Source organism: Streptomyces sp. DT2A-34 (assembly GCF_030499515.1).
Taxonomy (GTDB): domain Bacteria; phylum Actinomycetota; class Actinomycetes; order Streptomycetales; family Streptomycetaceae; genus Streptomyces.
This window is the reverse complement of the sequence record NZ_JASTWJ010000001.1, coordinates 2,921,371-2,978,236: the sequence shown is the minus strand read 5'-3', so window position 1 is coordinate 2,978,236 and position 56,866 is coordinate 2,921,371. Positions and strand designations below refer to the sequence as shown.

The 56,866-nt window shown below is 70.5% G+C and carries 50 protein-coding genes and 1 pseudogene (2 of these 51 running past the window's edge); 27 read left to right on the top strand and 24 right to left on the bottom strand.

Annotated elements, in window-relative coordinates; translation table 11 throughout:
- Positions 1-2,769, bottom strand: partial view of a polarized growth protein Scy gene (scy, locus tag QQM39_RS12815; protein WP_301996833.1) — the 5' portion only. It extends 1,080 nt beyond the left edge of the window; 2,769 of the gene's 3,849 nt are visible here — the first part of the coding sequence; its start codon is at positions 2,767-2,769; the stop codon falls past the left edge of the window.
- A gap of 232 nt (positions 2,770-3,001) precedes the next feature.
- A complete protein-coding gene (gene mce, locus QQM39_RS12810) occupies positions 3,002-3,442 on the bottom strand; it encodes a methylmalonyl-CoA epimerase (protein ID WP_048582912.1) in 441 nt (146 codons plus the stop codon).
- 148 nt (positions 3,443-3,590) lie between these two features.
- On the opposite strand from mce, the gene QQM39_RS12805 reads away from it, so the two are divergent.
- The 3 genes from QQM39_RS12805 (at position 3,591) to QQM39_RS12795 (ending at position 7,656) form a co-directional block, all read left to right on the top strand.
- A complete protein-coding gene (locus QQM39_RS12805) occupies positions 3,591-4,793 on the top strand; it encodes an acetyl-CoA C-acetyltransferase (protein ID WP_301996832.1) in 1,203 nt (400 codons plus the stop codon).
- 38 nt (positions 4,794-4,831) lie between these two features.
- Entirely contained in the window at positions 4,832-5,788 is a 957-nt protein-coding gene (gene meaB, locus QQM39_RS12800; RefSeq protein ID WP_302003567.1) for a methylmalonyl Co-A mutase-associated GTPase MeaB, read from the top strand.
- A gap of 596 nt (positions 5,789-6,384) precedes the next feature.
- A complete protein-coding gene (locus tag QQM39_RS12795; RefSeq protein ID WP_301996831.1) occupies positions 6,385-7,656 on the top strand; it encodes an MFS transporter in 1,272 nt (423 codons plus the stop codon).
- A gap of 191 nt (positions 7,657-7,847) precedes the next feature.
- On the opposite strand, the gene QQM39_RS12790 is transcribed toward QQM39_RS12795, so the two are convergent.
- Positions 7,848-8,519 carry a PepSY domain-containing protein gene (locus tag QQM39_RS12790; protein ID WP_301996830.1) on the bottom strand — a complete coding sequence of 224 codons (672 nt, stop codon included), beginning with the start codon at positions 8,517-8,519 and terminating at the stop codon, positions 7,848-7,850.
- A gap of 125 nt (positions 8,520-8,644) precedes the next feature.
- Between QQM39_RS12790 and QQM39_RS12785 the strand changes: the two genes are divergently transcribed.
- Complete coding sequence (locus tag QQM39_RS12785) at positions 8,645-9,322, top strand: response regulator transcription factor (RefSeq protein ID WP_301996829.1); 678 nt, start codon at positions 8,645-8,647, stop codon at positions 9,320-9,322.
- Positions 9,319-10,749 (top strand): cell wall metabolism sensor histidine kinase WalK, encoded by a 1,431-nt coding sequence (locus tag QQM39_RS12780; protein WP_301996828.1) that lies wholly within the window; start codon positions 9,319-9,321, stop codon positions 10,747-10,749. Before QQM39_RS12785 ends, QQM39_RS12780 begins: the two co-directional genes overlap by 4 nt.
- 22 nt (positions 10,750-10,771) lie before the next feature.
- On the opposite strand, the gene QQM39_RS12775 is transcribed toward QQM39_RS12780, so the two are convergent.
- From QQM39_RS12775 to QQM39_RS12760, 4 genes are all read right to left on the bottom strand, one after another.
- Positions 10,772-11,248, bottom strand: coding sequence for a MarR family winged helix-turn-helix transcriptional regulator (locus QQM39_RS12775; RefSeq protein WP_301996827.1), 477 nt, complete (start codon positions 11,246-11,248; stop codon positions 10,772-10,774).
- Between the two features lie 101 nt (positions 11,249-11,349).
- A complete protein-coding gene (locus QQM39_RS12770) occupies positions 11,350-12,147 on the bottom strand; it encodes an AIM24 family protein (RefSeq protein ID WP_301996826.1) in 798 nt (265 codons plus the stop codon).
- The gene (locus tag QQM39_RS12765; RefSeq protein WP_301996825.1) at positions 12,144-12,794 is read right to left on the bottom strand and encodes an AIM24 family protein; all 651 of its coding nucleotides are present in this window, start codon (positions 12,792-12,794) and stop codon (positions 12,144-12,146) included. Before QQM39_RS12765 ends, QQM39_RS12770 begins: the two co-directional genes overlap by 4 nt.
- Position 12,795: 1 nt before the next feature.
- Positions 12,796-13,428 carry an AIM24 family protein gene (locus QQM39_RS12760; RefSeq protein ID WP_302003566.1) on the bottom strand — a complete coding sequence of 211 codons (633 nt, stop codon included), beginning with the start codon at positions 13,426-13,428 and terminating at the stop codon, positions 12,796-12,798.
- 190 nt (positions 13,429-13,618) lie between these two features.
- Between QQM39_RS12760 and QQM39_RS12755 the strand changes: the two genes are divergently transcribed.
- From QQM39_RS12755 to QQM39_RS12715, 9 genes and pseudogenes are all read left to right on the top strand, one after another.
- The gene (locus tag QQM39_RS12755; protein WP_301996824.1) at positions 13,619-13,963 is read left to right on the top strand and encodes a DUF3817 domain-containing protein; all 345 of its coding nucleotides are present in this window, start codon (positions 13,619-13,621) and stop codon (positions 13,961-13,963) included.
- Positions 13,960-14,253 (top strand): MTH1187 family thiamine-binding protein, encoded by a 294-nt coding sequence (locus tag QQM39_RS12750; RefSeq protein ID WP_301996822.1) that lies wholly within the window; start codon positions 13,960-13,962, stop codon positions 14,251-14,253. Before QQM39_RS12755 ends, QQM39_RS12750 begins: the two co-directional genes overlap by 4 nt.
- Positions 14,254-14,981: 728 nt before the next feature.
- A complete protein-coding gene (locus tag QQM39_RS12745) occupies positions 14,982-16,091 on the top strand; it encodes a SchA/CurD-like domain-containing protein (RefSeq protein ID WP_301996821.1) in 1,110 nt (369 codons plus the stop codon).
- Positions 16,092-16,140: 49 nt separating this feature from the next.
- Positions 16,141-16,606: pseudogene (locus QQM39_RS12740) on the top strand (cupin domain-containing protein).
- Positions 16,603-17,871, top strand: a complete 1,269-nt coding sequence (locus QQM39_RS12735; protein ID WP_301996820.1) for a beta-ketoacyl synthase — start codon at positions 16,603-16,605, stop codon at positions 17,869-17,871. The pseudogene QQM39_RS12740 and the gene QQM39_RS12735 overlap by 4 nt, the downstream one beginning before the upstream one ends.
- Complete coding sequence (locus tag QQM39_RS12730) at positions 17,868-19,121, top strand: ketosynthase chain-length factor (protein ID WP_301996819.1); 1,254 nt, start codon at positions 17,868-17,870, stop codon at positions 19,119-19,121. The genes QQM39_RS12735 and QQM39_RS12730 overlap by 4 nt, the downstream gene beginning before the upstream one ends.
- Before the next feature lie 147 nt (positions 19,122-19,268).
- Positions 19,269-19,535: an acyl carrier protein gene (locus tag QQM39_RS12725; RefSeq protein WP_301996818.1), complete on the top strand. Its 267-nt coding sequence runs from the start codon at positions 19,269-19,271 to the stop codon at positions 19,533-19,535.
- Between the two features lies 1 nt (position 19,536).
- Entirely contained in the window at positions 19,537-19,995 is a 459-nt protein-coding gene (locus tag QQM39_RS12720) for an SRPBCC family protein (protein WP_301996817.1), read from the top strand.
- The gene (locus QQM39_RS12715) at positions 19,980-20,303 is read left to right on the top strand and encodes a TcmI family type II polyketide cyclase (protein ID WP_301996816.1); all 324 of its coding nucleotides are present in this window, start codon (positions 19,980-19,982) and stop codon (positions 20,301-20,303) included. The genes QQM39_RS12720 and QQM39_RS12715 overlap by 16 nt, the downstream gene beginning before the upstream one ends.
- Before the next feature lie 86 nt (positions 20,304-20,389).
- Here the strand turns inward: QQM39_RS12715 and QQM39_RS12710 are convergent, their stop codons facing one another.
- Both QQM39_RS12710 and QQM39_RS12705 read right to left on the bottom strand, forming a co-directional pair.
- Positions 20,390-21,355, bottom strand: a complete 966-nt coding sequence (locus tag QQM39_RS12710; protein WP_301996814.1) for an amidohydrolase family protein — start codon at positions 21,353-21,355, stop codon at positions 20,390-20,392.
- Positions 21,356-21,455: 100 nt separating this feature from the next.
- Positions 21,456-23,087 (bottom strand): FAD-dependent monooxygenase, encoded by a 1,632-nt coding sequence (locus tag QQM39_RS12705; protein WP_301996813.1) that lies wholly within the window; start codon positions 23,085-23,087, stop codon positions 21,456-21,458.
- A gap of 173 nt (positions 23,088-23,260) precedes the next feature.
- Between QQM39_RS12705 and QQM39_RS12700 the strand changes: the two genes are divergently transcribed.
- The 5 genes from QQM39_RS12700 to QQM39_RS12680 all read left to right on the top strand — a co-directional run bounded on the left by QQM39_RS12700 (position 23,261) and on the right by QQM39_RS12680 (position 27,635).
- Positions 23,261-24,529 carry a cytochrome P450 gene (locus QQM39_RS12700; RefSeq protein WP_301996812.1) on the top strand — a complete coding sequence of 423 codons (1,269 nt, stop codon included), beginning with the start codon at positions 23,261-23,263 and terminating at the stop codon, positions 24,527-24,529.
- Positions 24,526-24,852 carry an antibiotic biosynthesis monooxygenase gene (locus tag QQM39_RS12695; protein ID WP_301996810.1) on the top strand — a complete coding sequence of 109 codons (327 nt, stop codon included), beginning with the start codon at positions 24,526-24,528 and terminating at the stop codon, positions 24,850-24,852. The genes QQM39_RS12700 and QQM39_RS12695 overlap by 4 nt, the downstream gene beginning before the upstream one ends.
- A gap of 63 nt (positions 24,853-24,915) precedes the next feature.
- Complete coding sequence (locus QQM39_RS12690; RefSeq protein WP_301996809.1) at positions 24,916-25,425, top strand: MarR family winged helix-turn-helix transcriptional regulator; 510 nt, start codon at positions 24,916-24,918, stop codon at positions 25,423-25,425.
- Positions 25,426-25,490: 65 nt separating this feature from the next.
- Positions 25,491-25,823: a DUF3817 domain-containing protein gene (locus tag QQM39_RS12685; protein WP_128434727.1), complete on the top strand. Its 333-nt coding sequence runs from the start codon at positions 25,491-25,493 to the stop codon at positions 25,821-25,823.
- Between the two features lie 84 nt (positions 25,824-25,907).
- Complete coding sequence (locus tag QQM39_RS12680) at positions 25,908-27,635, top strand: methylmalonyl-CoA mutase (protein WP_301996806.1); 1,728 nt, start codon at positions 25,908-25,910, stop codon at positions 27,633-27,635.
- A gap of 19 nt (positions 27,636-27,654) precedes the next feature.
- Here QQM39_RS12680 and QQM39_RS12675 read toward each other — a convergent pair whose 3' ends face one another.
- A complete protein-coding gene (locus QQM39_RS12675) occupies positions 27,655-28,272 on the bottom strand; it encodes a TetR/AcrR family transcriptional regulator (protein ID WP_301996805.1) in 618 nt (205 codons plus the stop codon).
- Between the two features lie 257 nt (positions 28,273-28,529).
- On the opposite strand from QQM39_RS12675, the gene QQM39_RS12670 reads away from it, so the two are divergent.
- The 4 genes from QQM39_RS12670 to QQM39_RS12655 all read left to right on the top strand — a co-directional run bounded on the left by QQM39_RS12670 (position 28,530) and on the right by QQM39_RS12655 (position 32,910).
- Positions 28,530-29,507 carry a tetratricopeptide repeat protein gene (locus QQM39_RS12670; protein WP_301996803.1) on the top strand — a complete coding sequence of 326 codons (978 nt, stop codon included), beginning with the start codon at positions 28,530-28,532 and terminating at the stop codon, positions 29,505-29,507.
- 662 nt (positions 29,508-30,169) lie between these two features.
- Entirely contained in the window at positions 30,170-30,808 is a 639-nt protein-coding gene (locus QQM39_RS12665; RefSeq protein ID WP_301996802.1) for a DUF6230 family protein, read from the top strand.
- 142 nt (positions 30,809-30,950) lie between these two features.
- The gene (locus QQM39_RS12660) at positions 30,951-31,535 is read left to right on the top strand and encodes a DUF6114 domain-containing protein (RefSeq protein ID WP_301996801.1); all 585 of its coding nucleotides are present in this window, start codon (positions 30,951-30,953) and stop codon (positions 31,533-31,535) included.
- A complete protein-coding gene (locus QQM39_RS12655; RefSeq protein ID WP_301996799.1) occupies positions 31,525-32,910 on the top strand; it encodes a hypothetical protein in 1,386 nt (461 codons plus the stop codon). Before QQM39_RS12660 ends, QQM39_RS12655 begins: the two co-directional genes overlap by 11 nt.
- Positions 32,911-33,051: 141 nt before the next feature.
- Here QQM39_RS12655 and pyk read toward each other — a convergent pair whose 3' ends face one another.
- From pyk to pta, 3 genes are all read right to left on the bottom strand, one after another.
- Complete coding sequence (pyk, locus tag QQM39_RS12650; protein WP_301996798.1) at positions 33,052-34,482, bottom strand: pyruvate kinase; 1,431 nt, start codon at positions 34,480-34,482, stop codon at positions 33,052-33,054.
- Positions 34,483-34,568: 86 nt separating this feature from the next.
- A complete protein-coding gene (locus QQM39_RS12645; protein WP_301996796.1) occupies positions 34,569-35,780 on the bottom strand; it encodes an acetate kinase in 1,212 nt (403 codons plus the stop codon).
- On the bottom strand, positions 35,777-37,933 hold the full coding sequence (pta, locus tag QQM39_RS12640) for a phosphate acetyltransferase (RefSeq protein WP_301996795.1): 2,157 nt from the start codon (positions 37,931-37,933) through the stop codon (positions 35,777-35,779). The genes QQM39_RS12645 and pta overlap by 4 nt, the downstream gene beginning before the upstream one ends.
- A gap of 262 nt (positions 37,934-38,195) precedes the next feature.
- On the opposite strand from pta, the gene QQM39_RS12635 reads away from it, so the two are divergent.
- The gene (locus QQM39_RS12635; RefSeq protein WP_301996793.1) at positions 38,196-39,221 is read left to right on the top strand and encodes an ATP-dependent 6-phosphofructokinase; all 1,026 of its coding nucleotides are present in this window, start codon (positions 38,196-38,198) and stop codon (positions 39,219-39,221) included.
- Between the two features lie 67 nt (positions 39,222-39,288).
- Here the strand turns inward: QQM39_RS12635 and QQM39_RS12630 are convergent, their stop codons facing one another.
- The gene (locus tag QQM39_RS12630) at positions 39,289-40,026 is read right to left on the bottom strand and encodes a helix-turn-helix transcriptional regulator (protein WP_301996792.1); all 738 of its coding nucleotides are present in this window, start codon (positions 40,024-40,026) and stop codon (positions 39,289-39,291) included.
- 186 nt (positions 40,027-40,212) lie between these two features.
- Between QQM39_RS12630 and QQM39_RS12625 the strand changes: the two genes are divergently transcribed.
- Positions 40,213-40,650 (top strand): PPOX class F420-dependent oxidoreductase, encoded by a 438-nt coding sequence (locus tag QQM39_RS12625; RefSeq protein ID WP_301996791.1) that lies wholly within the window; start codon positions 40,213-40,215, stop codon positions 40,648-40,650.
- 20 nt (positions 40,651-40,670) lie between these two features.
- Here QQM39_RS12625 and QQM39_RS12620 read toward each other — a convergent pair whose 3' ends face one another.
- On the bottom strand, positions 40,671-43,508 hold the full coding sequence (locus QQM39_RS12620; protein ID WP_367668919.1) for a tetratricopeptide repeat protein: 2,838 nt from the start codon (positions 43,506-43,508) through the stop codon (positions 40,671-40,673).
- 64 nt (positions 43,509-43,572) lie between these two features.
- Between QQM39_RS12620 and QQM39_RS12610 the strand changes: the two genes are divergently transcribed.
- The gene (locus tag QQM39_RS12610; RefSeq protein ID WP_367668918.1) at positions 43,573-45,741 is read left to right on the top strand and encodes a tetratricopeptide repeat protein; all 2,169 of its coding nucleotides are present in this window, start codon (positions 43,573-43,575) and stop codon (positions 45,739-45,741) included.
- Here the strand turns inward: QQM39_RS12610 and QQM39_RS12605 are convergent.
- The 5 genes from QQM39_RS12605 to QQM39_RS12585 all read right to left on the bottom strand — a co-directional run bounded on the left by QQM39_RS12605 (position 45,731) and on the right by QQM39_RS12585 (position 51,859).
- On the bottom strand, positions 45,731-46,570 hold the full coding sequence (locus QQM39_RS12605; RefSeq protein WP_301996788.1) for a carbohydrate ABC transporter permease: 840 nt from the start codon (positions 46,568-46,570) through the stop codon (positions 45,731-45,733). The genes QQM39_RS12610 and QQM39_RS12605 overlap by 11 nt on opposite strands.
- 6 nt (positions 46,571-46,576) lie before the next feature.
- A complete protein-coding gene (locus QQM39_RS12600) occupies positions 46,577-47,452 on the bottom strand; it encodes a carbohydrate ABC transporter permease (protein ID WP_301996787.1) in 876 nt (291 codons plus the stop codon).
- Between the two features lie 25 nt (positions 47,453-47,477).
- Positions 47,478-48,854 (bottom strand): extracellular solute-binding protein, encoded by a 1,377-nt coding sequence (locus tag QQM39_RS12595; RefSeq protein ID WP_301996786.1) that lies wholly within the window; start codon positions 48,852-48,854, stop codon positions 47,478-47,480.
- Positions 48,855-48,924: 70 nt separating this feature from the next.
- Complete coding sequence (locus QQM39_RS12590) at positions 48,925-50,880, bottom strand: tetratricopeptide repeat protein (RefSeq protein WP_367669688.1); 1,956 nt, start codon at positions 50,878-50,880, stop codon at positions 48,925-48,927.
- A gap of 103 nt (positions 50,881-50,983) precedes the next feature.
- Positions 50,984-51,859, bottom strand: coding sequence for a 5'-methylthioadenosine/S-adenosylhomocysteine nucleosidase (locus tag QQM39_RS12585; protein WP_301996784.1), 876 nt, complete (start codon positions 51,857-51,859; stop codon positions 50,984-50,986).
- Positions 51,860-51,925: 66 nt separating this feature from the next.
- Here QQM39_RS12585 and QQM39_RS12580 point away from each other — a divergent pair, with 66 nt between their 5' ends.
- On the top strand, positions 51,926-52,486 hold the full coding sequence (locus tag QQM39_RS12580; protein ID WP_301996783.1) for a hypothetical protein: 561 nt from the start codon (positions 51,926-51,928) through the stop codon (positions 52,484-52,486).
- Position 52,487: 1 nt separating this feature from the next.
- On the opposite strand, the gene QQM39_RS12575 is transcribed toward QQM39_RS12580, so the two are convergent.
- From QQM39_RS12575 to QQM39_RS12560, 4 genes are all read right to left on the bottom strand, one after another.
- Positions 52,488-53,186 carry a response regulator gene (locus QQM39_RS12575; protein WP_301996781.1) on the bottom strand — a complete coding sequence of 233 codons (699 nt, stop codon included), beginning with the start codon at positions 53,184-53,186 and terminating at the stop codon, positions 52,488-52,490.
- On the bottom strand, positions 53,183-54,949 hold the full coding sequence (locus tag QQM39_RS12570; protein ID WP_301996780.1) for a sensor histidine kinase: 1,767 nt from the start codon (positions 54,947-54,949) through the stop codon (positions 53,183-53,185). The genes QQM39_RS12575 and QQM39_RS12570 overlap by 4 nt, the downstream gene beginning before the upstream one ends.
- A gap of 180 nt (positions 54,950-55,129) precedes the next feature.
- Entirely contained in the window at positions 55,130-56,026 is an 897-nt protein-coding gene (locus tag QQM39_RS12565) for an RNA polymerase sigma-70 factor (RefSeq protein ID WP_301996779.1), read from the bottom strand.
- 30 nt (positions 56,027-56,056) lie between these two features.
- Positions 56,057-56,866, bottom strand: partial view of an NAD(P)/FAD-dependent oxidoreductase gene (locus QQM39_RS12560; RefSeq protein ID WP_302003563.1) — the 3' portion only. It continues 468 nt past the right edge of the window; the window shows 810 of its 1,278 coding nt (coding positions 469-1,278); the start codon falls outside the window, past its right edge; the stop codon is at positions 56,057-56,059.

Sequence of the window (56,866 nt, the reverse complement as noted above, 5' to 3'; positions counted from 1 at the left end):
AGCCTCGGTGATGAGGGTGTCGGCCTGCGTCGCCGCGTCCGACCGGATCCGGTTGGCGTCCTCGCGGGCGTCGGCCCGGGTGCGCGACGCGGCCTGGTCGGCCTCGGCGATGGTGTTCGACGCGTCCGTGCGGACCCGCTGGGCGTGCTCGGCAGCCTCCGACCGCAGCCGCTCCGCCTCGGCGATCGCCTCCCCGACGGTGCGCTCGGCGAGGGACTTGGCGGCCTCGGACTCCTCGTGCGCCTCGCGCCGGACGCGGCCCGCGTCCTCGCTGGCCCGCTCCCGCTCGGCGTAGGCGTCGGAGCGGACCCGGTCCGCCTCCTCCTGCGCCTCCCGGCGGGTACGGTCCGCCGCGTGCTCGGCGGCACTGCGCAGCCCGGTGATCTCCTCCTGGGCCTGCTCGTGCAGCCCGGACACGGAGTCGCGGACCTGCTGGGCGTGCTGCTCGGCCGCCGACACCATCTCGGTGGCGCGCCGGTCGGCCTCCTCGACCAGCCGCACCGCCTCGGCCTGCGCCTCCTCCACCCGCTTGCGGGCGGAGGCCAGCAGCTCCTCGCTCTGCTCGCGGGCCCGCTCACGCTCCTGGTCGGCTTCCTGGCGGGCGGAACCGAGGGTCTCCTCGGCCTCGCGGCGGCGCCGGGCGGCCTCCTCCTGGGCGGCGGCCAGCGTCTCGGACGCCTCGGTGGCGAGCCGCTCGGCGGCGGCCTGCGCCTCCGCACGGACCCGGTCGGCGGTGTCCTGCGCCTCCGACTTCAGCCGCTCGGCCTCGGCCGCCGCCTCCGACCTGAGGCGTACGGCGATGGCCTCGCCCTCGGCACGCGACGCGGACGCGTCCGACGCGGCCTCGTTGCGCAGCCGGTCGGCCTCGTCCTCGGCCTGCTGCTGCAGCGTGCGGATCCGCTCGGCGGACTCGGCGCGCAGCCGGTCGGTCTCCTCGGCGGCCTCGCGCCGGATGCGTGCGGCCTCCTCGCGGGCGTCGGTGAGTGCCTGCTCGGCTGCGGCGAGCCGCTGCTCGGCGTCGGCGTGAAGCCGCGTCAGCTCCTCGGCGGCCTCCGCCCGGCGGGCCTCGACGCCGCGCTCGGTCTCCTCGCGCAGCTCACGGGCGGCGCGCTCGGCGTCGGCCTTGATGCCCTCGGCCTGCTCGACGACCTCGTCGCGGTGCCGCTCGGCCTCCTGACGGGTGCGCTGGAGGGTCTCCTCGGCCTGGCGGCGCAGCGTCGTCGCCCGCTCGATGGCCTCGGTGCGGACCTTCTCGCTGTCGGTCGTGGCCTTCTGGCGCAGCTCGTCCGCGTCCTGCTTGGCCTTGGACAGCAGTTCCTCGGCGGTCTTGGCCGCCTCCTCGATCTGCTGGACGGCCTCCTTGCGGGCCTCCGCGCGGATCTTCTCGCCCTCGGCGACCGCCTCGGAGCGCAGCTGCTCGGCCTCGCCGCGCAGCCGGCGGGCCTCCTCCTGCAGCTCGACCGTCTTGGCGCGGTACTCCTTGGTGTCGTCCTTCGCCGCGCCCTTGAGCTGCTCGGCGATGTCGTGCGCCTCGGCGCGCAGCCGGTCCGCCTCGGCCTCGGCCTCCGTGCGGATCCGCTCGGCCTCCTCGGCCGCCGCCTTGGTGGTGTTCCGGGCGTCCTCCTGCGCCTTGTTGAGGACGTCCTCGGCCGTCTTGGCCGCCTTGGACAGCTGGGTCGCGCTCTCCTCGGCGGTGATCGTGCGGGCCTTCTCGGCGGCCTCGGCGAGGAGCTTCTCGGCCTCGGCGCGGGCGTCGGCGACGATCTGCTCGGCGTCCGCCTTGGTGGACTCGGCCTCCTTGGTGGCCTCGCTGACCAGACGGGCGACCTGCTCCTTCGCCGTACGCGTGCGCTGCTCGTTGGCCGACTCGGCGCTCGACAGGGCCTTCTCGGCGGCCGTCTTGGCCTCGGCGACCAGCTTCTCGGCCTCGGACTGCGCCTTGCGCAGCGCCTCCTCGGCCTCCGCCATGCGCTGCTCGGCGGCCCGGCTGAGCTCGGTGGCCTGCCGGCGGGCGGCGTCCGACTCGGTCGCGGTGGAGCTGCGCAGCTGCTCGGCGTGGTCGGTGGCCTCCTGGGCCTGCGTGGAGGCGGCGTTCAGCAGCCGCTCGGCGTCCGTGCGGGCGCGGCGCAGGATCTGCTCGGCCTCCGCGCGGGCCTCCTCGGCCGCGCTGGTGAGCCGCTGGCGGGCCTCGCCCGTGAGCCGCTCGGCCTCGGCGCGCGCGGCCGCCATGGCCTGGTCGGCCTCGGCACGCGACTCGTCGAGGAGGCGGCGGGCCTGCTGCTCGGTGCGGGCGCGCAGCTGCTCCGCCCACGCCACGTTCTCGTTGACGTGCGACTCGACGGTCTGCCGCCGCTCGGCCAGCTCCTGGTCCAGCTGCTGGCGGCGCGTGACCGCCTCCTGGTGCAGCTCGGCCTGGAGCCGGGCGGCCTGCTCGGCGTGCTCCTGGAGGATCCGCTGGGTCTGCGCGCGGGCCTGGCTCAGCTCCCGCTCCGCCTCCTGGCGCAGCTGGTCGGCCTGGACCTGGGCGTTGCGCAGCAACTGCTCGGCCTGATAGCCGATGTCGCCGCCGGCGAAGTCGGGCCGGGACATGATGGTGCGCCGCGCCTCGTGCAACTTGGCGCGCAGCACCTCGACCTGGTAGCCGAGGTCCTCGGCGTGCTGGATCGCCTTTTCCCGCTCGGTCTTCAGCCGATCCATCTCGGCCTCGAACCGAGAGAGGTGGTCGACGTCAGCCGCCGGCTCTCGCTCCTGGCGTTCGTAGCCCCGCACTGCGCGGTCCCATCCGTCCCCTGGTCGCAAGTCTCTCCATACGAGCACCGTCCATCCGCCGAACGGGGCCCCCGGGGAATGGTGTCAGATCAACGGCGAAGCACGGGCTGTTGCCCCACCCTCGTCCCCCGAAACCCGGACCCCGGACGGTCCCCCCGTCGGACGGAGGGGCCGGGTCGCCCTGGACTGAGCGGCGACCGCCCCCAACCCTACCGGCCCATATGTACGAGGGTCAGTGCTCAGGTGACTCAACAGGCGCCGAAGTGACCAGTTCTGTCAGTACGCCATGGCAATCCTTCGGGTGCAGGAAAGTGATTCGTGACCCCATGGAGCCGCGCCGGGGCTCTTCGTACAGAACGCGTACGCCCTTGTCCTTGATGTCGGCGGCGTCACCGTCCACATCCGCGGTGCCGAAAGCGATGTGGTGGACGCCCTCGCCGTTCTTGTCGAGCCACTTCGCGACGGTGGAGTCCGGGCGGGTGGGCTCGAGAAGCTGCAGGTAGGAGGCACCGCCGTCGGAGGTGTCGTTGATCTTGAGCATGGCCTCGCGGACGCCCTGCTCCTCGTTGACCTCGGAGTGGAACACCTCGAAGCCGTACGTGGCCCGGTAGAACTCGACGGTCTTGTCGAGATCGAAACAGGCGATTCCGATGTGGTCGATTCGCGTCAGCATGGAACTCAGTGCAGCGCCCCCGAGGTGGTTACGCAACGTGCGCGCGATCACACCGACGGCCCGGTGACGGCACGGAGTGCCACTCAGTACATTCGAAGTAAACCCTCGTTCACTCCTCGGCAGTGCAGCCGGAAGGGGATCGCACCTCATGTCTGGAACGAACAGCAGTACCTCGGTGATCGTCGCGGGGGCCCGTACGCCCATGGGACGCTTGCTGGGCTCGCTGAAGTCCTTCTCGGGAGCCGACCTCGGCGGCTTCGCGATCAAGGCCGCCCTCGACCGTGCGGGGATCGGCGGCGACCAGGTGCAGTACGTCATCATGGGTCAGGTCCTCCAGGCCGGCGCGGGCCAGATCCCGGCCCGCCAGGCGGCCGTGAAGGCCGGCATCCCGATGAACGTCCCGGCGCTCACCATCAACAAGGTGTGTCTGTCCGGCCTGGACGCGATCGCCCTCGCGGACCAGCTGATCCGCGCCGGCGAGTTCGACGTGATCGTCGCGGGCGGCCAGGAGTCCATGACCAACGCCCCGCACCTGCTGCCGAAGTCCCGAGAGGGCTTCAAGTACGGCGCGATCGAGATGATCGACGCGATGGCGTACGACGGTCTGACCGACTCCTTCGAGGGCATCGCCATGGGCGAGTCGACGGAGAAGCACAACACCCGCCTCGGCATCCAGCGCCCCGAGCAGGACGAGATCGCCGCCCTGTCCCACCAGCGCGCCGCGGCCGCCCAGAAGAACGGCATCTTCGAGGCCGAGATCACCCCGGTCGAGATCCCGCAGCGCAAGGGCGATCCGGTCCTCTTCAGCAAGGACGAGGGCATCCGCGCGGAGACCACCGCCGAGTCGCTGGGCAAGCTGCGCCCGGCGTTCTCCAGGGACGGCACGATCACGGCGGGTTCGGCGTCCCAGATCTCGGACGGCGCCGCCGCGGTCGTCGTCATGAGCAAGGCCAAGGCGCAGGAGCTCGGCCTGGACTGGATCGCCGAGATCGGCGCCCACGGCAACGTGGCGGGCCCGGACAACAGCCTCCAGTCCCAGCCCTCCAACGCCATCGTGCACGCCCTGAAGAAGGAGGGCCTGGAGGTCTCCGACCTCGACCTGATCGAGATCAACGAGGCCTTCGCCGCCGTCGCGGTGCAGTCAATGAAGGACCTCGGAGTGTCATCGGAAAAGGTGAACGTCAACGGCGGAGCCATCGCCCTGGGTCACCCGATCGGTATGTCGGGTGCGCGGCTCGTCCTGCACCTGGCCCTGGAGCTGAAGCGGCGGGGCGGCGGCGTGGGCGCGGCCGCGCTGTGCGGTGGCGGTGGCCAGGGTGACGCGCTGATCGTGCGGGTACCCAAGGCCTGAGTTCTCCTTGTAGGACCTCTTTCGTGAACGGAGCTGTGATGCAGGACGTCTCCACCCTGGTGGCCCAGGCCAGGGAAGGCCGGCCGCGGGCCGTGGCCCGGCTGATCTCCCTGGTGGAGGGGGCGTCCCCGCAGCTGCGGGAGGTCATGGCGGCGCTGGCCCCGCTGACGGGCAACGCGTACGTGGTGGGTTTGACGGGCTCACCGGGTGTCGGCAAGTCCACCTCGACCTCGGCGCTGGTGACGGCGTATCGCAAGCAGGGCAAACGGGTCGGCGTCCTGGCCGTCGACCCGTCCTCGCCCTTCTCGGGCGGCGCCCTGCTCGGCGACCGGGTGCGGATGTCCGACCACGCCTCCGACCCCGGTGTCTACATCCGCTCGATGGCGACGCGCGGTCACCTGGGCGGTCTGGCCTGGGCGGCCCCCCAGGCGATCCGCGTCCTGGACGCGGCGGGCTGCGACGTGATCCTGGTCGAGACGGTCGGCGTCGGCCAGTCGGAGGTCGAGATCGCCTCGCAGGCGGACACGTCGGTGGTGTTGCTGGCCCCCGGCATGGGCGACGGCATCCAGGCGGCCAAGGCGGGCATCCTGGAGATCGGCGACGTCTACGTCGTCAACAAGGCCGACCGCGACGGCGCCGACGCCACCGCCCGCGAGCTCAACCACATGCTCGGCCTCGGCGAGTCCCGCGGCCCCGGCGACTGGCGCCCACCGATCGTCAAGACGGTGGCCGCGCGCGCCGAGGGCGTCGACGAGGTTCTGGAGGCCCTGGAGAAGCACCGCGCCTGGATGGAGGAGCACGGCGTCCTCACGGAACGCCGCCGCGCCCGCGCCGCCCGCGAGGTGGAGACCATCGCCGTCACCGCCCTGCGCGAACGCATCGCCGACCTGCACGGCGACCGCCGGCTCGGGGCGCTGGCGGAGAAGATCACCGCCGGGGAGCTTGATCCCTACCGGGCGGCGGACGAACTGGTGGCGGGGCTCACGCGGGGCTGACGGCCACTTCATCGGCCTGCTTCGAGGGGCGGCTCGCGGGGGGTGGCGGGGACCTTTCCTGAGGCCTGCCCCGGACGCCGGCTTGCGGGTGCGGTGGGGTTCTTTCGTGGGCCGGGCCTGGCTTCGGGGGCGGTGGGGGTCAGTTCGCGTGGCCCGCTGTGAGCGCGTGGTTCGAATGGTCGGCGGCCCTTCACGCGAGTGGCCCGCGTGGGCTTCTCGCCGTCGGCGCGGCGGGGTCTCTCCGTGCGGTCGGCGGTGAGGGTGTTGCTCGTGGGTGCTGGTGGCCCTTTCCGCGCGGGTGACCCCGAGCGGCCCTCTCGCTCGGGTGCGCGCGGTGGCCCTTTCGCGTGAGTGTTCCGGCGTGGGCGTCTCGCCGTCGGCTCGGTGGGGCCTGTCCGTGCGGCGGCTGCGAGCTTCACGTGGTCGGCACCCGGGGCTTCGGCGTGGGCAACTCCCGGCCCCCGCTGCTAGGTTGAACCGCATGTACCTCCTCTTGGCATAGGGCTCGCCCTGCCCGCGCACGGTGGACGGCCCGTCGGCCGTGACCGTCGCGGCGATTCGGCGTCCCCTTTCCCGCCTCGAGTCGAGGAACTCCCGTGTCTTCCACGCCTGTCGTGCGGCCTTCGTATGCCGCCGTTCTCCGGATCCCGTACGCCCGCCGCACCTTCGCCGCCGCCCTGCTCGGCAGGCTGTCGTACGGCATCGTCCCGCTGTCCGTGATGCTCGCCGTGACCCGGGCCTCCGGGTCGTACGCAGTGGCGGGCGTCGTGATGGCGCTGTTCTCCGGGACCAGCGTCTTCCTGTCGCCCGCGCGGGCGGCCCTGATCGACCGGCACGGCCCGCGCCGCGCGCTCGTGCCGATGGCCGCGGCCTATACCGCGCTGCTCGGACTGTTGACGGTGACCGTCTGGCACCCGGGCGCCGCCTCGCCGCTCGTGCTGGGTACCGTGACCGCCGCCGCGGGGGCCTGCACCCCGCCGCTGGGGCCGACCATGCGGGCCCTGTGGGGCAGGCTCGCCGCTGACCGGGCGCTGGTGCAGCGCGCCTACAGTCTGGACGCCGTCGCCGAGGAACTGCTGTTCGTCTCGGGGCCGTTGCTGGTCGGCGTGGTCGTCGGGTTCGCTCCGCCGGCGCTCGGGATCGTCGTCGGGGCGGTGCTGATCGCGGCCGGGACGGCGGGGTTCGTGGCCTCGCCCCCGGTGCGGGACCTGGCCCCCGGCCACGCGAAGGCGAGGGCGCGAGGCAAGAGCCGGCGTCGGGTGCTGCGCGGGATCGGGCGGCCCGTGATCGCCGCGGCGGGCGTCGGGCTCGCGCTGGGCGCCGTCGAACTGCTGGTCGTGGCGTTCGTCGAGGGGCGCGGCCACGGCAGTGACAGCGTGGCGTGGGTGCTGGCCGCCATGTCGGCCGGAAGCGCCGTCGGCGGACTCGCCAACGGGGCCTTCGCATGGCGCATTTCGGCAGGGCTACGGCTGCCGCTGCTGGCCGCAGGCCTGGGGACGGCGCTGCTCGGCGCGGGACTGGCCCCGGGCCTCGGCACACTCGCGTCGGCCATGGCGGTCGCCGGGCTCTTCGTGGCCCCGGCCATCACCACCGCGTATCTCATCGCCGACGAGGCCGCCGCACCCGAGGCCAGGGTCCAGGCCGGGGCCTGGGTGAACACGGCCGTCAACGCCGGGGGTACGGCGGGCACCGCGGCCGCCGGGCTGCTGGTGGGACGGCTGTCGACGGGGTGGTGCTTCGCGGTGACCGGTGCGGTGACGCTGCTCGCGGCCGTGGCAGTGGCGAGGGGCGCCACCCGTGACAGGGGCGCCCCTGAGGAAGACACAGTGGGGGAGGTGGGGGACGGGGGTGCCGTGCGGGCGGCCTGATGTCCGACGTCGCCCGCGGTCATCGTGACCGTTCAGCTCGGCGTCGGCGTCGGCGTCGGCGTCGGCGTCGGCGTCCGGACGGTGCCCTTCGTGGCGTTGGCCCGGGCGGCCTCGCCGCGTTTGGGGCGCCTCCCGTGAATGACCGGGGGCGCCCCTGAGGCAGCGCGGGATTCCGTGCGCGCGGCCCGGTGTCAGTCGTCGTCGCCGTCGCGGTCGTCCTGACCGTTCTGGTCGTCGTCGTGGTCCTGGGTGACCTTGCCCGTCTTGAGGTCGACCTTCCACTCGCCCTTCGTGGTCTCCACGCTCCAGGCCGCCGGACCGTCGTCGTCCAGGTCGACGTCGGTGACCGTGCCCTTCGTCGCAGCCGCCTGCGCGGCCTCGCGGGCGTCCACGCTCGCGCCCTTCAGCGCGGCGAGGTCCTCGCGGCCGTCGTTGTCGTCATCGTCGTCGCGCTGGGCGCCGAGGACCTTGCCGTTGTCCGCGGAGACCCGGACGTCGTAGTCGGTGCCGTCGCCCTTCACGACGTTCACCTCCCAGACGTTCGAGCGGTCGTCGTCCAGGTCGGCGGCGACGGCCGTACCCGGCGTGTGCTTCAGCGCGGCCGCGATCGCGTCGGCGGCGGTGATCTTGGCGGTGCCGGCCTGCGAGCGGACCTCGGTGAGGTCGTCGTCCCGGTCGTCGGCGGTGCCGTCCGCCTTGTCCTCCGCGGCGTCCTCCGCGCTGTCGTCCCGGTCGTCGGCGACCCGTACGTTCGACCGCTGCTGCGTGGGCGCGCTGTCGTCACCGGACGCGTAGGCCGCGACGGTGCCGCCTCCGATCAGTGCCGCGGCGGCGACGGTGGCGATGACGATGTTGCGCTTCATGGGGTTCCCTCCCGGTTGATCACGTTTCACGTCGTTTCGACGGGAACCAATCTGCCGAACCGACGCTGAGAGGAACCTGAAGCCCCCTGAAAAGATCTTCAGCTTCGCTTTGCGAACCTTTACGCATGCGCCTGTTGATCGTGGAGGACGAGAAGCGGCTGGCCCTGTCGCTCGCCAAGGGCCTGACGGCCGAGGGATATGCCGTGGACGTCGTCCATGACGGCCGCGAGGGGTTGCACCGGGCCTCGGAGGGGTCGTACGACCTCGTGATCCTCGACATCATGCTGCCCGGCATGAACGGCTACCGCGTCTGCGCCGCCCTGCGCGCCGCCGGCCACGACGTGCCGATCCTGATGCTCACCGCCAAGGACGGCGAGTACGACGAGGCCGAGGGGCTGGACACCGGCGCCGACGACTACCTCACCAAGCCGTTCTCGTACGTCGTCCTCGTCGCCCGCGTCAAGGCACTGCTGCGGCGCGGCGGCCAGGGCGCCGGGGCCTCGCCCGTGCACGTCCACGGGGACCTCAAGGTCGACACCGCCGCGCGCCGCGTCTTCCTCGGTGATGACGAAGTGACCCTCACCGCCAAGGAGTTCGCCGTCCTGGAGCATCTCGTGGTGCGGGCCGGCGAGGTGGTGTCCAAGGCGGAGATCCTGGAGCACGTCTGGGACTTCGCGTACGAGGGCGATCCGAACATCGTCGAGGTGTACGTCAGCACCCTGCGGCGCAAGCTGCGCGCGGGGCTCATCCGGACGGTCCGGGGCGCCGGTTACCGGCTGGAGAGAGCGGAGGCCGCGCGATGAGAGGCCGCCTCTTCGGCTCGGTCCGGTCCCGGGCGACGCTGGCCGCCACCCTCGTCGTCGCGGTGGCGCTGGTCGCCGCCGGGACCGCCGTACTGCTGTCGCTCCGGTCCAACCTGGTCGGACAGGCCGGCACGGAGGCGGAACACACCGCACGGGCCGTCGCCACGGACATCGCGCTCACGAGGCCGGACCAGCCGCTGTCGGTGGACGTCGACGACCCCGTCCAGGTCGTCGACGAGAACAACAAGCTGCTCGCGGCCAGCGAGAACCTGGAACGGATCAGCGGCACGGGCACCGCGGCGGTGCGGCCACAGCCGCAGACCTCGCCCGGTGGGACCGACAGCGGTGAGGACTCCGAGGACGACGCGGACGACGACTCGGCCCTCGAATCCCTCGACCCGGGCGAGATCGGCGAGCACACCACCTTCACGAACGGCACCGCCACGCTCGACGGCGAGACCGACGACTACCGCTTCGCCAAGGTCCACGTGGAGGTCGAGGGCAGGGGCACGCTCACCGTGTACGCGGGCGCCCCGCTCTCCGCCGAACAGGGCGCCGTCAAGACGGCGCTGACCGTCATGCTGATCGGCTTCCCGCTGCTGCTGGGCGTCGTCGCGGCCGTCACCTGGCTGGTCACCCGGCGTGCCCTGCGCCCGGTCGAGGGCATCCGCGGCGAGATGGCCGCGATCACCGCCTCCGAGGACCTCGCGCGCCGCGTACCGGTGCCGGACACGCACGACGAGGTCGCCCACCTCGCGCTGACCACGAACGAGACGCTGGCCGCCCTGCAGACCTCGGTGGAACGCCAGCGCCGGTTCGTCGCCGACGTCTCGCACGAGCTGCGCAGCCCGATCGCGTCCCTGCGCACCCAGCTCGAAGTGGGCGCCGCGCACCCCGAGTTGCTCGACCTCGACGGCGCAGTGGAGGACACCGTACGGCTCCAGGGCCTGGCCGCCGACCTGCTGCTGCTCGCCCGCCTGGACGCGGGGGAGCGGCCCGGGGACACGCGGTTCGACCTGGGCGCGCTGGCCCGGGCGGAGGCGGAGGGGCGGGCCGGTGTGACGGTTCAGGCGCAGGTCGTTCAGGTGACCGGGTCGCGGGGGCAGGTCGGCCGGGTGCTCACCAACCTGCTGGACAACGCCCAGCGGCACACCCGCTCGGCGGTCACCGTGACCGTCCGGAAGGACGGGGAGTGGGCCGTCGTGGCCGTCGCGGACGACGGGGACGGGGTGGCCGAGGCCGACCGGGAGCGGATCTTCGAGAGGTTCGTACGGCTCGACGAGGCCCGCAGCCGCGACGACGGCGGCGCCGGGCTGGGTCTGGCCATCGCCCTCGACGTGGCCGTACGGCACGGTGGCACGCTCACCGTGGGCCGGGCGCCGGCGGGCGGAGCCCTGTTCGAACTCCGCCTGCCGCAGGCTCAGTAGGTGCCGGGCGGGTCCGCCCGGGTCACGGGCGCCCGCGCTGACCGCGCAGGTGCTCCGCGATCGGCTTGAGGGCCTTGTCGACCTCCGTCAGTGACTCGGGAGGCAGCAGGTCGATGAAGTGCCTCCGCACGGACGCCACATGATGCGGCGCGACCTTCTGCATCGTCTCCATGCCGTGCTCGGTGAGCACCGCGTAGAGCCCGCGGCGGTCGGACTCGCAGTTCTCACGCCGGACCAGGTTCGCGTTCTCCATCCGGGTGATCTGGTGGGAGAGGCGGCTCTTGGACTGGAGGGTGGCCGACGCGAGGTCGCTCATCCGCATCCGTACGTCGTCCGACTCGGAGAGATTCACCAGGATCTCGTAGTCGTTCATGGTCAGGCCGAACGGCTGCAGGTCCCTCTCGAGCTGGTACGTCAACAGCCTGTTGACCTCCAGGTGGGTGCGCCAGGCGCACTGCTCCGCATCGCTCAGCCAGCGGGTGGCCGTCTCGGTCTCCATAAATGAAGTCTACCTAAAATGTTGAAAGGCGAACTAGTGAGGGTTTTCTGTGACACACCTGTGTGCGCACACGTTCGATGTCACACTCCGCAGACTACCGCTCACAGCCCGAAGCGACGCTGGAGGTCTCCCAGCTGTCCGGGAAGGCGCGGTGTCCCGGCCGCTTGTGAAGGGCCCGTGTGCGTCCCGCCGGCACCCGGCACTCCGGGGTCCGGTGGAACCGCCCCTGTGGCCTGCTCGGTCATGAGGGTCTCGGTCGACTGGAGCAGTACGGTCCCGGCTCCGACGAACTCGAACTGATGCTCCTCTCCGGAGGCCCCGCCGAGGCCTGTCAGTGCACGTAGACCGCCCATCACGCCGGTCATGTAGCCATGGTCGTAGTGGTGGCACGGTGACGGGCAGTCGGCCCAGCCGACGAGTGCCTGCGGGTCCACCCGGATCGGGGGTTCCATGAACACCACCGGACCGTTAGATGCGGCCACGAACTTTCCGGTTCCGATCAGTGTCAGAAAACCCGGCACGATCGATTGCTTGAGCGCAAGACTTGGCTGAAAAGCGAGCAGGTTGCCCGAGCGAATGGTCAGGTTGCCGTCTTCGAGGTCGTACGAGTTCACGTCGAAGGCCCGGTCGGCCAGCAGCATCTTGCCCGAGCCCTCCGCGACGACCCAGTCGCTCGCGTGCAGAGGTGAATGAAAGGACGTGCGGACAAGTCGGTCGAGTCGGCCGTGCCCGACGCCGTTGAACTCCATCGAGCCGTAGTAGGCGATCATCTTCCCCTTCTGCAGGAACCACTGGCTCCCCTTGAGCTCCACGCAGAAGGTGTAGGCGTCGACGTTGTCGTCGGAGGGCAGCGTCACAGGGTCGTACACGGTCGGACCCGCGCCCGGATACTGGCTCACAGCTTCTCCTCCGACGCCTGGACGTACACCGCACCGCTCCCACTGAGCTCCAGCTGGAAGGCCTCGCCGGAGCCGCGGCCCACCATGTCGCGCCAGCCGAGCGCGGTGGACAGCTTGTTGCGTACGTCGCCGTGGTGGGCCACATACGCCTGGGGGTCGACATGGACGGGCCGCTGCGGGGTGATCGGAATCTCGAAGACACCACCGTGCGCCATGACGGCCACGGCCCCATGCCCCTTGAGGGTCGTGGTGAACAGCCCCTGCCCGCTGATCTGCCCCCGCACCATGCCCATGACGCCGCCCTGCGAGCCGAGGAACATCGTGCCCTGCTGGAGGGTGCCCTCGAAGGCGAGGAGACGGTCCGCCTCGACGCACAGGGTGTCGCCGGAGAGGTTGATCACCTGGACGTGATGGCCGCCGTGCCCGAAGAGCACGGTGCCGCTGCCCTCGACGGTCATCAGCGGGGTGTCCTCGTCGGCCACCCGGCGCCCGATCATCGACATGATCCCGCCCTGGCCACCGCCCATGTTGGGTGTGAAGGACACCTCGCCCTTGTAGGCGAGCATCGCACCCCGCTGACTGAACAGCCGCTGCCCGGGCACGACCACGGCCTCGACCATCCTGGAGTTGATCTCACGGAAGCCCATGTCACACGTCCCCCGCGATCGTGTTCCGCTCGCTCGGCTGTACGTACACCAGCCCGTCCCCCTCGAACCGGATCTGGAAGGCATCGCCACCGCCCTCACCCATCAGAGTGCGGAAGGTCACACCGGACTGGAAGGACTGCCGCAGATTCCCCTGATGGGCCACATAGGCCCCCGGATCGACGGTCAACGGATACTGCGAGCTGACCCGCAGCACCACCGCCGGCCCGTCCGACATGATCGCCGCCTGTCCGTGCCCCTCGACGGTGGTCGTGAACAGCCCATTGCCCTGCGAGGCACCGCGCATCCCCGTAAAGCTGGTCCCGGTCCGCAGCCCCGCGTCGGTCGCGAGCAGATTGCTCGACTCCACATACAGCTTGTCCCCCTGGAGACTCACCAGGTTGATCTCCGAGGCCCGGTCCGCGAACCAGCACGTCCCGTGCCCTTTCACCTCCATCACCGTCATCTGCTCACCGGTGAGCCGCCGGGTCACCATGCCCCGGATGCCCTCCCCGCCACCGCTCATCTTCTTGAAGGCCATCTGCCCGTCGTACGCGACCATCGAGCCGTTCTTCGCCTTCACGGCGTCCCCGGTCATGTCGACGGCGAGCACCTTGCTGCCCTGAAGTCGGAACATCGCCACGCAGCGAAAGGTAGCCCGCGGCGCCATCCGCCAAAAGGTCCTGAAGGTGGACATCACCCCTGACGGCACCCCGAGCCACACTCACTCCCGGCGTTTGCCACAATGGGCGAGCATTTGTGCTTGCGTTCACAAGCTGATCCGAGCCGACCCACGTCTCTCCCGCCGAACCCACCGAAGGTGACCCGTGGACATCAAGACCGCCACCGCCCTCCGCCGCCTCCGTCTCGTCTCGGGCCCCGAGGCGGTGTCGTTCCTGCTCCTGCTCGTCTGCTCGGTGCTGAAGCGGACCACCGACTTCAACGCGGTGCCAGTGATGGGCATGGTCCATGGCGTCCTCTTCATCCTGTACGTGATCTTCTGGGCGGACGCCTGGAACCGCACCAAGTGGTCCCTGAAGACCGCGGCCCTCTACTTCGTCCTCTCCGTCCTGCCGACCGGCGGCTTCTTCGCCGAGCGCAAGCTCAAGCGCGAGGCCGAGGACGCGGTCATCGCCGCCCGCGCCCGCAGGGAAGGCAAGGTCAACGCATGATCGTCGCCTTCTCCGTGACCCCGCTCGGCGTCGGCGAGGACGTGGGGGAGTACGTAGCCGACGCCGTCCGGGTGGTCCGCGAGTCCGGCCTGCCCAACCGCACCGACGCGATGTTCACCTCCATCGAGGGCGAGTGGGACGAGGTCATGGACGTCGTCAAGCGCGCCGTGGCCGCCGTAGAGACACGGGCACCGCGCGTCTCACTGGTCCTCAAGGCCGACATCCGCCCCGGCGTGACCGACGGCCTCACCTCCAAGGTGGAGACGGTGGAACGCCACCTGGCCGACTAAGCGCTCCGCTTGAAGTGCCGCGATGTGTCGTCGGTCGTCTGCGGCGCCATCGCGGCTGGTCGCGCAGTTCCCCGCGCCCCTTTGGGGCGCTGCCGAACCGCAGCGGACTTCGCCCGACCTGCTTAGCCGCCGCCGTACCCAAGTCCCCGTCCCGAACGGGGCTTCGACACGCGCCCTCCAGACGGATGGCCCCCGCGGTGCCGCACCCGCGTACGGCGGCGAGGGGACGCGTCGGGGGGTGTCCGCCCGCAGAGTCCGGTGTCAAGAAACGGCACCTCTAGCGCAAGGCCCACCACCGGACCGAGGACGGACACCCCCCGACGCGGCCCCGCCCCACCCCCCACCCGCAGGCGCTACGCGCACCCCCATCCGGCCCAGCGGGCCGCCGCAGGCATGGACGCGCACCCACCGCGCACCCACCGCGCACCCACCGCGCACCCACCGCGCACCCACCGCGCACCCACCGCGCACCCACCGCGCACCCACCGCGCACCCACCGCGCCCCCCAACCCGCGCCCCGGCGACGGCACATACCGCACCCCCCGACCCCCCTGACACGGCGTCGGCACCCAGCGAGCACACCCTCCCGGCCAGTTCCCTCAATTGGCCCGCGCGGCTCGCGGTCCCCGTGGCCCTGACCCACGATGAAGGCTCAGGGCCGAAACCCGCGTTCGCGCAGGTGAACACGGACGGCCGCCGCTTGCTCCCGCGAAGGAAGGGTCCGCCGGATGACCACTTCGCCCTATACATCCCAGTCGGCATTCGACGGTTCCAGGATGCGCGTCATCCTGCTCGTCGATCTCCACGAAGGCGCCCAGCAAGAGTTCCTCGACGCGTACGAGCACATGCGTGACCGAGTCGCGTCGGTTCCCGGTCACCTCGGCGACCAGTTGTGCCAGTCCCTGGAGAACCCGTCCCAGTGGGTCATCACGAGCGAATGGGCCACCGCCCCGCCGTACCTCGCCTGGGTGAACAGTGAAGAGCATCTCGAGACGGTCAGGCCCCTGCAGAACTGCGTCCGTGAACTGCGTTCGATGCGTTACGGCGTCGTCCGTGAGACCGGCCGCGCCCGCCCGAACACCGGCGGACTCCAGACGGCCGTACGGGTGGGCGACGGTGTGACACGCCACGCCCTGACCTTCACCGTCAAGCCCGGCTCCGAGTCCAAGGTCACGGAGATCCTCGCCGGCTACGCGCCGCCCCAGGCCCGCGTCGACGACTCCACGCGGCTGCGCCGCACCACCCTGTTCCTCCACGGCAACCGGGTCGTCCGCACCGTCGAGGTGGAGGGCGACCTGATGGCCGCCCTGCGCCACGTCTCGCGTCAGCCCGAGGTACGGGCCGTCGAGGAGGCCCTCAACCCCCACCTGGAGCAGCACCGCGACCTGTCCGACCCGGAGTCCGCGCGGGCCTTCTTCGCCCGCGCCGCCATGCCGGCCGTCCACCATGTGGCACTTGGCGGCCCGGAACCGGACGGCCTCACGCGGCACGCCCTGTACTACCCGGCCCGCCCGGGCTGCGGGATGGCGCTGGCCCGGCTGCTCTCCCGGCAGGACGAGACCGCGGCCGCCGACCCGGCCGGCCCCGTGCACCGCAGCACCGTCTTCCAGCGGGAGGACATCGTCGTCCGCCTCGTCGACGTACGCGGTGACCCCGAGACCGATCCGGTCAGGGTGCTCGGCATCCACGGCCCGCGCAAGGCCGCCGTGCTGGCCCGTCTGCTCGACAGTGACGCACTCGGCGTGGCGGGACCGCCCACGGGCGAGCGGGAGGCCACCCGCCTCCTGACGCACGCCGACATGGCGCTGATCACCGACCGCAGGGCCGCGCAGCCCTGACGGCGCAGCGCAGGGACCCACACCCCACCGACCGACCTGGAGACAGACCATGGAGAAGATGCGCCCGCGCGTCGTGGACGTGAACGAGATCGAGCCCAACCGCAAGCGTGGTGGCGACCTGCGCACCCTGCTCACCCCTGTCACGGTGGGTGCCACGAGCGGGTTCATGGGCCTCGCCATCATGCGGCCCGGCGAACGCATCAGCGAGCACTACCACCCGTACTCCGAGGAGTTCGTGTACGTCGTCGAAGGGCAGGCTGGAGGTCGACCTGGACGGAGAAACGTTTTCCCTCCGTGCCGACCAGGGCCTCATGATCCCCATCGACATGCGGCACCGCTTCCGCAACGTCGGTGACGAGGAAGCCCGGATGGTCTTCCACCTGAGCCCGCTGGCCCCGAAGCCGAGCCTCGGCCACGTCGACACGGAGGCCCCGGAGATCAGCGACGACCTCAAGCCGTACCCGCTCGTCCAGGAGGAGAGCGGACGGCCCGACCGACGCGGAGTCCTCTCGTGACCCGGCGGGTGGCGGTCACCGGCATAGGCGTGGTCGCTCCGGGAGGCATAGGGGTGCCCGCGTTCTGGGACCTCCTCGCGAGCGGCCGTACCGCGACACGAGGCATCACCCTGTTCGACCCCGAGGGACTGCGGTCCCGCATAGCCGCCGAGTGCGACTTCGACCCGCTCGCCCACGGACTCGAACCCGAACTGGTCGAACGCGCCGACCGGTACATACAGTTTGCCCTCGTCGCCGCGACGGAGGCCGTGACCGACAGCGGAGTCGACTTCGGCACGGAGGACCCCTGGCGCGTGGCCGTGTCCCTGGGCAGCGCGGTGGGCGGCACGACCCGGCTGGAGCAGGACTACGTCCTGGTCAGCGAAGGCGGGCAGCGCTGGGACGTCGACCATCGCGCGGCGAACCCGTACCTGCACCGCGCCTTCTCGCCCAGCACACTGGCGTCGGACGTCGCGGAACGGTTCGGCGCCCAGGGGCCCGTGCAGACCGTCTCCACCGGCTGCACCTCCGGGCTCGACGCCGTGGGCTACGCCTTCCACACCATCGAGGAGGGCCGCGCCGACCTCTGCATCACCGGGGCGTCGGACTCCCCGATCTCCCCGATCACCATGGCCTGCTTCGACGCCATCAAGGCCACCTCACCCAACAACGACGACCCGGAGCACGCCTCCCGCCCCTTCGACGCCCACCGCGACGGATTCGTCATGGGCGAGGGCGCCGCCGTCCTCGTCCTGGAGGAACTGGAACACGCCCGCGCGCGCGGCGCGCACGTGTACTGCGAGATCGACGGCTACGCCACCTTCGGCAACGCCTACCACATGACCGGACTCACCAGTGAGGGACTGGAGATGGCCCGGGCCATCGACGCCGCGCTCGACCACGCGCGCGTGGACCCCACCGACATCGACTACGTCAACGCCCACGGCTCCGGTACCCGCCAGAACGACCGGCACGAGACCGCCGCGGTCAAGAAATCCCTCGGCTCCCACGCCTACGACACACCCATGAGCTCGATCAAGTCCATGGTGGGCCACTCGCTCGGGGCGATCGGCGCGATCGAGGTCGTCGCCTGTGTGCTCGCCCTGGCCCGGCAGGTGGTGCCGCCCACGGCGAACTACGAGACCCCGGACCCCGAGTGCGACCTGGACTACGTACCGCGCACCGCACGCCCGCGCAGGCTCGACCACGTGCTCTCCGTGGGCAGCGGCTTCGGCGGTTTCCAGTCCGCGGTGCTCCTCACGGGGCCGGGTGGGAGGACGAAATGAGTGGTAGTGGCATACGCCCCCGGCACACCGCCGTCACGGGGATCGGCGTGGTCGCCCCCAACGGCCTGCACGCCGACACCTACTGGAAGTCCGTCAAGGAGGGCGCGAGCGTCCTGGACCGCATCACCCGGGACGGCTGCGAGCACCTTCCGCTCCGCGTCGCCGGCGAGGTCCGCGGATTCGACGCCTCGGCGCTCATCGAGGAGACCTTCCTCGTCCAGACCGACAAGTTCACCCACTTCGCCCTGGCCGCCGCCGATGCCGCCCTGCAGGACGCGGGGCTGAGCAGCACCGCCGCCGACTCCCCGTACTCCGTCGGCGTGGTCACCGCGGCCGGCTCCGGCGGCGGCGAGTTCGGCCAGCGGGAACTGCAGAAGCTGTGGGGACAGGGATCCCGGTTCGTCGGGCCCTACCAGTCCATCGCCTGGTTCTACGCGGCCAGCACCGGCCAGATATCCATCCGCAGCGGCTTCAAGGGCCCCTGCGGGGTGGTGGCCAGCGACGAGGCGGGCGGCCTGGACGCCGTCGCGCACGCCGCGCGGGCCGTGGACCGGGGCACGGACGTGGTCGTGGTCGGGGCGGCCGAGGCGCCGCTCGCCCCCTACTCGGGGGTCTGCCAGCTCGGTTACCCCGAGCTCAGCACCGTCGAGGACCCGGCCCGCGCCTACCGTCCCTTCACCCCGGCGGCCTGCGGGTTCGTGCCCGCGGAGGGCGGTGCCGTGCTGATCGTGGAGGACCTGGAGCGGGCACAGCGGCGTGCCGCGGTCGTCCGGGCCGTCGTGGCGGGACACTCCGCCACCTTCACCGGCGCCTCGCACTGGGAGCAGTCACGGGAGGGGCTCGCGCACGCCATCCGCGGCGCCCTCGACGAGGCCGGCTGCGCACCGGAGGAGATCGACGTGGTCTTCGCCGACGCGCTGGGCGTCCCGGAGGCGGACCGCGCCGAGGCCCTCGCCCTCGCCGACGCCCTGGGCCCGCACGGCACCAGGGTGCCCGTCACGGCCCCCAAGACCGGCATCGGGCGGTCCTACTGCGGGGCACCCCTGCTGGACATCGTGGCCGCGGTGCAGGCCATGGAGCACGGGCAGATACCGCCGACCCCGAACGTCTTCGACGTCTGCCACGACATCGACCTGGTGACCGCCACCGCACGCCCGGCTGAGCTCCGCACGGCCCTGGTCCTCAGCCGGGGACTCATGGGCTCCAACGCGGCGCTCGTGCTACGCCGCGGCCCCGGATCCGCCGCCTGAGCGCTCCGCTGGAGGCGCAGAGACGACCCTGCGGCTCGGTGGGGGCTGGTCGCGCCGTTCCCCGCGCCCCTTGCGGGGCGCGGTCCGCACCGGACTTCACCAGGGCCGCGCAGAACCCTCCGCACCCGTACAACAAGGAGAACGCGCATGACCACTGAAGTGACCCAAGTGACCGTAGAGGAACTGGCCGCGCTGATGAAGCAGGCCGCCGGCGTGACCGTCGACCCGCAGGACCTCGCGAGCCGGGCGGACTCCACCTTCGCCGAGTTCGGGCTGGACTCGCTCGGCCTCCTCGGCATCGTGGGCGAGCTGGAGAACCGGCACGGCGTGGCGCTGCCCACCGACGCGGAGCGCTGCAAGAGCCCCCGCGCCTTCCTCGACCTCGTCAACGGCGCACTCACGACGGGAGCCTGAGGTGGCCGGACACACGGAGAACGAGATCACCATCGCCGCACCCGTCGACCTCGTCTGGGACATGACGAACGACCTGGACAAATGGCCCCAGTTGTTCAGCGAGTACGCCTCCTGCGAGGTGCTGTCCCGCGAGGGCGACACGGTGGCCTTCCGCCTGACCATGCACCCCGACGAGAACGGCAAGGTGTGGAGCTGGGTCTCGGAACGGGTCGCCGACCGCGAGAAGCTCATCGTCCGTGCCCGCAGGGTCGAAACCGGGCCCTTCGAGTACATGAACATCGTCTGGGAGTACGAGGAGACCCCCGACGGCACCCGGATGCACTGGACGCAGGACTTCGCCATGAAGCCCGACGCCCCGGTCGACGACGCCGGGATGACCGACATCATCAACCGCAACTCGCCCATCCAGATGGCCCTCATCCGCGACCGCATCGAGGAGGTCTCGTGCACCACGCCCTGATCGTCGCCCGGATGGCCCCGCAGTCGGCACCGGACATCGCCGACGTCTTCGCGGCCTCCGACAGCGGCGAACTCCCGCACCTCGTCGGTGTGACCCAGCGCTCCCTCTTCCAGTTCGGCGATGTGTACATGCACTTCATCGAGGCCGAGCAGGACCCGGGCCCCGCCATCGCGAAGGTGGCCGGACACCCCGAGTTCGTCGACATCAGCAGGAGGCTCGAAGCCTTCGTCAGCCCGTACGACCCGCAGACCTGGCGGAGTCCGAAGGACGCGATGGCGCGGCGCTTCTACCACTGGCGGAGGGACTGAACGACGTACGAACGCCGCCGCCCGCGCTGAACCAGGCGCGGGCGGCGGCGTTCCGGTGACAGTCGGTCACAGGCGCGCGTAGTCGGTCACTGACGCGCGAGCCCCGGCATCAGCCGAAGCGCGTTCTCCCGGTTGATGCCCTCGAGTTGCTCCTCCGACAGGAACGGGTCGCTGTCCAGAGCGGGCGCCACGCTGTCGGTGATGACATGCGCGGGGGTGGGCGGCCAGTCCGTGCCGAAGAGGATGCGGCCGGGGTCCACCGTCGTCAGCAGGGTGGGCGTGGCCGAGGGGGACATGGGGCCCGCCGTGTCGAAGTAGAACCGGTGCAGGTAGTCACGGACCCGGGCGGGCTCGATGGCGGGGGTGATGCGCCCGCCGAAGAGTTCGAGCCGGGTGGCCATGTAGGGGAGGAAGCCTCCCCCGTGCGGCAGGATGAAGCTGAGGTTCGGGTAGCGGTCCAGGGTGCCGTTCCTGATGAGGTTGATGGCCGCACGCGTGGTGTCCATGAGGAAGTCGCACACGAAGGGCGGCATTCCCGGCAGTCCCGCTCCGCCGTCCTTCCCGGCCGGTACGTCCATGGGGTGCGTGCTGATGACCGCGGACCGGTCGTTCAGCTCCCGCAGGAGGCGGTCGTGCGACTCGTCGCCGAGCACCACGCCGTCCATGCTCGTGCGCGTGCTCACCCCGATGGCTCCGAGCTCGTCGAGGCCGTAACTCAGGCTCCACGAGGAGAGCTCCAGGTCGTCGAGGAACACGGGCGTGAAGAAGGCGAAGCGCGCGGGGTGGCTCGCCACGACGTCGGCCGCCGCCCGCAGGGCGACACGTGCGCTCTCCTGGCGCTCCGCGCGCTCACGGAGCCGGCCGAGCATCGCGACGGTCATGACGGACGTACCGATGCCGTTCTTGTCCATGACCTCCAGTGCCGTGTCCAGGTCCCAGCGTGTCCACCAGGGCAGCTTCTCGCGGTTGACCACGCCTCGTTCCTCCGCCCAGTCCAGCCAGGCGGGGGCGGTGAAGTGGTGGTGGACGTCGACGCGTCCGGCAAGGGTCATAACAACGTCCTAGGGGTGGGTCGTTCAGTGGGTGTCAGGCACAGTGCGGTCAATCAGGTGCGGTCAGTCGGGGTGCGGTCGGTCACGGGGCAGCGGGGCTTCAGTCGCGGCAGAGCACGGACTGCAGCACCTTGGTCAGCACGCGATCGGCGTCCGGCATGGCGGCGTCCGCCCGCCAGGCGACGAAACCGTCGGGGCGTACGAGTACGGCACCGTCCTCGGCCGTGCCGTGCAGCTCCGCCCAGTCGGCGTCCGGGGCGGGGGCGAGGTCGTGGTCGGGGCCCGTGCCCACGAGGTACACGTCGACCGGGAGGCCCAGGTTCGAGGAGGCCTTCTCCGCCGCCGCCCGCCACTTCTGCCCGCCGGACCCGGCGAGCAGCACGAAGGAACGCTCGTACAGGTCGAGCGTGGAGATCCTGCCGCCCCCTCTCGTCACCCACATGTGCGGCGCCCGGCTCCCCGGCTCGCCGCCCAGCTGGAAGGCGTCGGGGACGATCGGCCGCTCCGCGGGGGCGTCCAGCACGGCAGGGGACGCGTACCGGTAGCACAGGGCGACGGTCATCAGGTCCGCCGGGTCGTTGTTGCGTCCCGCGGCGGGACTGAACCCCGGGTGCTGCTCGTCGGCCGCCTGGACGCACGCGCGCGTGCCCGTCGCGAGGGCGATGGGCCGTCGTTCACGCTCGTAGGTGTCGAGCAACGGCAGGCCCGCCCAGCCGCGGAGCACCGAGGCCAGTTTCCAGGCGAGGTTGTGGGCGTCCTGGATCCCGGTGTTGGAGCCGAACGCCCCGGTGGGCGGCATCTCGTGGACCGCGTCGCCGGCCAGGAAGACCCGGACCTCGCCGTAGCTGTCCGCGACCCGCTTCGACGCGTGCCAGGGCGCCTTGCCCGTGATCTCGACGTCGATGTCCGCGACGCCGACGGCAGCGCGGATGTGGGCCGCCAGCCTCTCGTCGGTGAAGTCCTCCAGCTCTTCGCCCCGGTCGGGAGACCAGGGCACGTGGATCACCCATCGCTCCTCGTTGTCCACCGGCAGCAGGGCACCTTCGCCCTGGGGGTTGGTGACATAGCAGACGACGAATCGTTTCTCTCCGACGTGGTTCCTCAGCGCCCTGCTGCGGAACGTGACGCTGACGTTGTGGAACAGCTCGCCCGGCCCCGACTGGCCGATCCCCAACTGGTTGCGGACGGGGCTGCGCGGGCCGTCGGCGGCCACCAGGAAGTCGGCGTTCACCGTGTACGTCTCACCGGTCTCCCGGTGCCTGATCCGGGCCTGCACCCCCTCGCCGTGCTGTGCGAAGGAGAGCATCTCCGAGTTGAAGCGGATGTCGGCGCCCTGCTCGGTGGCGTAGCTCAGCAGGACCGGCTCGAGATCGTTCTGACTGCACAGGCACCAGTCCGAGGAGCTGACCCGCGAGACGTCCATGCCCCCGGCGATGTCCCCGATGATCCAGCGGCGCTGCTTCCCGGTGAGGGTGTCCACCTGGAGAATGCCGTCGTTTCCGGCGAGCACGCGGGCCGCGTCCCGAATACGTGATTCGAGGCCCGCGGTCCGGTAGATCTCCATGGTGCGCACGTTGTTGCCGCGGCCACGCGGATGCGTCGATGTCGCGGCATGGCGCTCCACGAGCATGTGCTCGATGCCGAGGCGCCCCAGGAAAACCGAAGTGGAAAGACCCACCAGGGATCCGCCGACGATGAGAACTGGTACAGATTCCGCTTCGTGTCCGCTCACGTCGACGATGTTTACCAAGCCGGACTGCCACACACACGTCGTACGACGACCCGACCCGTATGGCGCAGTGCCGTTTGCGGCGTGGTGTCGCCCGGGAAACGGTGGCTCTGACCGACGGAGTCCGACCGCCGGAATCCAACCGCCGGAATTCACGCCTACCCCGGGGATCAGCCATGACGCAAGCGTTCGCATCCGAGGAATCCGAGGCACTGTCGTCCGAAGCGGCCGCGGCCGCGGCCTCGTCCTGCAGCCGGGAGTTCCGGGCCAACCCGCACCCCGTGTACGCGGCGCTCCGGGAGTCGGCGCCCGTGTGCCCGCTGTCGCCGCCGCACGGCGTCGAGACGTACCTCATCACGCGATACGACGACGCGCGTGCCGCCCTGGCCGACCCCCGGCTGAGCAAGGACATGTACGGCGCCATCGACGCCTACCACCGCATCTTCGGTGACTCGTCGATCGCGCTGGACGACAACATGCTCTTCTCCGACCCGCCGAAGCACACCAGGCTCAGGAGAATCGTCGGCAGCACTTTCACGCCGAAAAGGGTGGAATCGCTGCGTACCCGCGTGCAGGAGATCACCGATGATCTGCTGGACCAATGCCCGACGTCGGGTCCGGTGAACCTGCTCCCGGAGTTCTGCTTCCCGCTGCCGCTGCACGTCATCTGTGAACTCCTGGGCGTCCCGGAAAACGAACGCAAACAGGCTCAGGAATGGTCCGCCACCGTCGCGCAGACCGGTTTCGGACCGGAGGCGCGAAAGGCGCTGGAAATCGCCGAGGGAAACCTGCGCGGCTATCTCGCGGAGCTGTGCGCACGGAAGCGGACTGAGCCGGACGGAGGTCTGCTCAGCGCACTCGTCACGGCCCAGGACCAGGAGGGCTCGCTCACCGACCACGAACTCGTCTCGACGGCGTGGGTGCTCCTCTTCGCGGGCCACAAGTCGACGGCGTACCAGATCGGAAACGCCGTCTACCACTTGCTCAGCCGACCGGATCAGAAGGAACTGGCGCTCCGGGACGCGAGCGCCATGAACGCGGCGATCGAGGAGATCTTCCGGTTCGAGACCTCCGTGGAGAACTCCACCTTCCGTCACGCGACGGAAGACATCGTGATCCGTGACCAGCTCATCCCCAAGGGAGCGCTCGTCCAGATCTCGATCACCGGGGCCAACCGGGACCCGGAGATGTTCGCCGAGCCGAACGAGATGGACGTCCAGCGGCCGAACGTCCAGGCGACGCATCTCGCCTTCGGGTACGGCCCGCACTACTGCATCGGCGCGCCGCTGGCGCGGCTGGAGATGCAGACCGCCCTCACCTCGCTCTTCGGGCGATTCCCCGACATGGCCCTGGCCGTGGCGCCGGAGGACGCGCGCTGGCTGACCGTGCCGTTCCCCGCCTTCCGCGGGCTCGCGGAACTCCCGGTCGTCCTCGACCCGTCATGACGGGCGGCCCCTCGGCCCCGGAGCGGGTGCGGGTGATCCGACTGCTGCGCGTGCGCGCCGGGATGGAAGCGGACTTCGTGAAGTCCTACAAGGACGTACTCGCCAGGGCCGCGCGATTCCCCGGACACCTCGGCGAACAGTTGTGCCGTTCCCTGGACGATCCCGCGCAGTGGCTGCTCACCAGCGAGTGGGACAGCCCCGAAGCCGTCCAGCGGTGGCGCACCAACCCCGAGCACCGGACCCTGGTCGAGCCGATGAACGCCTGCCTGCACGACGACCGGTGGACGGCGGTCTTCCAGGTGAAGGAGACAGTGCCCGTCTGAGCGGCCGGACCGAAAGACGAGACGGGGCTGACCAGCATGTGACCGGCCGGTAAGGTCGGTCCCGTGCCGAAGCCGCTCAGTCTTCCCTTCGATCCCATCGCCCGCGCCGACGAACTCTGGAAGCAGCGCTGGGGCAACGTGCCGTCGATGGCGGCCATCACCTCGATCATGCGCGCGCACCAGATCCTGCTCGGCGAGGTGGACGCGGCGGTCAAGCCGTACGGACTGACGTTCGCGCGGTACGAGGCGCTGGTACTGCTCAACTTCTCCAAGGCCGGCGAGCTGCCGATGTCCAAGATCGGCGAGCGGCTGATGGTCCATCCCACGTCCGTGACGAACACCGTCGACCGGCTGGTCAAGTCGGGTCTGGTCGACAAGCGCCCCAACCCCAACGACGGGCGCGGCACGCTCGCCTCCATCACCGACAAGGGCCGCGAGGTCGTCGAGGCGGCCACCCGTGACCTGATGGCCATGGACTTCGGGCTCGGGGTGTACGACGCCGAGGAGTGCGCGGAGATCTTCGCCATGCTGCGCCCGCTGCGGGTGGCGGCGCACGACTTCGAAGAGGGCTGACCTCCGGAAAGGCGACCCGGGGCCCGGGGCAAGATCTCCCGGAACGGGTGGTTACGCTCGTACGCATGAAGAAGAGCGTCCTGACCCGCTACCGGGTGATGGCTTACGTCACCGCCGTCATGCTGCTCGTGCTGTGCACCTGCATGGTGTTCAAGTACGGCTTCGACATGGGCGAGGACGTCACCTTCGCCGTCTCCCAGGTCCACGGCTTCCTCTACATCATCTATCTGGTTTTCGCCTTCGACCTCGGCTCCAAGGCCAAGTGGTCGTTCGGCAAGCTGCTGTGGGTGCTGCTCTCCGGGACGATTCCCTTCGCGGCCTTCTTCGTCGAGCGCAAGGTCACCCGCCAGGTCGAACCCCTGGTCAGCGAGCCGGTCCCGGCTGTCGCCAAGGCCTGACGAAGCCTGACGCAACCGCCGTACGGACGCGTACGGCGGTTCTGCCATCGACATTTACTTGGACGTCCTAGTAAATTCGAGGGTATGGACGCTGACGCCATCGAGGAGGGCCGCCGTCGCTGGCAGGCCCGGTACGACGCCGCGCGCAAGCGCACGGCGGCAACCGGGGCGGAGCCCCGAAATTGGACACGCACCACGCTCTCCGGGGACCCCGTGGAGCCGGTGTACGGACCCCGGCCCGGGGACAGGTACGAGGGCTTCGAGCGGATCGGCTGGCCCGGGGAGTACCCCTACACCCGCGGGCTGTATCCGACCGGCTACCGAGGGCGGACGTGGACCATCCGGCAGTTCGCCGGGTTCGGGAACGCCGAGCAGACCAACGAGCGCTACAAGATGATCCTCGGCAACGGCGGCGGCGGTCTCTCGGTCGCCTTCGACATGCCGACGCTCATGGGCCGCGACTCCGACGACCCGCGCTCGCTCGGCGAGGTCGGGCACTGCGGTGTGGCCATCGACTCGGCCGCCGACATGGAGGTCCTGTTCAAGGACATCCCGCTGGGCGACGTGACGACGTCCATGACCATCAGCGGTCCGGCCGTCCCCGTCTTCTGCATGTACCTGGTGGCGGCGGAGCGGCAGGGCGTCGACCCGTCCGTGCTCAACGGCACCCTCCAGACCGACATCTTCAAGGAGTACATCGCCCAGAAGGAGTGGCTCTTCCAGCCCGAGCCGCACCTGCGCCTCATCGGCGACCTCATGGAGTACTGCGCGGCCGGCATCCCCGCCTACAAGCCGCTGTCCGTCTCCGGCTACCACATCCGCGAGGCCGGATCGACGGCCGCGCAGGAGCTGGCGTACACGCTGGCGGACGGCTTCGGGTACGTCGAACTGGGCCTGTCGCGCGGACTGGACGTCGACGTCTTCGCCCCCGGCCTGTCCTTCTTCTTCGACGCGCACGTCGACTTCTTCGAGGAGATCGCCAAGTTCCGGGCCGCGCGCAGGATCTGGGCGCGCTGGATGCGGGACGTGTACGGGGCGCGGAGCGAGAAGGCGCAGTGGCTGCGCTTCCACACGCAGACCGCCGGCGTCTCGCTGACCGCGCAGCAGCCGTACAACAACGTGGTGCGTACGGCCGTGGAGGCGCTGGCGGCCGTGCTCGGCGGGACCAACTCGCTGCACACCAACGCCCTCGACGAGACCCTCGCGCTCCCCTCCGAGCAGGCCGCCGAGATCGCCCTGCGCACGCAGCAGGTCCTCATGGAGGAGACCGGGGTCGCCAACGTGGCCGATCCGCTGGGTGGTTCGTGGTACGTCGAGCAGCTGACCGACCGGATCGAGGCCGACGCCGAGAAGATCTTCGAGCAGATAAAGGAGCGGGGACTGCGGGCGCATCCCGACGGGCGGCACCCGATCGGGCCGGTCACGTCCGGGATCCTGCGCGGGATCGAGGACGGCTGGTTCACCGGGGAGATCGCCGAGTCGGCGTTCCGCTACCAGCAGGCGCTGGAGAAGGGTGACAAGAGGGTCGTGGGGGTCAACGCCCACACCGGTTCCGTCACCGGCGACCTGGAGATCCTGCGGGTGAGCCATGAGGTGGAGCGGGAGCAGGTGCGGGTGCTGGGTGCCCGCAAGGAGGTGCGGGACGACGGTGCCGTGCGGGCCGCGCTCGACGCGATGCTCGCCGCCGCGCGGGACGGCGGCAACATGATCGAGCCGATGCTGGACGCGGTCCGGGCCGAGGCGACCCTGGGCGAGATCTGCGGGGTGCTGCGCGAGGAGTGGGGGGTGTACACCGAGCCGGCGGGGTTCTGAGTGTGCTGGGTGTGCTGAGCTAAGAGGCTCTGGTGAGGCCCAGGAGCAGGACGCGTGTGAAGCTGCGCACCCACTCCTCGTCCGCCGGCTCCGCGCTCACCAGGGTGCGGTGCACCACCGCGCCCGCCACCACGTCGAAGATCAGGTCCGCTGTGCGGGCGGCTTCCTCCGGATCGCTCTCCGGGGGGAGCTCGCCGCGTTTCTGGGCCCGGGAGCGGCCCTGGAGGACCAGGCGTTTCTGGCGGTCGACGATGGACCCGCGGATGCGCTCGCGCAGCGCCTCGTCCCGCGTCGACTCCGCCACCACCGCCATCAGTCCGCTCTTCGCCTCGGGGCGGGCCAGGATCGCCGCGAACTGCAGGACCACGCCCTCGATGTCGGCGGCGAGGCTCCCGCTGTCGGGGAGCTCCAGTTCGTCGAAGAGTTCCGCGACCGCGTCCACCACCAGCTCGTTCTTGCCGGACCAGCGGCGATAGAGGGTCGTCTTCGCAACCCCGGCGCGCGTTGCCACGTCTCCCAGGGTGAGCCTGGACCAGCCCACCTCGACCAGCGCCTCCCGCGTCGCGGCCAGGATCGCCGTGGCCGCGGCGGCGCTGCGCGGGCGGCCGAGGCGGGCGGCGGAGGTGCGGCTCTGCATCCCCTGACCATATCGCCGCGATATCCGGGGATTCTGTGAGGTCGTGAGGGAGATCACCGGGGTGTGGTGTTCCGAAGGCACTCGATGCCATTACGCTACGACTCGTAGCGAAAGCTTGCGATGGACGTACGCGAGCGACCGCACGCACGGCGTGGGTGGGGACCCGGCGTCGGAACAGCATCAGGGAACAGCATCAGGCCCGACCGGCTTTCACGGTGCTTTTCACGTGTGCGCGGGGTACAGGGGAGGATAGACGCATGCAGCCACGGAACATGTCCATGAGCGGAGTCGTCGACCTCGCCGCGGTGAAGGCGGCCCAGGAGGCCAAGGCGAAGGCGGAGCAGGCGCGTGCCGAGGCCGCCCGGCAGGGCGGGGGCACCGGCGCCGTATCGCCCGCCGATCTTGTTATTGATGTGGATGAGGCGGGATTCGAGCGGGACGTCCTCCAGCGGTCCGCCGAGGTGCCCGTCGTCATCGACTTCTGGGCCGAGTGGTGCCAGCCCTGCAAGCAGCTGAGCCCGGTACTGGAGCGGCTCGCCGTCGAGTACGACGGGCGGTTCCTCCTCGCCAAGATCGACGTCGACGCCAACCAGATGCTGATGCAGCAGTTCGGCGTACAGGGCATCCCCGCCGTCTTCGCCGTCGTCGCGGGTCAGGCGCTGCCGCTCTTCCAGGGGGCGGCCGACGAGACGCAGATCCGCCAGACGCTCGACCAACTCGTCACCGTCGCCGAGCAGAGGTTCGGCCTCACCGGCCTCACCGTAGACCCGGACGCCGAGCCCGGTGGCGCCCAGCCCGCTCCCACAGTGCCGTCCGGTCCGTACGACGCGCTGCTCGAGGCCGCCGTACAGGCGCTGGACGCGGGCGACTTGGGCGGTGCCGTCCAGGCGTACAAGAACGTACTGAGTGAGGACCCGGCGAACACGGAGGCCAAACTCGGGCTCGCCCAGGCCGAGTTGCTCCAGCGGGTGCAGGGCGCCGACCCCCAGCAGGTGCGCAAGGAGGCCGCCGAGAAGCCCACCGATGCGCGGGCGCAGATCGCCGCCGCGGACCTGGATCTGGTGGGCGGCCATGTCGAGGACGCGTTCGGCCGGCTGATCGAGACCGTGCAGCGCACGGTGGGCGACGACCGGGACACCGTACGACTTCGGCTGCTGGAGCTGTTCGAGGTCGTGGGCGGCGATGATCCACGCGTGGCGGCGGCGCGCAGGGCGTTGGCCCGCGCGTTGTTCTGACCGGCCTCGCATGCGGGGCGGCGGCCCCGTTCTGACCAGTCACTAAACGCGCAGGCACGTGTTGCCCGAGTGAAAGATCTGCCGACAGAGCATCAAAGCGGCCGCGCTTTACCAAAACTTGGTAATCGCGGCCGCAGTTACTGCAGGTAAGTCGCAGGCGTCGTTCTGTCGGATTCTGTCCGGTGATTACTGGACTTGTCCGGTCGCTGGGCACCACCCTGTGTCGCTGACCGAGACCGGCGGGTCGTTGTTCGGTTATCCCGCCGTTACTACCGAGTAACGAAGCCCCTTGTGCGGGCGGCGAGAATGCACCACGATCGGCCACGCTCGGTCCATTCCCGTACCCCGACAGCCGGTTGGGTCACGGGAGTTCCTGGGTCCCCACCGAGCAGAGTCGGCGGCAGTGGCGCCGGCTCTTGGGCAGGGGGGTCTTCGCTCATCCGGCGAAGCCTGTCCAGCAAGGTTGTGCGTGATGCGTGTCAGGCGCGACCAGTGGTTGTCGCTCGGGGGTGATCGCCGGTGATTCGGGCGCGGTTCGCGCCACCGAGCGCAGGCGCTCTCCTTCCCGAGGACGTAGCACTTCTCCCATCCCTGCCCGGCTGAGCCGTCGAACTGACAGTGGCAGCCAGGGCCAGGAGATGTACGTCCGAGAAGGAGGAAATATGGAGTCCCAGGTGCGTGGCGGGACCAGATGGAAGCGGTTCGCTGTGGTCATGGTGCCCAGCGTCGCCGCCACGGCTGCGATAGGTGTCGCCCTCGGGCAGGGCGCTCTCGCCGCGTCGTTCAGTGTCTCCGGCCAGTCGTTCAAGGTCACGACCGACAAGCTCGTCGGTACGGGTTTCTCGCAGTACGGCGCTCTTGATGAGGGATACACCCTCACCGGCAAGAAGACGGTTCACCCCGTCGCCGTCTCGGGCTTCAAGTCCGCGACGATCAACAGCCTGTGCCAGTCCGTTGTCACCCCGGACGTCCCGCTGCTCGGGAGCGTCAGCCTGATCCTGCGGGCCGGCCAGGACCCGAACAAGCCGGTCGAGGCCAAGAACCTCTACATCGACGTCGCCGACCTCGAGGCCGACGCGACGTTCGAGAACATCGACATCGGTGTGGCCGCCAAGGACGCCAGCAAGGGTCCGGGCATGAAGGGCGGCGGCGAGCAGGCCAACCCCTTCGGTTTCGCCCAGCAGGCCGACAAGGCCACGCTGGTCGGCGTGAAGCAGACGGCGTGGGCGACCACCGCCGGAACCTTCAAGCTCAGCGGTCTGAAGATGTCGCTGTCGACGGGTGTCAAGGAGTGCTACTAAGCACTCTGTGACGGGCGGGGGAGCCGATGGCGCCCCCGCCCGTCCACTCTCCGCCCGCTTTCTTCACAAGTGGTCACATGCACCACAACTCACCACCACAGCACCACCATCACAGCAACGCCGTACCAGGGAGCTGTTTTCGATGAGCGCCGAGACTCCTGCCGCGCCCGGCCATGACGAGCACTACCTCCGGGTCTTTCGGCGGAACTTCCGCGCCTGGCGGGGCACGAGGCCGTTCTGGGCCGGTCTGTTCGTCATGTTCGGCGGACTCCCGATCGCCTACTTCCCGTACGCGAACCTCCAGATCGGCCACCTGACGCTGGCGATGCAGACCGCGGGGGGCTCCAGCTCCCTGATCATCGGTGTGCTGCTCGTCGTCCTGGGCTTCACTCTGTGGTTCCAGAAGCACGTCCGCACCTTCGCGGGCGTGGCGGCGATCCTGCTGGCGCTCGTCTCCATCCCGCTGTCCAACCTCGGTGGCTTCCTCATCGGCTTCCTCTTCGCCCTCGTCGGCGGAGCGATGGCCGTGTCGTGGGTCCCGGGCACGCCGCCCGACGCGGAGCAGGCGCAGCGGGGCACGACGGGAGCGGGTGGCGCTCCTGAGGGCCTGGACCCCGACACCACGGTCCTCCAGCCCGTGCAGGACGCGGACGCGTGGGGCGAGTCGAACGATCTGTCAGGAACGAGCCCGGCGAACGGGGCGAACGGGAGGCACAGTGCCGGCTGACGAGGTGACCCACGGGACTGGGGTGGACAAGTCCCGTGCGAGAACCGGGCCGCGTCACGCGGCGCCCAAGAAGCCGCTGTTCACCAGGTTCCACATGCCGGCAGGCAAGGCGATAGCCCTGGCGGCGATGCCCACGGCGGTCCTCATGGGGATGGGCTTCACACCCACCCTCGCCCAGGCCGACAGCAACAACGCGACGAAGCCGACGTCCAACAGCCTGACGGCGGACGAGTACAAGGACTGCGTGGCGGCCCTGGAGGACGATGCCTCCGCGTCCCCGGGCGCCGATGACTCCCCGGACAGCGACGAGGCGACGGAGCCGACCCCGTCGGCGTCGCCCTCCACCGGCGAGGACTCCTCGGACGGTTCGGGGTCTTCGGACTCGTCGAACACTTCGGGTTCTTCTGGCTCCGCGGGCGACTCCTCCTCGTCGGATTCAGGTTCCGACGGCGGGGCCGAGCCCACGCCGACGCCCTCCGCGAGCAAGACGAGCGAGGCCCAGTCCGGCGACACCGCCACGCCGAGCCCCTCGGCGTCCGAGAGCGGCGGCAACCTGCTGGAGGACATCGGTGACGCGATCACCGGCGTCTTCACGGGTGGCTCCTCCGCCGAGGAGAGCGCGAGCCCGACGCCGACGCCCTCCGCGAGCGCGAGCGAGGAGGCGTCCTCCGGCTCTTCGGATTCCTCGGACTCCGCCGACTCCTCGGACTCCGCCGGCAAGGACACCTCCGACGCCTCCGACCTCGTCAAGGACACCGCCGAGAAGGTCACCGACACGGTGAAGGACACCGTCGAGGGCGCCACCGACACGGCGTCCGAGGCGGCGCAGGACGCCACCGAGGCGGCCGGCGAGGCCACCGCCTCGCCCAGCCCCTCCGCGAGCTCCACCACGGACCCGGAGGACTGCCCGGCCGCCACGGACGAGGAGGGCGGCGTCGACAACACCGTGCCGCTCCCCGACGACCCCTGGTACCTGGACGCCAGCTCGCTGCTGCTCAAGGGCGCCGACTACCAGGGCATCGTCAAGGTGAAGACGGCCAACGGCTCCACCAAGAAGGTGCTGAAGTACGTCGTCTCCGACGGGGTCGACATCGGCGACCTGCACCAGACGGTGAAGGACAAGCAGTCCGGCAAGACCTACCACGTGCAGGCGGCCGAGGGCTCGACGTCCACCTTCCGCAACGGCAAGGTCGTGATGTACACGGAGAGCATCTCCGGCAACCTGCTGGGTCTGATCCCGCTGACGTTCAGCCCCGAGAGCCCGCCGCCGCTGAACATCCCGCTGATCTACTTCACGAAGGTGAAGGTCGTCCAGGCCGGCCAGTTCGGCGGCACCCTGCACGTGCCCGGGCTGCACTCCTACATCACCGACTGAGCCGACCGAGCCGACCGAGCCGGGCGTCTCGAGCGGACGCCCCCCAAGCCTGTTCGGGAGCCGCGAAAACGCCGAGGGCGCCCCCTGGATCACAGGGGGCGCCCTCAGCGCCGTACGGGGCTTCGCAGGCCCTTCTCGGGATCAGTCCCGCGCGCCGCCGCCGAGGTGGTGGACGCGGACCATGTTGGTGGTGCCGGGAACGCCGGGCGGGGAACCGGCGGTGATGACCACGATGTCGCCCTCGTTGAACAGGCCCATCTTGACGATCTCCTGGTCCACCAGGTCGACCATCTCGTCGGTGCTGTTGACGAACGGCACGACGTGCGGCTCCACACCCCAGCTGAGCGTCATCTGGTTGCGGGTGGACTCGTCCGTGGTGAACGCGATGATCTGCTGGGCGGCGCGGTAGCGGCACAGGCGGCGGGCGGTGTCGCCGGACTGGGTGAAGGCGACCAGGCCCTTGCCGCCGAGGAAGTCGGCGATCTCGCAGGCCGCACGGGCGACCGAACCGCCCTGCGTGCGCGGCTTCTTGCCGGGGACGAGGGGCTGCAGGCCCTTGCTCAGCAGCTCCTGCTCGGCCGCGGTGACGATCTTCGACATCGTCTTGACGGTCTCGATCGGGTAGGCGCCGACGGAGGACTCCGCCGACAGCATGACCGCGTCGGCACCGTCCAGGATCGCGTTGGCCACGTCGGAGGCCTCGGCGCGGGTCGGGCGGGAGTTGGTGATCATCGACTCCATCATCTGGGTCGCCACGATCACCGGCTTGGCGTTGCGACGGCACAGCTCGATGAGCCGCTTCTGCACCATCGGGACCTTCTCGAGCGGGTACTCGACGGCCAGGTCGCCACGCGCGACCATCACGCCGTCGAACGCCATCACCACGTCCTCCATGTTGGCGACCGCCTGCGGCTTCTCCACCTTGGCGATGACCGGGACGCGGCGGCCGACCTCGTCCATGACCTTGTGCACGTCCTGCACGTCGTTGGCGTCCCGCACGAAGGACAGGGCGACCAGGTCGCAGCCCATGCGCAGCGCGAAGCGGAGGTCCTCGACGTCCTTCTCGCTCAGCGCCGGCACGTTCACGGCCGCGCCGGGCAGGTTGATGCCCTTGTGGTCGGAGACGACACCGCCCTCGATGACGATCGTCTTCACCCGGGGGCCGTCGACCTCGGTGACCTTCAGCTCGACGTTGCCGTCGTTGATGAGGACCTGGTCGCCCTTGGTGACGTCGCCCGGCAGGCCCTTGTAGGTGGTCCCGCAGATCTGCTTGTCGCCCGGGACGTCCTCGGTCGTGATGACGAACTCGTCACCGCGCTCCAGCTCCACCGGGCCCTCGGCGAAGGTCTCCAGACGGATCTTCGGACCCTGGAGGTCGGCGAGCACACCGATGGCCCGCCCGGTCTCCTCGGCGGCGGCCCGCAGGCGCTCGTACCGCCCCTGGTGGTCTTCGTGCGTGCCGTGGCTGAAGTTGAAGCGGGCCACATTCATGCCCGCCTCGATCAGGGCGACGAGCTGTTCATGGGAGTCGACCGCGGGGCCGAGAGTACAAACGATTTTCGAACGGCGCATGGGACGATCCTATCGGTTTGTTTCGCTACGGAATATTCCGTCTGGCGGAAGATACAAATGAGCTGCGCTTTGCTCAGCCGTGTTACTCAGGCGTTCTCTTCGACCAGTGCGTAGGTCTGCGTCGCGATCTCCAGTTCTTCATCCGTGGGCACCACGGCAACCGCCACCCGCGCGCCCGCGGGTGAGATCAGCCGCGGCTCGTCACCGCGTACGGCGTTCAGTTCGGCGTCGACCACGAGGCCGAGTTGTTCCAGGCCCGCCACGGCGGCCTCCCGCACCGGCGCCGCGTTCTCGCCGACTCCGGCCGTGAACGCGACCGCGTCCACCGTGCCGAGCACCGCGTAATAGGCGCCGATGTACTTCTTCAGTCGGTGAATGTAGATGTCGAAGGCCAATTGGGCCCGCTCGTCACCTTCGTCGATCCGCCGGCCGATCTCCCGCATGTCGTTGTCGCCGCACAGGCCGATCAATCCGCTCTTCTTGTTGAGAAGAGTGTCGATTTCCTCGATGGACATTCCTCCAACACGCGCCAAATGGAAGATGACGGCGGGATCCATGTCACCGGAGCGCGTACCCATCACGAGCCCCTCCAAAGGCGTCAGCCCCATGGAGGTGTCCACGCAGCGACCGCCCCGCACGGCCGACGCGGACGCGCCGTTGCCCAGGTGCAGCACGATGACGTTCACGTCCTCGGGCGCCTTGTCCAGCAGTTTCGCGGTGGCCCGGGAGACGTACGCGTGCGAGGTGCCGTGGAAGCCGTACCGGCGTATCCGGTGCCGGTCGGCGGTCTCGACGTCGATGGCGTAGCGGGCGGCCGACTCCGGCATCGTCGTGTGGAACGCGGTGTCGAAGACGGCGACCTGCGGCAGGTCCGGGCGCAGGGCCTGGGCCGTGCGGATCCCGGTGAGGTTGGCCGGGTTGTGCAGCGGGGCGACCGGGATCAGCCGCTCGATCTCGGCGAGCACGGCGTCGTCGATGACGGTCGGCTCGGTGAAGTGCTTGCCGCCGTGCACCACCCGGTGCCCGATCGCGGCCAGCTCGGGCGAGTCCAGCCCGAGGCCGTCCCTGGCGAGTTCCGCCGACACGGCCTTCAGGGCGGCCTCGTGATCGGCTATCGCCCCGGTGCACTCACGGGTCTCGCCGCCGCCGGCCAGCGGCGTGTGCCTGAGCCGGGAGGTCTCCTCGCCGATGCGCTCGACGAGCCCGACGGCCAGGCGGCTGCTGTCGCGCATGTCGAGCAGCTGGTACTTCACCGACGAGGAGCCGGAGTTGAGGACGAGGACGCGGGACGGGCTCACTGGGCGGTTGCCTTCTCGGTGGGGGACAGGACGGAGGACTGGGCCTGGATCGCCGTGATGGCGACGGTGTTGACGATGTCCTGGACCAGGGCGCCCCGGGACAGGTCGTTGACCGGCTTGCGCAGACCCTGCAGCACCGGTCCGACGGCGATGGCGCCGGCCGAGCGCTGCACGGCCTTGTAGGTGTTGTTACCCGTATTGAGGTCCGGAAAGATCAAAACCGTTGCCTGCCCGGCGACTTCCGACTCCGGCAGCTTGGTCGCGGCGACGGACGGCTCCACGGCGGCGTCGTACTGGATGGGCCCCTCGATCTTCAGGTCGGGCCGCCGCCGGCGCGCCAGCTCGGTCGCCTCGCGCACCTTGTCGACGTCGGCGCCCGAACCGGACGTACCCGTCGAGTACGACAGCATCGCGATCCGCGGCTCCACACCGAACCGCTGGGCCGTGGCGGCCGACTGGATGGCGATGTCGGCCAGCTGCTCGGCGTTCGGGTCGGGGTTCACGGCGCAGTCGCCGTAGACGAGGACCCGGTCGGCGAGGCACATGAAGAAGACCGAGGAGACGATGCCGGCGTCCGGGTTGGCCCGCCCGTCTCCCACCACCACCCTGTCTGACGCGCTTCGCGCGGCCCCCTTTGTTCTTATGATCTCGAAGGCGGGCCGGATGGTCGCGGCGGTCGAGTGGACGGAACCGGAGACCATGCCGTCCGCGAGGCCCTCCTGCACCATCAGCGTGCCGAAGTAGTTCACGTCGGAGACGACGTCGTACGCCAGCTCCACCGTGACCCCCTTGTGGGCGCGCAGCTTGGCGTACTTCTCGGCGAAGGAGTCGCGCAGTTCGCTGGTGGCCGGGTCGATCAGCTGGCAGTCACCGAGGTCGATACCGAGGTCGGCGGCCTGCTTGCGGATCCGGTCGACCGGCCCCAGGAGCGTGAGGTCGCAGACGTTCCGCCGCAGCAGGACCTCCGCGGCGTGCAGGACGCGCGGCTCGGTGCCCTCGGGCAGCACGATGCGGCGCATGTTCGAGCGGGCCTGCTCCAGCAGCTTGTGCTCGAACATCATCGGCGTGACCCGGTCGCTGTTCGGCGTCGAGACCCGCTTCAGCAGGTCGCCGGTCTCGACGTACCGCTCGAACAGGCCGAGGGCGGTCTCCGCCTTGCGCGGGGTGGCCGCGCTCAACTTCCCCTCCAGGGAGAAGAGTTGCTCGGCGGTGGGGAAGCTGTAGCCGGGCACCGAGAGCACCGGGGTGCCGGGGGCGAGGCGGGCGGCGAGGGTGAGGATCTCGTCGCCGGGGCGCTCGTCGAGGGTGAGCAGCACACCGGCTATCGGCGGGGTGCCGGCGCTGTGCGCGGCCAGCGAGCCGACGACCAGGTCGGCGCGGTCGCCGGGGGTGACGACCAGGCAGCCCGGGGTCAGGGCGGTCAGGAAGTTCGGCAGCATCGCGCCGCCGAACACGAAGCCGAGGGCGTCGCGGGCGAGCCCCGAGTCGTCGCCGAGCAGGACCTTCGCGTCCAGGGACTGGGCGATCTGCGAGACGGTCGGCGCGGCCAGGGCGGGCTCGTCCGGCACCACGTAGCAGGGTACGGGCAGCCGCGCCTGAAGCCGCTGGGCGATCTCGTCCCGGTCGTCCCGGGCGACCCGGTTGGTGACCATGGCCAGCACGTCGCAGCCGAGGCCCTCGTACGCCCGGTAGGCGTTGCGCGTCTCGGCCAGCACGGACTCGGCGGTCTGCTTGCGTCCGCCCACGACCGGTATCACGGACGCGCCGAACTCGTTGGCGAGCCGGGCGTTCAGGGACAGCTCGTCCGGGAGCTGGGTGTCGGCGTAGTCGGTGCCGAGGACGAGGACGACGTCGTAGTCGCGGGCGACGAGATGGAACCGGTCGACGAGCGTGGACACCAGCTCGTCGGTCCCGCGCTCGGCCTGGAGGGCGGACGCCTCGTGGTAGTCCATGCCGTAGACCGTCGCCGGGTCCTGGGACAGCCGGTAGCGGGCGCGCAACAGCTCGAACAGGCGGTCGGGGACGTGGTGCACCAGCGGCCGGAACACCCCCACCCGGTCGACCTGCCGGGTCAGGAGCTCCATGACCCCCAGTTCGACGACCTGGCGGCCGTCTCCGCGGTCGATGCCGGTCACGTACACGCTGCGCGTCACGCGTGCTCTCCGTTTCGTCTGTCGTCTGTCGTCTGTCGTCTGTTGACTGTCGGCGGGCTTGGCGGAGCCTTTGCTCTGTTCCGGTGCTCTGTTCCGGTCAAGGGTCGCAAAATCGCCCAGTGAGGTGAGCGAAACCCTCTTGACAATACCCTTGCCGCTGGATAAGGCGCCCGTCAGGATCCAGGGTCGGACAGGGGCCTTCGGAACGTGAAACAATCGGACTGGCTCACCGGTATCAACAGCGAGCAGGAGACACAGCGCGATGCGTATCGGAGTTCTCACCGCAGGCGGCGACTGCCCCGGCCTGAACGCCGTGATCCGGTCGGTCGTGCACCGGGCGGTCGACAACTACGGCGACGAGGTCATCGGCTTCGAGGACGGTTACTCGGGCCTGCTGGACGGTCGCTACCGTGCCCTCGACCTGGACAGCGTGAGCGGCATCCTGGCCCGGGGCGGCACCATCCTCGGCTCCTCCCGACTGGAGCGCGACCGGCTGCGCGAGGCCTGCGAGCGGGCCGAGGACATGGTCGCGGACTTCGGCATCGACGCGCTGATCCCGATCGGCGGCGAGGGCACCCTGACGGCGGCGCGCATGCTGTCGGACGCGGGCCTGCCGGTGGTGGGCGTCCCGAAGACGATCGACAACGACATCTCGTCGACGGACCGGACGTTCGGCTTCGACACGGCGGTCGGTGTCGCCACCGAGGCCATGGACCGCCTGAAGACGACGGCGGAGTCCCACCAGCGGGTGATGGTCGTGGAGGTCATGGGCCGCCACGCGGGCTGGATCGCGCTGGAGTCCGGCATGGCGGCGGGTGCGCACGGCATCTGCCTCCCGGAGCGCCCGTTCGACCCGGCCGACCTCGTGAAAATGGTCGAGGAGCGCTTCGCGCGCGGCAAGAAGTTCGCGGTGATCTGCGTCGCCGAGGGCGCCCACCCCGCCGACGGCACCATGGACTACGGCAAGGGCGCGATCGACAAGTTCGGCCACGAGCGCTTCCAGGGCATCGGTACGGCGCTGGCGTTCGAGCTGGAGCGCCGGCTCGGCAAGGAGGCCAAGCCGGTCATCCTCGGCCATGTCCAGCGCGGCGGTGTGCCCACGGCGTACGACCGCGTCCTCGCCACCCGCTTCGGCTGGCACGCGGTGGAGGCCGCGCACCGGGGCGAGTTCGGCAGGATGACCGCGCTGCGCGGGACCGACATCGTGATGGTGCCGCTGGCGGAGGCGGTGACCGAGCTGAAGACGGTGCCGAAGGACCGGATGGACGAGGCGGAGTCGGTGTTCTAGACCGGCACACGATCGTCCGGACGCCGAACGGCAACGACTACGGGCCTGAGAACGCCGGGCCGGAGGCTCAGGTGGTGCCTCCCCCGACCGTCGCCCAGAAGCGCTCCACGATCCGCTCCAGGAACTCGCGGCCGGCCGCGCTGGAGTCACTGCCACCGCCGCCCCAGCTGAGCGTGGCGGTCATCTGCCCCTGGTAGTCCTGATGCAGCTCCTGGAGGGCGTTCTCCAGGAGCCGCCGGTCCAGGGGCACCATCTTGCCCACCGGCCGCACGTACGCCTGCCAGCGCGTCGACACGGCACTGCGCAGCAGCTCGCCGAGCTTCGCGTCACGGCCGGTGACGGTGATGAAGTCCGGGAGCGTCAGCCCGAGGGCCTCCGCGAGGGCGGCGGACTGACGGTCGTTGCCGTGCCAGTCGTCGTTCTCCTCCATACGGAGATACGCGCCGAGCTCGTGCCCGACGGCCCGGGCCACGTCCTCCGGCGCCAGCCCACGGGCGATGCGGTGCTCGCGCAGCGTCCTCGGCTTGCCGAGCAGCTCACTGGGCGAGCACCACAGCACGCCCGCGAGGGCGGTGAGCTCATTGCTGTTCGGGGAGGCGAGCTCACGTTCCCAGGCGACGACGAGGTCCCCGGTGACGTAGGGGAGCCCGTACGAGGCCCGCATGCCGTAGGCGACGTGTTCGGGCCCCATGTTGAGCCCGGCCCGCAGGCGGCGGGCGGCGGGGGCGTTGAACGGGGGAGCGGGCGGGTTCCGGCGGTTCGAGCGGTCGGGGGGCTGGTTCGGTTGGGCTGGGGGTCGGCGCACGGGCACAACGTAGGCCGGGCGGAGTGGGGTGACTACGGTCTGTTCGGCCAGGATCACGGATTGTAGGAAGCTACGGCTACTGGTGGGTTCGCCACTGGCTGAAGATCGTCTGTCGACCGGCACGGGGCGGCGGCCAGGATGGCGCCAGGTCGTCACGGTGGCGGCCCCGGAAGGTGGTGACTGCCGGTGAACGGCAAGCTCAACGGGCATATTCGCGAGCGCCTCCTCGCGCCGAACTTCTGGCATCTGGCGACGGTGGGCCCGGACGGGATGCCGCAGGTATCGCCCATGTGGGCGGACATCGAAGACGAGTACGCCATGGTCAACACGTCGATCGGGCGCGTGAAGGTGGACAACCTGCGGCTCAATCCCAACGTTTCCCTCTCCCACCATGATGTGGACAACCCTTACGACCGGGCTGAGATCCGGGGCCGGGTCGTGCGGTTCGTGGAGGGCGAGGTGGCGGAGCGGGCGATGGACCGGCTCGCGCAGAAGTACATCGGGGAGGAGCGGTACCCGTGGCTGTTGCCGGGGGAGCGGCGGGTGATGCTGCTGATCGAGCCGGTGCGGGTGCGGAGGGTTGTGGGGGTGGAGGTGTTTCGGGCGGGAGTGCTGCCCGAGTAGGGACGCCGAGCAGGGGCGGACTATGACAGGCCTTCGGCCCAGGTGCGGCACCGTGCGGCGTCGTCGGGGGCGCCCGCACGTCCGTACGCATCGGCGGCCTGGACGAAAGCGATGCGGGCCTGGGCGGGCACGTCGGTGTGCTCATGGATCCAGGCCAGGTGTTCGAGGACGAAGCCCGTGTGGTACCAGTCCTCGAACTCCCGGCAGATACCCAAGGAGGTGGTGAGCGCCTCGATCGCTTCTTGCGTCCGACCTGCCTCGTGCAGGGTGACGCCGAGATTGCTGCAGGTGGCGGCCACCTCGTGAGGGCTCCCCGCAGTGCGGAGCAGGTCGCGGGCCCGGGTGAGCGCTTCGACTGCCTCCTCCATCCGATCCGCGTCGCGCAGCGCGTTGCCGAGTCCGGACCAGGCGCCCGCCTCGCCCCGGTTGTTCCGAGCGCTCCGGCACAGGTCACGGGCGCGCGTGTGGGCATCGATCGCTTCCTCCGTCCGGCCCGCCAACATCAGAGCGGTGCCGAGGTTGCTCCACACGGTGGCCTCTTCGTGGGGCTGTCCAGCGGCGGGGAACGTGTCGCGGGCCCGGGTGAGCGCTTCGACCGCCTCCTCCACCCGGCCCGCCTCCCCCAGCGCGACGCCGAGCCGGCTCCACTTGACCGACTCGAGCTCGCGCCGGCCGAGATGGCAAACGGTCTGGTGGAAAGCGGCGCGGGCCACGGCAACCCAGTCGTCGAAGTACCGCCGCCAGTGCAGGTACTCGCCCAAGGACGCGGCCAGTGCCCCCGCGGCTGTCTCGAACCGCTCCTCGCCCGCCCACTGCACGGCGGCCACCAGTCCTGCCCTCTCCCCGTCCAACCAGGCCAGCGCCTCGGCCCGGGTGGCGAAACAACCGGGGTCCTCCTCCAACCCGGACTGCCACTCCATACGGGCATTCGCCGCGGATGCCAACATCGCGTAGTACACCAGGATCCGTTCCCGGGCCGCCTCCCCCTCTTCACCGAGCGCCCCGTCCGTGGCCACCAGCCCGGCCCCGAACGCCCGCACCAGGTCGTGTAACCGCCACCGCACCGCATCCCCGGTCCCGCGCACGGGCGTGACCAGACCCGCGGCCGCCAGATCCTCCAAAAGGTCCAGAACGGGGTCGATGCCGAGGTCGGCCAGGATGGCCACGGCGTCCGTGGCTGCGTCGGGGCCGGGGATCAGCGCGAGCAGACGCAGCAGGCGCGCCTGCGCGGGTGAGAGCCGTCGGTACGAGGTCTCCAGGACCGGCCGCAGAACGAGGGAGCGTCCGTACTGGTCGGTCCCGCGAGCGCCGCCGTCGAGCACGGCCGTCGGATCCTCGGCCTTCCTGATCTCCGCCACCAGTGAGGCGATCAGGCGGTGCCGGCGCCTGCGCAGCATCGCGGCGGCGATCTGGAGGGCGAGAGGCAAGTGGCCGCAGAGCACGGTCAGTTCGCGCAGAGCATCCGGTTCGAGGGACGGGCGCTCGTCGCGCGGGTCGTTGCTGAGGGCCGTGCGCACAAGGGCGGTCGAGTCGTCCTCGGGAAGGTTCTCCAGGCTGACGACGTGCAGAGGGAGCGAGTCGGGGCGGTCGCGGGAGGTGATCAGGATGCGGTGGTGGCCGGTGCCGGGAAGGAGGGGGAGGAACTGGGACGGGTCCGAGACGTTGTCGAGGATCAGCAGGGTTCGGGGACGGCGCTCGCAGAGGCGGGCCCGGTAAGCGTCGTACTGGCGTGCCGTGGTCGTCGGCAGCTCTGCGTCACGCACGCCGAGAGCATCCAGAAGGGCGAGCACCGCCTGGTCGGCGGTGACCGGGTTCTCGTCGTAGCCGCGCAGGTCGACGAAGAGCGTCCCGCCGGGGAACCAGCCCGACGCACATGCCTGGTGAGCGGCCTCGATCGCCAGCGCGGTCTTGCCGATGCCGCCCAGACCGGTGACGGCGGAGATGAGCAGAGCGGGTGCGGTCGTGCCGTCCGGTGCTGGGGCGGGGGCGGGGGCGAGGTGGGTGAGCAGGTGGCTCAGATCCGCCGATCGTCCGGTGAAGCCGAGAGGGCGGGGCGGGAGCGTCGTGGAGGCGGTGGGGACCGGGCCATGGGTCTGGCCGGTCCAGTGGGGGGTGCGTGGCGGTGGTGCCTTCTCCTTCGGTTCCAGCTCGTGGAGTACGGCGATCGCCGCCTCGGCGGCCCGCGCGGCGGCGTGCGGCTGGGAGCCCTGCCCGTCCGCCTCGGCCTTGCCGGCGTCCGCCTTGTCGCTGATGCCCCGGATGATCAACGCGCCGCCCGCTGTACCGGCGAGGTGAGCCGCGTGCGCCACGCCGGAGCCCTCCATCTCGATGGCCACGGCGTCGTTGAAGCGCTGCCGGATGCGCTGGGCGAGGGGTGAGTCCGCGGCGGCGAGGACGACATCGCCGGCGGCGATCGGTTTGAAGTGGATGTGCGGTTCGCCGCGCAGGGCCTGCCGGGCCGCCGAGTCGAGGTGGTGCGGGGCGTGCCAGCTTTCCGGGCGGTCGAGGAAGCCGTCGGGGGACTCCTTGCCACCGTGGATGGCGTACACCTTGGTGGCGATGACGACGTCGCCGAGGTCGATGTCGTCCTTCAGACCGCCCGCCACACCGACGAAGAGCGCCGCTTGTGGGGTGAACCAGGTCATCGCACGCTCGGTGAGGGCGGCTGCCGCGCGGGTTCCCTCGCCCAGTTCCAGGAGGGCGATCTGCCAGGGGGTTCCGGGGAGTCGGCCCACCTCGGCCCGGGTGCCGTAGTCGGGGTGCACGCGCTTCTCGATGGACGTGAGGTGGGCGCGGACCGCCAGGTATTCGAGTGGCAGTGCGGTGAGCACGGCGACCGTGGGTGGGGTGACGGGCACCGCTTCACGGTACTGCCAAGTCGGCTGGCCAGAGCGGGGGTTGGGCGCGCAGGAGGGGCGTACCGTGTGGGTGCGCGAGGGTCGGAGGCGGTACGGGGGCGGCGCGATGGTCGGTGAGGGTGGCGGGCGGTACGGCGGGGATCATCTTGACTTCGGGGGAGGGGAGTTCAAGGGGACCGTCGTCGCGAAGGGGAGCGTCTACCAGTACGCGGCTGCTCCTACGGCTCTGGACGCGCTGCCCGCGCGGGTGACCGGGTTCACCGGGCGGGGTGACGAACTGCGGCGACTGCTCGACACGTTTGATCCGTCCGCGGCCGACGGCGGCTCCGTACCGGTGCTGGTCGCCGCCTTGTCCGGGCTCGGCGGTATCGGCAAGACCGCCCTTGCGGTGGAGGCCGCTCACGAGGCGTGCGAGAAGGGGTGGTTCCCGGGCGGGGTGCTCTTCCTGGACCTGCACGGGTACGACGACGATCCCGTTACGGGGGAGCAGGCGCTGGAGACGCTGCTGCGGGCGCTCGGCGCGGAGCCGGAGCACATTCCGGTACGGGCGGACGAGCGGGGTGCGCTGTACCGGTCGCTGCTTGCTGAGCGACGGCGGGAGCGCGGGGCCGTGTTGGTGTTGGCCGACAACGCTTCATCGCCGGACCAGGTGCGGCCGCTGCTTCCCGGTGATGTACGGCATCGGTTGCTGGTCACCTCGCGGAACAAGTTGCCCCAACTGGGGGCACGATTACTGGCGTTGGACGAGCTGACTCCTGGCGAGGCATACGAGCTTCTCGACCGTGTGCTGCGGATCGCCGATCCGGCCGACAGCCGGGTCACCGACGAGCCCGAGGCCGCGAAGGAAGTCGCCTCCCACTGCGGCCACCTGCCGCTGGCCCTCCAGATCTCGGCGGCACTGCTGGTGCTGGACCGGGGCAAGCCCGTTGCCGAACTGGCCGGTGAGCTCTTGGAGTTCCGCGACCGGCTGATCCATCTCGACGACGGGGAGCGCAGTGTCCGTGCCGCCTTCGACCTGTCGTATCGGCGTTTGCCGCCTGATCAGGCCCGGTTGCTACGGCTGCTTGCCCTCGCACCAGGGGCAGAGGTGACTGCCGAGGCCGTAACTGCTTTGGCCGGGGAGGATTTCCCGCCGACTCGGACCTTGGACGCGCTGGCCCGCTCTCACCTTGTCGAGCGAGGGAGCGGGCGTGGGCGGTGGCGGTTGCATGACCTGGTGCGAGTGTTCGGCGTGGGTGTGGTGGCCGCGGATGCGGGCTTGCGGGAGGAGGGGGAGACGGCGAGGGAACGGTTGCTTGAGTTCTACATGCGAGGGGCGGGTGCGGCGGATGCCCGGTTGCGGTGGCTGCCGGGGATCGTGGAGCCGGAGCGGTTCACGGAACGAGGGCAGGCGTTGGCGTGGCTGGACGGGGAACGGGCGGGGCTGGTGGCAGCGGCGGCGTGGGTGAGCGAGGAGCGGTTCGCGGAGGCGGCGGTGCGCCTGGCCGCATGCCTGGGGGAGTACTTGCGCTGGCGAAGGTTCTTCGGCGACTGGATCACTGTTACTCAAGCTGCTCAGGAAGCTGCCTCTCGTATCGGTGACCGCTCTGCGGAGGCCCACGCTTGGAACGGCCTCGGCTTCGCCCTGCGGGAGGCGGGCCGGGGAGAGGAGGCGATCGCAGCACACATCCGTGCTCGTGACCTGTGTCAGGCTGCCGGCGACCGCTACCGGGAGGCCGCCTCGTGGGGCGGCCTCGGCTACGCCCTGCGGGAGGTGGGCCGGGCGGAGGAGGCGATCGCAGCTCATATCCGTGCCCGCGACATGCTTCAAGTCCTCGGCGATCACTACCACGAGGGCATGGCGTGGAATGGCCTGGGCCTTGCCCTCGTGGACACGGGGCAGCTGGAGGAGGCAGTCGATGCCTACACCCGCGCCCGCGATCTGTTCCAGGCTGGTGGGGACCGCTACCGCGAAGGCAGGGCGTGGAACGATCTCGGCCGTGCCTTGAGGAAGGCGGGCCGGGTGGAGGAGGCCATCCAGGCGTACGGCAAGCATCTGGAGATCTGCCGGGAGTTCGAGGACAGGTATGGCACAGGTCGTGCTCTCGCAAACCTGGCGCGTGCCTGGGAAGCGGCCGACAACCTCCCCCATGCGCGCGCCAACTGGCTTCAGGCAGCCCATGCCTACACCCGAGCCGAGGCATCCGCGGAAGCCGCCCACGCCCGTACCCGGGCCGACGAGCTCACCCCTTGACCGCCCCACCCAACGCGAACCCCCCACCCAACCGCCGCGCCACCAGCACATAAAGCAAAATCACCGGCGTCGAGTAAATGATCGAGAACGCCGCGAGCTGGCCGTACGCCACCATCCCGCGGTTGCCGAAGAACTCGTTGATGCTCACGGAGGCCGGCATCTGGTCGGGGGTGAGCAGGAGCATGAACGGCACAAAGAAGTTCCCCCACATCATCACGAACGAGAACACCGTCACCACTGCCACACCGGGCCCCATCAGCGGCAGCACGATCCGCATCAGCGACTGAAGCGACGACGCGCCGTCCGTCCAGGCCGCCTCCTCCAGTTCCTTCGGCACTCCGTCCATGAAGTTCTTCATCAGCCAGATGGCGAACGGCAGTTGAGAGGCGGCGAAGAAGAAGGTCGTGCCCTGCATGGTGTCGATCAGGTTCACCCGCACGAACAGGGCGTACACCGGAACCATGATCGCCGTGATCGGCAGGCTCGTCGCGAAGAGGACCGTGAGGAGGAACGGGCGGTTGAGCCGCGACCGGAACCGCGACAGGGGGTACGCCGCCAGCGCCGCGCACACCACCGTCAGGGCCGTTCCCCCGCCGCACAGGAGCAGACTGTTGAGCAGGGGGGTGAAGGTGATGTCGGGCGTCAGGACCGCGTCGAAGTTGTCCAGGGTCGCGCCGTCGGGGAGCTTCACCCGGAGGTTCGCGTTCGTGTCCAGGGCGGAGAGGAGCACCCAGGCGAGCGGGAGTACGAAGGCCGCGGCCACCGCAAGGAGGCCGGCGTCTGCGGCCAGGCGGTGGGTGGTGCGTCGGGACGAGACGGTGCGGGGCATGCGGCGTCAGACCTCCGTTCGCAGCAGACGCAGGTAGACCGCCGAGAACAACGAGCCCACCACCAACAGCAGCAGGGCGACCGCCGTGCCGTAGCCGATCATGCTCTTCTGGAACGCCTCCTCGTACATGAAGAGCGGGAGCGTCTGGCTCTTGCCGCCCGGGCCGCCCCTCGTCATCACCCAGATCAGGCCGAAGACGGACAGGGTCTGCAGGGTGATCAGCATGAGGTTCGTGCCGATGGAGCGGCGGATCATCGGGAGCGTGATGTGCCACATACGGCGCCAGCCGCCGGCGCCGTCCACCTCGGCCGCCTCGGTGATCTCCTTGGGGATCTCGTTGAGGGCCGCCGAGTACACCAGCATGGAGAAGGCCGTGCCCCGCCAGACGTTCGCGAAGGACACCGCCAGGATCGGGAGGGTGAACAGCCAGTTCTGGGTGGGGAGTCGGAGCCAGTCCAGGATGGCGTTCAGGGTGCCTTCGCGACGGAAGAAGACGTAGAGCAGGAAGCCGGCGACGACCTCCGGCAGGACCCACGCCGTGATGACGATGCCGCCCACCAGTGTGCGCACGGGCTTCGACGCGCGCTGCATCAGGGCGGCCAGGGCCAGGCCCAGGGTGTTCTGCCCGAGCAGGGCGGAGACGACGGTGAAGACGAGGGTGAGCCAGACCGCGTTGAGGAACGCCTCGTCACCGAACGCCGTACGGAAGTTGTCGAAGCCGACGAACGAGTCCTCGGCCTGGCCGGTGAGCTGGAGGTCGGTGAAGGCGATGTAGGCGCAGTAGGCGATGGGGCCGGCGAGGAAGAGGAGCAGGAGGACGACGGCGGGGGCGACCGGGAGGGCGCGGGTGAGGGATCGGCTGAGGGAGCGGGCCCGCGTCATACGGGGGAGCCCGTCTCGGCAGCGGTCATTTCTCGATCACCTGGCCGTCCGCCGCCGCCTTCAGCTCCTCGTCGTAGCCCTTCGCCGCGTCCTCGACCGACATGTCGCCCGTCGTCACGCCCTCCATCGCCTCCTGGACGGCGGTGGAGACCTTCGGGTACGCCGGGTAGGCGGGGCGGTAGTGGGTGTTCGCGACGAGGTCCGTGAAGAACTTGATGCCGGGTTGGGCGTCGACGTACGCCGGGTCGGCGGCCACGTCCTCGCGTACCGCGATGCCGGAGTTGGCGACGTACCACTTCTGGGCGTTCGCCTTCGTCTGCATCGTCTTGACGAACTCGAAGGCGAGGTCGGGGTTGGCCGCCTTGGCCGGGATGGACCAGGTCCAGCCGCCGGACATGCTCACCTTGCCGGGGGCCTGGCCGTTCTGGGTGGGCATGGCGGCGAGGCCGAGTTCGTCGGACCACTCGGGCCATTCGTGGCCGCTGCCGGGGAGCCAGTCCTGCGGGAGCCAGGAGCCGTCGAGGGCGATGGCGAGTTCGCCCTGCGGGAGCCACTCGCCGCGGACGCGGGTCATGACGTTGGGGTCGAGGGCGTCGGAGACGTCCGGGCCGAGTTTCTCCTTGTAGACGGTCTCCACGAAGCTGAGGGCGTCCTTGAAACCCTGGCTGCCGGCGATCCACTTCTTGGCGGACCTGTCGTACAGAGGGTCCGACGTTCCGTCGTTCGTTCCGTAGAGCAGCATTTCGAAGGTCTGCATGGTGGCGGCCTCGCCGACGGGTTTGCCCGTGTAGATGTTCAGGGGGATGACGTCGGGGGCTTCGCGCTTGATGGTGCGGGCGGCGTCGAGGACGTCGTTCCAGGTCCTCGGCTGCCAGTCGGCGGGCAGGCCGGCCTTCTTGAAGATGTCCTTGCTGAACCACAGGCCCCGGGTGTCCGTGCCGTCCGGGATGCCGTACGTCTTGCCGTCCTCGCCCTTGGCGGCCTCCTTTGCCGTGTCGATGAACTGGTCCCAGTCCTGCCACTTGGCGAGGTACGGGTCGAGAGGCTTCAAGTACCCGCTGGTGATGTCCGAGTTGATGAGGAAGGTGTCCTCGTAGACCAGGTCGGGGGCGGTCTTGGGGGAGCGGAGCATCTGCTGGAGCTTGGTGTAGTACTCCGAGTCCGGGGCCTTGATCGGGACGAACTCGACCTTCTTGCCGGGGTTCGCCTTCTCGAACTGCTTCTTGATGTCCGCGAGGTAGGTGTCCATCACCTTGATGGAGTTGTCCGTGGACTGTTTGAAGGAGACCTTGACGGTGTCCGGGTCGCTGCCGGAGCCGGTACCGCAGGCGGTGAGGGTGGTCGCGGCGGCGAGGGAGAGGGCGAGGAGTGTGGGGAGAACGGCGGTGGGGCGCACGGGCATGACCTCCTGCGGGCTCACTTCGTTGTGGCGCGGGGATGGCTGCCTGGTGAACGTAGGTTGAGTGGTCTAGTCAGGTCAATGCGTCTGCGGCGGATTGGGCGTTGGCGGCTTCGGCGGGGGCGTTGGCTCGGGTGTAGGCGGCGGCGGCCTGGAGCAGGCAGGCGCGGAATTCAGCGGGGCGGTCGATGCTCGCGTGGGCAAGGCCCAACTTCTCGAAGGTCTGGCCTGCCCCGTACCAGTCTTCGAACTCGTGGCAGATGTCAAGGTCCTTGCCGTACGCCTCGATGGCCTCCTTCACCTGGCCTGTCTCCCACAGGGCGAGGCCGAGGTTGTGCCATGCCGTGCCCTCAAGGTGGCGGTCCCCGACGGTCTGGTAGAGGTCGCGGGCGCGGGTGTGGGCGTCGATCGCTTCCTCCGCCCGGCCCGCCCACCGCAGGGCGTTGCCGAGGTTGTTCCACGCGTGGGCCTCCTCCTGGCGGTCCCCGGCGGTTTGGTAGAGCTCGCGGGCGCGGGTGTGGACGTCGATCGCTTCCTCCGCCCGGCCCGTCGCCGCCAGGGCGTTGCCGAGGCTGTGCCACGCGCGGGCCTCGCCGTGGCGGTCCCCGGCGGTTTGGTAGAGGTCGCGGGCGCGGGTGTGGGCGTCGATCGCTTCCTCCGCCCTGCCCGCCTGTTGCAGGGCGTTGCCGAGGCTGATTTCCGCTCTGGCCTCGCTGAGTCGGTCCGCGGCGCGGTGGGCGGCCTCCCTGGCGGCACGTGCGACGGTGAGCCCGTCGTCGAAGTAGCGTCGCCAGCGCAGGTACTCCGACAGGCACACTGCCAGTTCCACCGCCTTCTGCCCGTACCGCTCCTCACCCGCCCACTGCACGGCGGCGATCAGCGCCGCGCGCTCCCGGTCCAGCCACGCCAGCGCCCCCCTCCGGTCCGTGAACCGCGGCTCCGGCATCCCCGGCAGCCACTTCAACCGAGCATGTGCCTCATAGGCCCAGAGCAAGTAGAAGTGCAGCAGCCGCTCCCGCGCCGCCTCCCCCTCCTTCCGCAAGTGCGCCTCCCTTGCCACCATCGCGACCGCGAACGCCCGCACCAGGTCATGCAACCGCCACCGCACATGCCCACCCGCCGACACCGGCGTCACGAGACCGGCGGAGGCCAAGTCCTCCAGCAGCCGCATGGCGACATCCATGTCCAGGGCGGTCAGAGACACGACGGTCTCCGTGCTCGCGTCGGAGCCGGGGGCCAGGGCCAGCAGACGCAGCAGCCGGGCCCGCTCGGGAGACAGACGGCGATATGAGGTCTCCAGCACAGGACGCAGAGCGAGCGAGCGGCCGTACAGGTCCGTGCCCGGGCTGCCGTTGTCCAGGACAGCGGTGGGGTCCTCCGCCTCCTTGATCTCGGCCACCAGGGAGGCGATGCCACGGTGCCGGCGCCGGCGGAGCATCGCGGCGGCGATATGGAGAGCGAGCGGCAAGTGGCCGCACAGCGCGGTCAGTTCGCACAACGCCTGCGGTTCCCGCGTCGCGCGGTCGTCGCGTTCGTCGGCGCCCTGAAGGGCACGGGCCACGAGGGCGACCGAGTCGTCCGGAGCGAGTGCCTCCAGGTCGATGAGACGTACGGGGAGGGCGTCCGGGCGATCCCGGGACGTGATCAGTACCCGGTGGTGGCCCGTACCCGGCAGAAGAGGCAGGAACTGGGACGCATCCGAGGCGTTGTCCAGGATCAGCAACGTCCGGTTCTCCCGCTCGGAGAGGAGCGTGCGGTATACGTCGTACTGACGCGCAGCCGACTGCGGCAGATTCGCGCCCTCCACACCCATCGCATCGAGCAGCGCCAGCACCGCCTGATCCGCCGTCACCGGATTGTCGTCGTACCCCCGCAGATCCACGAACAGCGTCCCGCCGGGGAACCACCCCCGTGCGCAGGCCCGATGCGCCGCCTCCACCGCCAACGCCGTCTTGCCGATGCCGCCCAGACCAGTGACGGTGAAGATGAGGACAGGAGGGGCGGCCGAGTCATCCGAATCGGGCGACAGCTGGGCGAGCAGCCGGTCCAGTTCCGACGACCGCCCCGTGAACCCGATCGGCCGAGGCGGCAGCGTCGCACTGGCTCGCGGAACCGGCCCGTGGACGGTCCCCCTACCGTTGCCCTCCGCTCTGCTTGCCGATGACAGGGCCGTAGAAGGTGCCGCCCCGGAAGTCGATGTGGTCGCCCCGGTACGCGCCACCCCCGTCCCCGCCCCGATGGGGACCCTCCTCGGAGTCGGCGGAACCGGCGGAGCCACCCCGCGGCCGATGCTTCCGCAACACCCCCACCGCCACCGAAGCCGCCCGCGCGGCAGCCCGCTCCTGTGACCCGGACGCGTCGTCGTCGCCCTTCTTCGCATTGGCCCGGTCGCTGATCCCCCGGATCACCAGCGCGTCCAGCTGCCCGCTCAGGTGCGCCGCGTGCGCCGCCCCCGACCCTTCCATCTCGATCGCGTACGCGTCGTTGTAGTTCCGCCGGATGAACTCGGCGAACGCCGATTCATGATCGGCCAGGACCACATCCCCGCAGGCGATCGGCTTTCGGTGCCCCCGCACCCCCTCCACCGCCAGGTCCCGCAACGCCGAACGCGCCGCCTGCACCAGCCGGTGCGAGCCGTGCCAGACCTCGGGGCGGGCCTGGAAACCGTCCGGTGTCACCTTGCCGCCCTGGACGGCGTACACCTTGGTGCCCACCACGACGTCCCCGAGTTCGATGTCGTCCTTCAGCCCGCCCGCGACTCCGACGAACAGCAGCGCCTCGGGGCGGAGCCAGGAGACCAGCTGCATGGTGAGCGCGGCGGCCGTCACCGCTCCCTCGCCCAGCTCGGCGATCGCCAAGGCCCAGGGCGTGCCCGCGAGCCGGCCGCGTTCGACGCGGGTTCCGTCGTGGTGGACGAGTTCCTCGGTCTCGTCGAGGTGGGCGCGCACGGCGTCGTACTCGACGGGGAGCGCGGTCAGGACGACGACGGTGGGTGATGTCTCGGACACGCGTTTAAGGTACTGCCAAGTGGCCCGGTAGGGCGGGGTGTTGGGGAGCCGGGGAAGGGGATGGCGATGGACGGGGCGGAGCGGGACGTGACCGCAGGGCAGCTGCTGCTCACCGAGTACCAGAGCGTGAAGGACGAGCAGAAGGCGCGGATCGGGTTCCGGGACAACCTGCTGTACGTCACCCTCGCGGTCGTCGCCGCCGTCATCGCCGCGGCGGCGCAGGCCAAGCAGCCGTCGATGCTGCTCGCGTTGCCGCCGGTGTGTGTCGTGCTCGGGTGGACGTATCTGGTGAACGACGAGAAGATCTCGGAGATCGGGAGGTATGTGCGGGGCGAGCTGGGGCCTCGGCTCGCTCGACTCGCGGGCGCGGAAGGCGCCTTCGGGTGGGAGGACTTCCACCGCGGGGACACCAGGAGGGTGTCCCGGAAGGTCGTGCAGCTCGTGGTCGATCTGCTCGCCTTCTGCGTCGTACCGCTGAGCGCGCTCGTCGTGTACTGGGCCGGGGACGGCACCTCGCCGGGGCTCGTCATCCTGTCCGTGGGCGAGGCGGCCGCGGTGGCGGCGCTGGGCTGGTACTTCGTCGGGTACGCGGTGCCGTTCGGTACGGCGGACGACGGGCGGCGGTGACTCAGCGGCGTTCGCCGCGCACCCACCGATACACCAACTCCGGCCTCCCCACCTGCCCGTAGACCGGCTTCCGCTCAGCCCTCCCCGCCTCCACCAGGTGTTCCAGGTACCGCCGGGCCGTGATCCTGGAGATCCCCACGGCCTCCGCGACCCCCGCCGCCGTGAGCCCCTCAGCGGCCTCCCGCACCGCCCCGGTCACCCGCTCCAGCGTCGGCCCGCTCAGCCCTTTCGGCAGTGCCGCAGGGCCCGGTGCCCGCAGGGCCGCCAGGGCGCGGTCCACCTCGTCCTGGCCGCTCGCCTCCCCGACCGCCGCGTGGAACTCGGCGTACCGCACCAGCCGATCGCGCAGCGTCGCGAAGGTGAAGGGCTTCAGTACGTACTGCACGACCCCCAGGGACACCCCCTCGCGCACCACGGCCAGATCCCGTGCCGACGTCACCGCGATCACGTCCGCGTGGTGCCCGGCCGCCCGCAGGGACCGTGCCAGTTGCAGCCCGTGCACATCCGGCAGGTGCAGGTCCAGCAACAGCAGGTCCACCGGCGTCCGCTCCAGCGCACGCCGCGCCTCCGCGCCCGTGTGCGCCTTGCCGACCGCGACGAACCCCGGCACCCGGCCGACGTACATCACGTGCGCGTCCGCCGCGACCGGATCGTCCTCCACGACCAGGACGCGAATCGCCTGCTCGGCCGCCGCCGTCATATGTCACCTCTCGAAACCACCGCGCCCTCGGAGCCCCGCACGGGGTCGGCTCCCCGCACAGGGTCGGCCTGCCGCGAAGGCCCGCCGCCCGGCGTGGGTTCGGCGCCGGGCGGGAGTCCGGCGCCCGGCGCGGCCCCGGCATCGGGCTCGCGTTTCGCACCCTCTCCCAACGGCATCCGCACCTCGAACTCCGCCCCGCCCCCGGCAGCCTCCGCCACCGACAGCGTCCCGTCGTGCCGATGCGCCGCCTGCCGTACCAGCGCCAGCCCCAGCCCCCGCCCGCCCGGCCCAGCCGGCTTCGTCGAGAAGCCGCGCTCGAACACCGCCTCCACGTGCGCGGGGTCCACCCCGGCCCCCGTGTCCGACACCCGCAGCACCAGCTCCCCACCCTCCGTGTACGCCGTCACCGTCACCCGCCCCCGCACGCTCCCCTGCGCGGCGTCCACCGCGTTGTCGATCAGGTTGCCGAGGATCGTCACCAGGTCCCGGGCCGGCAGCGAGGGCGGCAGCAGGCCGTCGTCCAGTCGGCTGTCCTCCGATACGACGAGTTCGACGCCCCGCTCGTTGGCCTGCGCCGTCTTCCCCAGCAGCAGTGCCGCCAGCACCGGCTCGCTGACCGCCGCGACGACCTGGTCCGTCAGTGCCTGTGCCAGCTCCAGCTCGGCGGTCGCGAACTCCACCGCCTCCTCGGCCCGTCCGAGTTCGATCAGCGAGACGACCGTGTGGAGACGGTTCGCCGCCTCGTGCGCCTGGGAGCGCAGCGCCTGGGTGAAGCCACGCTCGGAGTCCAACTCGCCCATCAGGGACTGGAGTTCGGTCACGTCCCGCAGTGTCACGACCGTTCCGCGCCGCTCGCCGCCCGACACGGGGGAGGTGTTCACCACCAGGACGCGCTGCGCCGTCAGGTGCACCTCGTCGACCCTGGGCTCGGACGCCAGCAGGGCCCCGGTCAGCGGTGCGGGCAGGCCGAGGTCCGCCACCGACCGCCCCACCACATCGCCGCCCACCCCGAGCAGCTCCCGCCCGCCGTCGTTGATCAGCGCCACCCGGTACTGCCCGTCCAGCATCAGCAGCCCCTCGCGCACCGCGTGCAGCGCGGCCTGGTGGTAGTCGTGCATCCGGCTCAGCTCGGCCGCGTTCATGCCGTGGGTGTGGCGGCGCAGGCGGGCGTTGACGACGTACGTGCCGATCGCGCCCAGCGCGAGCGCGCCCGCCGCCACGCCGAGCAGGGCCGTCAGCTGCTCCTGCACCCGCTTGCTGATCTCCTCGACCCTGATGCCCGCGCTGACCAGCCCGACGATGTCCTTCGGGGCCGTACCACCGTCGTAGATCGGCACGACCGCGCGGACGGACGGGCCCAGCGTGCCGGTGTACGTCTCGGTGAAGGGCTCACCGCGCAGGGCGGCCTCGGTGTGGCCGCGGAAGTGCTGGCCGATCTGCTTCTCGTCGGGGTGCGTCCAGCGGATGCCCTGAGGGTTCATGATCGTGACGAAGTCGACGCCGGTGTGGTGCTGGACGCGCAGCGCGTACGGCTGGAGTTCGGCTGTCGGGTCGGGGGTGCGGATCGCGTCGCGCACGGACGGGGCGTCGGCTATCGACTGGGCCACCGCCATCGCCTGGCGGCGCGCCGCGTCCTCGGCCTGGCCGCGGTCGCTGACGTAGGTGAACACCGCGTACCCGGCGACGAGCACCGCTATCAGCACGGCCTGCATCGCGAAGAGCTGGCCGGCCAGGCTGCGGGGCCTCGGGACGGAGATGCGCATGCCGTCAGTCTGCCCCATGGCCGATTTTGACCGCTCCCCCCTGTGGACGACCGCTTTCCCCTGTGGATGAGGGGCGGCACCACCCGGTGAACAGCGGTGCTCGCCGGGCGGTGCTCGCTGCGTTCATCGCAGGGTGATGCCCGCCGTACGCATCGTCGGTGATGCCCGCCGTACGCATCGTCACCGCAGCGTGAGCGGGGTCTCCGATTCGACGCGGGTCAGCTTCTCGGGGTTGCGGACGTAGTAGAGGCCGGTGATGCGGGCGTCCTCCATGCGGATCGCCATGACGCCGTCGATCTCGCCGTCCAGGCGCAGGACGAGTGCCGGGCTGCCGTTGACCACGGTGAGGCCGGTGGTGAGCGTGGCGTCGAGCTTGCCCGTGCCGCCGACGATGAAGCGGGCCACCTTGTCGGCGCCGACCACCGGCCGCGGTGCGGCCTGCTTGACGCCGCCGCCGTCGCTGACCAGGACGACGTCGGGGGCGAGCACGTCGAGGAAGCCCTGCAGGTCCCCGGTGGCGAGCGCGCGCTGGAACGACTCCAGGGCCGCCCGGGTCGCGCTCGCGGAGACCGGCGCGCGGGGGCGGCGGGCATCGACGTGCCGGCGGGCGCGGTGCGCGATCTGGCGGACGGCCGCGGGGGTCTTGTCGACGGCGGCCGCGATCTCGTCGTAGTCGACGTCGAAGACCTCGCGCAGCACGAAGACGGCGCGCTCCGTCGGGGAGAGCGTCTCGAGGACGAGCATCAGCGCCATCGACACGCTCTCGGCGAGCTCGACGTCCTGGGCCACGTCCGGCGCGGTGAGCAGCGGCTCGGGCAGCCAGGGGCCGACGTACGCCTCCTTGCGGCGGGTCATCGTGCGCAGCCGGTTGAGCGACTGGCGGGTCGTGATCCGGACCAGGTAGGCGCGCTGGTCGCGCACCTGCCCCAGGTCGACCTCCACCCACCGCAGCCAGGTCTCCTGCAGGACGTCCTCGGCGTCGGCCGCCGAGCCGAGCATCTCGTAGGCGACGGTGAAGAGCAGGTTGCGGTGGGCGACGAAGGCCTCGGTCGCCGGATCGGTGGCGTGATCACTCATGCCCAGGTCTCTCCCCTGTTCGTGCGCGGGCTAGGCCACGCGTTCGACGGTGGCCGGAGTCCCGCCCGCAGCCGTGGCCGGGGTCCCGCCCGCAGCCGTGGCCGAGGTCCCGCCCGCAGCCGTGCCCTGGGTCCCGCCATGCCCCGCCCGCAGCAGCTCCTGACGCTTGGCACCTCCTGAGACGCGGTGCAAGCGGAACGAGCCGGGCCGCCGCGACTCGTCGGCCAGATGCTTGACGATGCTGTCGCAGACGACCTCCTTGAGCCTCGCGCCGGGGCGGCCGTCGATGTGGAACCACAGCGCGACGTCGTACCGGTGGGCGAACTGGAAGATGCCGGCGCCGCGGCCCAGGCTGATGCACTGCCCGGCGAAGAACTGGTTGAGGGGCGAGGGCCGCTCACCCGCGATCCGGCTGAGCAGCGTGTCGGCGGCCCGCGCGCCCAGCGGTATCGCGGCCTGGCAGCTCATCCGCAACGGCAGACCCGACGGTGCCGCCGAGTCGCCGGCCGCGACGATGTGCGGGTCGTCCACGCTGGTCAGCGTCTCGTCGGTGAGCAGCCGGCCCAGGGCGTCGGTGCTCAGCCCGCTGCGCGCCGCCAGGTCCGGCACACCGAAGCCGGCGGTCCAGATGGTCACCTCGCTCGGCACTGTACGGCCGCCACCGAGCCGTACGGCGTCCCGGGCCACGGCCGTCACCTCCGTGTCGGGGCCCTCCAGCACGGTCACCCCGAGGGCGGCCAGCCGCCTGGCGACCGAGCGCCGCCCCCGCGGGTGCAGATACGGGCCGAGCACCCCACCACAGACCAGGGTCACGCTGCGGCCGGCCTCCGCCAGCTCGGC

What these genes read in the sequence shown, in the direction of transcription:
- QQM39_RS12685 (WP_128434727.1), top strand. Translation starts at nt 25,491, where the DNA reads ATGAAGAAGAGCGTCCTGACCCGCTACCGGGTGATGGCTTACGTCACC.
- QQM39_RS12790 (WP_301996830.1), bottom strand. Translation starts at nt 8,519, where the DNA reads ATGAAGCGCAACATCGTCATCGCCACCGTCGCCGCCGCGGCACTGATC.
- QQM39_RS12730 (WP_301996819.1), top strand. Translation starts at nt 17,868, where the DNA reads ATGAGTGGTAGTGGCATACGCCCCCGGCACACCGCCGTCACGGGGATC.
- QQM39_RS12725 (WP_301996818.1), top strand. Translation starts at nt 19,269, where the DNA reads ATGACCACTGAAGTGACCCAAGTGACCGTAGAGGAACTGGCCGCGCTG.
- pyk (WP_301996798.1), bottom strand. Translation starts at nt 34,482, where the DNA reads ATGCGCCGTTCGAAAATCGTTTGTACTCTCGGCCCCGCGGTCGACTCC.
- QQM39_RS12580 (WP_301996783.1), top strand. Translation starts at nt 51,926, where the DNA reads ATGGACGGGGCGGAGCGGGACGTGACCGCAGGGCAGCTGCTGCTCACC.
- QQM39_RS12695 (WP_301996810.1), top strand. Translation starts at nt 24,526, where the DNA reads ATGACGGGCGGCCCCTCGGCCCCGGAGCGGGTGCGGGTGATCCGACTG.
- QQM39_RS12670 (WP_301996803.1), top strand. Translation starts at nt 28,530, where the DNA reads ATGCAGCCACGGAACATGTCCATGAGCGGAGTCGTCGACCTCGCCGCG.
- QQM39_RS12785 (WP_301996829.1), top strand. Translation starts at nt 8,645, where the DNA reads ATGCGCCTGTTGATCGTGGAGGACGAGAAGCGGCTGGCCCTGTCGCTC.
- QQM39_RS12675 (WP_301996805.1), bottom strand. Translation starts at nt 28,272, where the DNA reads ATGCAGAGCCGCACCTCCGCCGCCCGCCTCGGCCGCCCGCGCAGCGCC.
- QQM39_RS12765 (WP_301996825.1), bottom strand. Translation starts at nt 12,794, where the DNA reads ATGGGCTTCCGTGAGATCAACTCCAGGATGGTCGAGGCCGTGGTCGTG.
- QQM39_RS12760 (WP_302003566.1), bottom strand. Translation starts at nt 13,428, where the DNA reads ATGTTCCGACTTCAGGGCAGCAAGGTGCTCGCCGTCGACATGACCGGG.
- QQM39_RS12605 (WP_301996788.1), bottom strand. Translation starts at nt 46,570, where the DNA reads ATGCCCCGCACCGTCTCGTCCCGACGCACCACCCACCGCCTGGCCGCA.
- mce (WP_048582912.1), bottom strand. Translation starts at nt 3,442, where the DNA reads ATGCTGACGCGAATCGACCACATCGGAATCGCCTGTTTCGATCTCGAC.
- QQM39_RS12710 (WP_301996814.1), bottom strand. Translation starts at nt 21,355, where the DNA reads ATGACCCTTGCCGGACGCGTCGACGTCCACCACCACTTCACCGCCCCC.
- QQM39_RS12665 (WP_301996802.1), top strand. Translation starts at nt 30,170, where the DNA reads ATGGAGTCCCAGGTGCGTGGCGGGACCAGATGGAAGCGGTTCGCTGTG.
- QQM39_RS12750 (WP_301996822.1), top strand. Translation starts at nt 13,960, where the DNA reads ATGATCGTCGCCTTCTCCGTGACCCCGCTCGGCGTCGGCGAGGACGTG.
- QQM39_RS12570 (WP_301996780.1), bottom strand. Translation starts at nt 54,949, where the DNA reads ATGCGCATCTCCGTCCCGAGGCCCCGCAGCCTGGCCGGCCAGCTCTTC.
- QQM39_RS12680 (WP_301996806.1), top strand. Translation starts at nt 25,908, where the DNA reads ATGGACGCTGACGCCATCGAGGAGGGCCGCCGTCGCTGGCAGGCCCGG.
- QQM39_RS12575 (WP_301996781.1), bottom strand. Translation starts at nt 53,186, where the DNA reads ATGACGGCGGCGGCCGAGCAGGCGATTCGCGTCCTGGTCGTGGAGGAC.
- QQM39_RS12565 (WP_301996779.1), bottom strand. Translation starts at nt 56,026, where the DNA reads ATGAGTGATCACGCCACCGATCCGGCGACCGAGGCCTTCGTCGCCCAC.
- meaB (WP_302003567.1), top strand. Translation starts at nt 4,832, where the DNA reads ATGCAGGACGTCTCCACCCTGGTGGCCCAGGCCAGGGAAGGCCGGCCG.
- QQM39_RS12600 (WP_301996787.1), bottom strand. Translation starts at nt 47,452, where the DNA reads ATGACGCGGGCCCGCTCCCTCAGCCGATCCCTCACCCGCGCCCTCCCG.
- QQM39_RS12745 (WP_301996821.1), top strand. Translation starts at nt 14,982, where the DNA reads ATGACCACTTCGCCCTATACATCCCAGTCGGCATTCGACGGTTCCAGG.
- QQM39_RS12595 (WP_301996786.1), bottom strand. Translation starts at nt 48,854, where the DNA reads ATGCCCGTGCGCCCCACCGCCGTTCTCCCCACACTCCTCGCCCTCTCC.
- QQM39_RS12700 (WP_301996812.1), top strand. Translation starts at nt 23,261, where the DNA reads ATGACGCAAGCGTTCGCATCCGAGGAATCCGAGGCACTGTCGTCCGAA.
- QQM39_RS12780 (WP_301996828.1), top strand. Translation starts at nt 9,319, where the DNA reads ATGAGAGGCCGCCTCTTCGGCTCGGTCCGGTCCCGGGCGACGCTGGCC.
- QQM39_RS12775 (WP_301996827.1), bottom strand. Translation starts at nt 11,248, where the DNA reads ATGGAGACCGAGACGGCCACCCGCTGGCTGAGCGATGCGGAGCAGTGC.
- QQM39_RS12805 (WP_301996832.1), top strand. Translation starts at nt 3,591, where the DNA reads ATGTCTGGAACGAACAGCAGTACCTCGGTGATCGTCGCGGGGGCCCGT.
- QQM39_RS12660 (WP_301996801.1), top strand. Translation starts at nt 30,951, where the DNA reads ATGAGCGCCGAGACTCCTGCCGCGCCCGGCCATGACGAGCACTACCTC.
- QQM39_RS12635 (WP_301996793.1), top strand. Translation starts at nt 38,196, where the DNA reads ATGCGTATCGGAGTTCTCACCGCAGGCGGCGACTGCCCCGGCCTGAAC.